The 52,312-nt window shown below is 35.9% G+C and carries 45 protein-coding genes and 1 tRNA gene (1 of these 46 running past the window's edge); 22 read left to right on the top strand and 24 right to left on the bottom strand.

Going from position 1 to position 52,312, the window contains the following annotated elements:
* Positions 1 to 17 precede the first annotated feature (17 nt).
* Positions 18 to 359 (top strand): hypothetical protein, encoded by a 342-nt coding sequence (locus DRF57_RS13960; protein ID WP_084084467.1) that lies wholly within the window; start codon positions 18 to 20, stop codon positions 357 to 359.
* 539 nt (positions 360 to 898) lie between these two features.
* Here the strand turns inward: DRF57_RS13960 and DRF57_RS24265 are convergent.
* Positions 899 to 1,039 carry a bacteriocin-like protein gene (locus tag DRF57_RS24265; protein ID WP_428170286.1) on the bottom strand — a complete coding sequence of 47 codons (141 nt, stop codon included), beginning with the start codon at positions 1,037 to 1,039 and terminating at the stop codon, positions 899 to 901.
* Between the two features lie 371 nt (positions 1,040 to 1,410).
* Between DRF57_RS24265 and DRF57_RS13955 the strand changes: the two genes are divergently transcribed.
* Complete coding sequence (locus DRF57_RS13955) at positions 1,411 to 2,400, top strand: hypothetical protein (protein ID WP_123863326.1); 990 nt, start codon at positions 1,411 to 1,413, stop codon at positions 2,398 to 2,400.
* Between the two features lie 174 nt (positions 2,401 to 2,574).
* On the opposite strand, the gene DRF57_RS13950 is transcribed toward DRF57_RS13955, so the two are convergent.
* A tRNA-Arg gene (locus tag DRF57_RS13950) sits at positions 2,575 to 2,646 on the bottom strand.
* 434 nt (positions 2,647 to 3,080) lie between these two features.
* On the bottom strand, positions 3,081 to 5,873 hold the full coding sequence (gene uvrA / locus DRF57_RS13945) for an excinuclease ABC subunit UvrA (protein ID WP_084084940.1): 2,793 nt from the start codon (positions 5,871 to 5,873) through the stop codon (positions 3,081 to 3,083).
* Between the two features lie 649 nt (positions 5,874 to 6,522).
* Between uvrA and DRF57_RS13940 the strand changes: the two genes are divergently transcribed.
* Both DRF57_RS13940 and DRF57_RS13935 read left to right on the top strand, forming a co-directional pair.
* On the top strand, positions 6,523 to 8,334 hold the full coding sequence (locus tag DRF57_RS13940; RefSeq protein ID WP_115919143.1) for a TonB-dependent receptor plug domain-containing protein: 1,812 nt from the start codon (positions 6,523 to 6,525) through the stop codon (positions 8,332 to 8,334).
* Between the two features lie 72 nt (positions 8,335 to 8,406).
* On the top strand, positions 8,407 to 9,123 hold the full coding sequence (locus tag DRF57_RS13935; protein WP_047496044.1) for a DUF2490 domain-containing protein: 717 nt from the start codon (positions 8,407 to 8,409) through the stop codon (positions 9,121 to 9,123).
* Here DRF57_RS13935 and DRF57_RS13930 read toward each other — a convergent pair.
* The 11 genes from DRF57_RS13930 to DRF57_RS13880 form a co-directional block, all read right to left on the bottom strand.
* Positions 9,120 to 9,566: a phosphohydrolase gene (locus tag DRF57_RS13930; RefSeq protein WP_047496311.1), complete on the bottom strand. Its 447-nt coding sequence runs from the start codon at positions 9,564 to 9,566 to the stop codon at positions 9,120 to 9,122. The genes DRF57_RS13935 and DRF57_RS13930 overlap by 4 nt on opposite strands.
* Positions 9,567 to 9,646: 80 nt before the next feature.
* Positions 9,647 to 9,982 (bottom strand): YegP family protein, encoded by a 336-nt coding sequence (locus DRF57_RS13925; protein WP_047496041.1) that lies wholly within the window; start codon positions 9,980 to 9,982, stop codon positions 9,647 to 9,649.
* Positions 9,983 to 10,139: 157 nt separating this feature from the next.
* Entirely contained in the window at positions 10,140 to 11,915 is a 1,776-nt protein-coding gene (locus DRF57_RS13920) for an acyl-CoA dehydrogenase family protein (RefSeq protein ID WP_084084461.1), read from the bottom strand.
* Positions 11,916 to 12,031: 116 nt separating this feature from the next.
* Positions 12,032 to 13,210, bottom strand: coding sequence for a thiolase family protein (locus DRF57_RS13915; protein ID WP_047496036.1), 1,179 nt, complete (start codon positions 13,208 to 13,210; stop codon positions 12,032 to 12,034).
* A 90-nt stretch (positions 13,211 to 13,300) separates the two neighbouring features.
* A complete protein-coding gene (locus DRF57_RS13910; RefSeq protein ID WP_047496033.1) occupies positions 13,301 to 13,654 on the bottom strand; it encodes a four helix bundle protein in 354 nt (117 codons plus the stop codon).
* Positions 13,655 to 13,693: 39 nt separating this feature from the next.
* Entirely contained in the window at positions 13,694 to 16,099 is a 2,406-nt protein-coding gene (locus DRF57_RS13905) for a 3-hydroxyacyl-CoA dehydrogenase/enoyl-CoA hydratase family protein (RefSeq protein ID WP_047496308.1), read from the bottom strand.
* 55 nt (positions 16,100 to 16,154) lie between these two features.
* Entirely contained in the window at positions 16,155 to 16,604 is a 450-nt protein-coding gene (locus DRF57_RS13900; protein WP_373866368.1) for a MarR family winged helix-turn-helix transcriptional regulator, read from the bottom strand.
* Positions 16,605 to 16,766: 162 nt separating this feature from the next.
* Entirely contained in the window at positions 16,767 to 17,690 is a 924-nt protein-coding gene (locus DRF57_RS13895) for an ABC transporter ATP-binding protein (RefSeq protein WP_047496030.1), read from the bottom strand.
* Positions 17,691 to 17,791: 101 nt separating this feature from the next.
* Positions 17,792 to 18,169 carry a GxxExxY protein gene (locus DRF57_RS13890; protein ID WP_047496027.1) on the bottom strand — a complete coding sequence of 126 codons (378 nt, stop codon included), beginning with the start codon at positions 18,167 to 18,169 and terminating at the stop codon, positions 17,792 to 17,794.
* A gap of 1,141 nt (positions 18,170 to 19,310) precedes the next feature.
* Positions 19,311 to 20,282: a FecCD family ABC transporter permease gene (locus DRF57_RS13885; protein ID WP_174772355.1), complete on the bottom strand. Its 972-nt coding sequence runs from the start codon at positions 20,280 to 20,282 to the stop codon at positions 19,311 to 19,313.
* Between the two features lie 25 nt (positions 20,283 to 20,307).
* Positions 20,308 to 20,865 carry a TlpA family protein disulfide reductase gene (locus DRF57_RS13880; protein WP_115919135.1) on the bottom strand — a complete coding sequence of 186 codons (558 nt, stop codon included), beginning with the start codon at positions 20,863 to 20,865 and terminating at the stop codon, positions 20,308 to 20,310.
* Between the two features lie 32 nt (positions 20,866 to 20,897).
* Between DRF57_RS13880 and DRF57_RS13875 the strand changes: the two genes are divergently transcribed.
* Positions 20,898 to 22,022, top strand: coding sequence for a ferredoxin--NADP reductase (locus DRF57_RS13875; RefSeq protein ID WP_115919133.1), 1,125 nt, complete (start codon positions 20,898 to 20,900; stop codon positions 22,020 to 22,022).
* Complete coding sequence (locus DRF57_RS13870) at positions 22,019 to 22,636, top strand: SanA/YdcF family protein (protein ID WP_047496014.1); 618 nt, start codon at positions 22,019 to 22,021, stop codon at positions 22,634 to 22,636. Before DRF57_RS13875 ends, DRF57_RS13870 begins: the two co-directional genes overlap by 4 nt.
* Here DRF57_RS13870 and tamL read toward each other — a convergent pair.
* The gene (tamL, locus tag DRF57_RS13865) at positions 22,633 to 25,233 is read right to left on the bottom strand and encodes a translocation and assembly module lipoprotein TamL (protein WP_115919131.1); all 2,601 of its coding nucleotides are present in this window, start codon (positions 25,231 to 25,233) and stop codon (positions 22,633 to 22,635) included. The genes DRF57_RS13870 and tamL overlap by 4 nt on opposite strands.
* Here tamL and DRF57_RS13860 point away from each other — a divergent pair.
* Positions 25,219 to 25,944 carry a TrmH family RNA methyltransferase gene (locus tag DRF57_RS13860; protein ID WP_115919129.1) on the top strand — a complete coding sequence of 242 codons (726 nt, stop codon included), beginning with the start codon at positions 25,219 to 25,221 and terminating at the stop codon, positions 25,942 to 25,944. The genes tamL and DRF57_RS13860 overlap by 15 nt on opposite strands.
* Positions 25,945 to 26,083: 139 nt before the next feature.
* On the opposite strand, the gene DRF57_RS13855 is transcribed toward DRF57_RS13860, so the two are convergent.
* The 5 genes from DRF57_RS13855 to porQ form a co-directional block, all read right to left on the bottom strand.
* Positions 26,084 to 26,581 (bottom strand): hypothetical protein, encoded by a 498-nt coding sequence (locus tag DRF57_RS13855; protein ID WP_047496006.1) that lies wholly within the window; start codon positions 26,579 to 26,581, stop codon positions 26,084 to 26,086.
* 3 nt (positions 26,582 to 26,584) lie between these two features.
* Entirely contained in the window at positions 26,585 to 26,893 is a 309-nt protein-coding gene (locus tag DRF57_RS13850) for a phage holin family protein (RefSeq protein ID WP_047496002.1), read from the bottom strand.
* A gap of 80 nt (positions 26,894 to 26,973) precedes the next feature.
* Entirely contained in the window at positions 26,974 to 27,324 is a 351-nt protein-coding gene (locus DRF57_RS13845) for a YtxH domain-containing protein (RefSeq protein WP_047496001.1), read from the bottom strand.
* Positions 27,325 to 27,420: 96 nt separating this feature from the next.
* Positions 27,421 to 28,095 carry a (d)CMP kinase gene (gene cmk / locus DRF57_RS13840; protein ID WP_115919127.1) on the bottom strand — a complete coding sequence of 225 codons (675 nt, stop codon included), beginning with the start codon at positions 28,093 to 28,095 and terminating at the stop codon, positions 27,421 to 27,423.
* A gap of 72 nt (positions 28,096 to 28,167) precedes the next feature.
* The gene (gene porQ / locus DRF57_RS13835; RefSeq protein WP_047495995.1) at positions 28,168 to 29,160 is read right to left on the bottom strand and encodes a type IX secretion system protein PorQ; all 993 of its coding nucleotides are present in this window, start codon (positions 29,158 to 29,160) and stop codon (positions 28,168 to 28,170) included.
* 167 nt (positions 29,161 to 29,327) lie between these two features.
* Here porQ and pyrH point away from each other — a divergent pair, with 167 nt between their 5' ends.
* The 3 genes from pyrH to DRF57_RS13820 all read left to right on the top strand — a co-directional run bounded on the left by pyrH (position 29,328) and on the right by DRF57_RS13820 (position 32,018).
* Positions 29,328 to 30,035 (top strand): UMP kinase, encoded by a 708-nt coding sequence (gene pyrH, locus DRF57_RS13830; protein WP_047495991.1) that lies wholly within the window; start codon positions 29,328 to 29,330, stop codon positions 30,033 to 30,035.
* Between the two features lie 138 nt (positions 30,036 to 30,173).
* Positions 30,174 to 30,728, top strand: a complete 555-nt coding sequence (gene frr, locus DRF57_RS13825; protein WP_047495988.1) for a ribosome recycling factor — start codon at positions 30,174 to 30,176, stop codon at positions 30,726 to 30,728.
* 231 nt (positions 30,729 to 30,959) lie between these two features.
* Positions 30,960 to 32,018, top strand: coding sequence for a 3-oxoacyl-ACP synthase III family protein (locus tag DRF57_RS13820; RefSeq protein ID WP_115919125.1), 1,059 nt, complete (start codon positions 30,960 to 30,962; stop codon positions 32,016 to 32,018).
* Positions 32,019 to 32,389: 371 nt separating this feature from the next.
* Here the strand turns inward: DRF57_RS13820 and DRF57_RS13815 are convergent, their stop codons facing one another.
* The 3 genes from DRF57_RS13815 to DRF57_RS13805 form a co-directional block, all read right to left on the bottom strand.
* Positions 32,390 to 33,847: an LptF/LptG family permease gene (locus DRF57_RS13815; RefSeq protein ID WP_115919123.1), complete on the bottom strand. Its 1,458-nt coding sequence runs from the start codon at positions 33,845 to 33,847 to the stop codon at positions 32,390 to 32,392.
* 109 nt (positions 33,848 to 33,956) lie between these two features.
* Positions 33,957 to 34,604, bottom strand: a complete 648-nt coding sequence (locus DRF57_RS13810) for a LolA family protein (protein ID WP_047495980.1) — start codon at positions 34,602 to 34,604, stop codon at positions 33,957 to 33,959.
* Positions 34,605 to 34,670: 66 nt separating this feature from the next.
* Positions 34,671 to 37,238, bottom strand: a complete 2,568-nt coding sequence (locus DRF57_RS13805; protein WP_115919121.1) for an FtsK/SpoIIIE family DNA translocase — start codon at positions 37,236 to 37,238, stop codon at positions 34,671 to 34,673.
* Positions 37,239 to 37,805: 567 nt separating this feature from the next.
* On the opposite strand from DRF57_RS13805, the gene DRF57_RS13800 reads away from it, so the two are divergent.
* The 5 genes from DRF57_RS13800 (at position 37,806) to DRF57_RS13780 (ending at position 44,057) form a co-directional block, all read left to right on the top strand.
* Positions 37,806 to 38,366, top strand: a complete 561-nt coding sequence (locus tag DRF57_RS13800) for a cysteine hydrolase family protein (RefSeq protein WP_228450242.1) — start codon at positions 37,806 to 37,808, stop codon at positions 38,364 to 38,366.
* Positions 38,367 to 38,437: 71 nt separating this feature from the next.
* Entirely contained in the window at positions 38,438 to 39,019 is a 582-nt protein-coding gene (locus DRF57_RS13795) for a Crp/Fnr family transcriptional regulator (RefSeq protein ID WP_115919117.1), read from the top strand.
* Between the two features lie 290 nt (positions 39,020 to 39,309).
* Complete coding sequence (ccsA, locus tag DRF57_RS13790; RefSeq protein ID WP_115919115.1) at positions 39,310 to 42,585, top strand: cytochrome c biogenesis protein CcsA; 3,276 nt, start codon at positions 39,310 to 39,312, stop codon at positions 42,583 to 42,585.
* Between the two features lie 325 nt (positions 42,586 to 42,910).
* The gene (locus DRF57_RS13785) at positions 42,911 to 43,777 is read left to right on the top strand and encodes an SPFH domain-containing protein (RefSeq protein WP_047495968.1); all 867 of its coding nucleotides are present in this window, start codon (positions 42,911 to 42,913) and stop codon (positions 43,775 to 43,777) included.
* Between the two features lie 91 nt (positions 43,778 to 43,868).
* Positions 43,869 to 44,057: a hypothetical protein gene (locus DRF57_RS13780; RefSeq protein WP_047495965.1), complete on the top strand. Its 189-nt coding sequence runs from the start codon at positions 43,869 to 43,871 to the stop codon at positions 44,055 to 44,057.
* A 93-nt stretch (positions 44,058 to 44,150) separates the two neighbouring features.
* Here the strand turns inward: DRF57_RS13780 and DRF57_RS13775 are convergent, their stop codons facing one another.
* The gene (locus DRF57_RS13775; protein ID WP_047495961.1) at positions 44,151 to 44,348 is read right to left on the bottom strand and encodes a hypothetical protein; all 198 of its coding nucleotides are present in this window, start codon (positions 44,346 to 44,348) and stop codon (positions 44,151 to 44,153) included.
* Between the two features lie 134 nt (positions 44,349 to 44,482).
* Here DRF57_RS13775 and amaB point away from each other — a divergent pair, with 134 nt between their 5' ends.
* The 7 genes from amaB to DRF57_RS13740 form a co-directional block, all read left to right on the top strand.
* Complete coding sequence (gene amaB, locus DRF57_RS13770) at positions 44,483 to 46,033, top strand: L-piperidine-6-carboxylate dehydrogenase (protein WP_047495959.1); 1,551 nt, start codon at positions 44,483 to 44,485, stop codon at positions 46,031 to 46,033.
* A 115-nt stretch (positions 46,034 to 46,148) separates the two neighbouring features.
* Positions 46,149 to 47,474: an L-lysine 6-transaminase gene (gene lat, locus DRF57_RS13765; protein ID WP_084084431.1), complete on the top strand. Its 1,326-nt coding sequence runs from the start codon at positions 46,149 to 46,151 to the stop codon at positions 47,472 to 47,474.
* A 61-nt stretch (positions 47,475 to 47,535) separates the two neighbouring features.
* A complete protein-coding gene (locus tag DRF57_RS13760) occupies positions 47,536 to 47,766 on the top strand; it encodes a DUF2007 domain-containing protein (protein ID WP_047495952.1) in 231 nt (76 codons plus the stop codon).
* 165 nt (positions 47,767 to 47,931) lie between these two features.
* Positions 47,932 to 48,444: a GNAT family N-acetyltransferase gene (locus tag DRF57_RS13755; RefSeq protein ID WP_115919113.1), complete on the top strand. Its 513-nt coding sequence runs from the start codon at positions 47,932 to 47,934 to the stop codon at positions 48,442 to 48,444.
* Between the two features lie 116 nt (positions 48,445 to 48,560).
* A complete protein-coding gene (locus DRF57_RS13750) occupies positions 48,561 to 49,016 on the top strand; it encodes a transcriptional regulator (RefSeq protein WP_047495947.1) in 456 nt (151 codons plus the stop codon).
* A gap of 1 nt (position 49,017) precedes the next feature.
* Positions 49,018 to 50,202 (top strand): efflux RND transporter periplasmic adaptor subunit, encoded by a 1,185-nt coding sequence (locus DRF57_RS13745; RefSeq protein WP_115919111.1) that lies wholly within the window; start codon positions 49,018 to 49,020, stop codon positions 50,200 to 50,202.
* Positions 50,202 to 52,312 carry the 5' portion of an efflux RND transporter permease subunit gene (locus DRF57_RS13740; protein WP_047495942.1) on the top strand. Its footprint extends 1,036 nt past the window's final position, so the window shows 2,111 of its 3,147 coding nt (coding positions 1-2,111); it begins with the start codon at positions 50,202 to 50,204; the stop codon falls past the right edge of the window. The genes DRF57_RS13745 and DRF57_RS13740 overlap by 1 nt, the downstream gene beginning before the upstream one ends.

Raw genomic sequence — 52,312 nt, 5'->3', positions numbered from 1 at the left:
ATATAAAACCGTAGAGTATGAAAACAATAGAAGATATTTTTAATATAATAAAAAAAACTATCAATCTTAAAGATGATTTCATTGAATATGAAATTAGATTAAGTAATGGTACGTTTGAAAGAGATCATTTAATTAACATCTATAATATAAGGAAAGGTATAGCCATCCGTCAGGAAAATCACAAACGGACAGAGCAAATACAACACCTTCTTAATGGATTAGAAAATTATTCTGAAAAATTTTTAAAAGTCGCAGATATTTCAAATAATAACTATTTTACAATGTTTTATTTAAGCCAAGATTGGAATAGGGTCATTGGGTATTTAGAAAATGATATTAATGATGGCACTGGAATTTAGTAAAAGATTTCAAACTTTATTATTGAAGCATAGATTAACAGAGATGCTCAATTGGAGAAATGATTTAAATAATATACTGGTACTTTGATAATTCTTGTTCTTTGTAGGCATACCAATAACAATAATTGATAGGCAGTCTAGCTGCGCAAAGTTTATAACTTTGAGCTGCTATAACAAAACCTCACAAAAAGTGAGGTTTTTACATTTTAAAATGGTCAATATCTAAACAGTGGTATAATAGAGTAAAAAACCTATGCTGCCGCACGAATCCTTTCGTGTGGCATTTTTTTATTACCAATTAGTTATATTTACCAGTATAAAGACCACCTTGACAGATGAGTAAAAGAGAAGCTTTTACAAAGACTGCGAAGGCAGTTCAGCTAGGGTAAGTTTTACAAAAGGCAGCTCAAGCGCTCTTGATCTCAGAGATATTAATGATTATTAGGTGTTTAAATAAAAACATGCGCAAATTCATGAAAATTTGCACATGTTTTAGTTTGTAAACTTGACAGGAATTTATTCAACTCCTTTTTAATTTTTTATGGCTCAAGTCCGGGACCACCACATGAGTTATAGGGAACGCATGTTAACTTATCATTGACAAAACATAGCCTGGTACAATCTGCACCTCCGACAATCGTTTTTAATGCTGCTTTTTCAAGTCTTTTTAAATTTTTCATATTAAAAATATTTTATGTTGTGGAACAAATTTCAAAAATAATTATTACATACTAGTTAAAATTAATAAATTTTAACTTTCAAAAATTATATATTATTTTCATTACTGTCTGATAAACAAGACTCCCAATTACTGCTTTTGGATTAACAACAAACGAAGCTGCAAGTCGACTATGACTGCCTCTGCATTTTTTGGGTTTTAATCTTTTTTGAAAATATCTCCACAGGTATTAAAATAATCGTCCAGCACAAGGTACATACACTTACAATTTTTATTGGAGTTGTCATTTTAATTGTACTTTTGTGCGCCGAAAATACTTGTTTTCATTACTTGTAAACGTCTAAAAGCATGAGAACCTTATATAAAAAAACTATGACCAGAAAATTATCCCTATTACCATTTTTTATTTTAATCTGTAGTTCTATTTTTTCCCAGGAAAAATATGAAGACAGTATTAAAAACATTATTAAAAAGGATTTTGTCAACATTAAGACAACAGACTTTAAAAATTTAGTTCCCTATGAAACTGAAAAAGGGATGGGGTATTTAAACTCAAAAAACAATAAAATAGTTGTTTTGCCTAACTATTACCAATTAGATTTTGCCAAACCAAACTTAAGAGGGAACTATAATAATATTGCCTATTTTGAAATAAATAGCAACACAAAGGAGATGGAGGTGTCTTTGCAAAACTGGGAAATTTTCGAAAATTCATCAACAAAAAGCCCTATAAGAAAAGAGTATTCAAAAGGATTTTATGTTGTTAATAATGCTATTTTTTCTTTTTCAGGTACTTATACTTACTGTCCACAATTATTCAAATATAAGAATGAGGATTTTGCTATCGCTATTAAAGAAAATAGATATGCTGTTATAAAACCAAGTGGTGAAACTTTAAAAAATCTAGATTTTGATTATTCACATTTAGACTTAGTTTATGTAGGAAATGATAAGATTTGGTTCAAGTACAAAACTATGGAAGGAGAACAGGGGTTCATAGATATGAGTGGAGAAAAAAAACTCATAAATGATATAATTAGCAATAGTAGAAGTCAGACAGAGGGTTATTTCGCTTTTATTGATTCTGAGCATTCCATAAAAAGGAAATACTATGGGTATTCCATCGAATCAAATGATGAATTGTATGGAGTGTTAGATTTGTTAACAATGAATTGGTTAATCAGACCACAGAAAATCTTTAAAATTGAGGAAATTAACTACAGTACGGATAAGGATCTGGGGGAAGGGTATAATGTAGAAGATAGGAAAAACTTAAAATTTTATTTCTTGGTTCGCGAAGGGGAAGGAGAAGTATCATATTACATTGACGACAAATTACAAAAATTTATACCTAAAAGATAAATACTCTTGAATCTTTCTAGTATCGTATATTTTTTGATATAGTCTGTAACAAGAATAAACCCTAGCTATGCAAAGCCTCCTGGCTTTGCGTTGATAAAAATAAAAACCATTGCAACTGCAGTGGTTTTTTCTTACTGTAGGAGAACTACTAGAATGCCTACATTATTTTAAAAGTAGCCCCACCAGGAATCGAACCTGGATCTAAAGTTTAGGAAACTTCTATTCTATCCATTGAACTATGAGGCCCTTTGAATCATAAAGATACATATTATTTAAACCTCTTTTGATAAGTTGAGGATGATAGAATGGAGGAGATGCATATTAATTGATCCATTAAAAAATAAAAGAACCCGCTCTTTAGGAGCGGATTCAGTAGATAATACATCTCATTTTTTTAATTAGACAACAATAAAAAGCACAGCCGACAATGCTGTGCTTAAATTTTTATTTCAAATTTAATTGCAATTTCAATAGTAGTAAGAAAAGCAAATAAAGTTTCCACTTCGATTATTATTACATAGTAAATGTACAAATAATTCTAATACGAAATATGAACTTAATGTTAAAATTCACAAGTTATCCACAATTTTTTGTGGATAAGTATGGTTTTACGGATTTTCCGGTTCATAGAATAAGAGAGATAAAAAAAACAGAGAGCTCACTGGCTCTCTGTTTTATAGTTAGTTTTCAAGTTTTTCCTTGATATATTTTGCGGTATAAGACTTCTTGTTTTTTGCCAGATCTTCCGGGGTTCCGGCGAATACTACTTCACCACCATGTTTTCCGGCTTCAGGGCCGATATCGATAATATGGTCTGCACATTTGATAATATCCGGCTGGTGCTCAATAACGATCACAGAATGGCCAAGATCAATCAGTGCCTGCAGGGATTTCAACAGTTTCTGAATATCATGGAAATGAAGCCCAGTAGAAGGCTCATCAAAAATAAACAGGGTTTTATCTGTTGTAACGCCTTTGACAAGGAATGATGCCAGTTTTACACGCTGTGCTTCACCACCGGAAAGGGTAGAAGAGCTCTGTCCCAGCTGCAGATAGCCCAGCCCAACCTCCTGTAAAGGTCTTAGCTTGGTAACAATCTTTTCTTCATTATTATCTTTAAAGAATTCCAGGGACTCATCTACGGTCATATGAAGGATATCGGAAATATTCTTTTCATCAAACCTTACTTCAAGGATCTCATTTTTGAAACGCGTTCCTTTGCAAACTTCACATTCCAGTTCTATATCAGCCATAAACTGCATAGAAACATTGATCACCCCTTCACCTTTACATTCGTCGCATCTTCCGCCATCTACGTTGAACGAGAAGTGTTTAGGTTTGTAACCCATCATTTTAGATATTTTCTGCTTGGCAAACAGATCACGGATGTCATCGTATGCTTTCAGATAGGTTACAGGGTTGGAACGGGAAGACTTTCCGATCGGGTTTTGGTCGATCAGTTCAATATTTTTAATCAGTTTTTTAGGGAATTCCACAGAATCATAATCGCCTTTTTTACCCCCCATTCCTAATTGGATCTGGATATCATTGGTGAGGATTTCTTTCATTAGCGTAGACTTTCCGCTTCCTGAAACTCCGGAGATCACCACCAAGCTTTCCAAAGGAATATCTACATCAATATTTTTAAGGTTATTCTGACGGGCTCCCTTGATATGAATCCATTCTTTCCCTTTTCTGCGTTTTGTCGGAACTTCAATTTTCAGCCTTCCGGTAAGGTATTTTGAAGTAAGCGTATCTGCATCTTTCAGGTCTTTGTAATTACCGGCAAATACCAGTTCTCCACCAAGATAACCCGCTTCCGGACCAATATCTATAATATAATCGGCGGTTCTCATTACATCTTCATCATGCTCTACCACAATAACCGTATTTCCTAAGTCACGAAGGTTTTTCAAGACTTCGATCAGGTTTTCCGTATCCTTTGAATGCAGACCGATAGAAGGTTCGTCCAGAATATAGATAGATCCTACTAAAGAACTTCCTAAGCTTGTTGCCAGATTAATTCTCTGACTTTCACCACCGGAAAGTGTATTGGAGGTTCTGTTTAACGTTAAATATCCTAAACCAACCTTTAATAAAAATTCCAGGCGGGTGGTGATTTCATATAACAGTCTTTTCGCTACTTCCTGGTCATGCTCAGACAGCTGCAATCCATTAATTAAAGGAGCCAGCTCATCCAAAGGAAGCTCAATCATCGATTGGATGTTGTGCCCGTCTACTTTTACCCAGCTGGTTTCCTCACGAAGCCTTAAGCCCTCGCAGGTATGGCATAATGTTTTTCCTCTGTAGCGGGAAAGCATCACACGGTACTGGATTTTATACAGGTTTTCCTCAAGCATCTTGAAGAAATTATTAATAGAAGGGAAATTATTACTTCCGTCACCTTTCCAAAGGAAGTTTTTCTGTTCCTTTGTTAACTGATGATAAGGTTTATGAATAGGGAAGTCGCCTGCCTTTTTGATGAAATCTTTTTTCCATTCGCTCATGGTTTCTCCTCTCCAGCATACTACGGCATCTTCATAGATAGATAATGTTTTATTGGGTACCACAAGATCGTCATCAATTCCGATGACCTTTCCATAGCCTTCACAAGCCGGACATGCCCCATAAGGATTATTGAAGCTGAAAAAATGAACATTGGGTTCCAGAAATTCTATCCCATCCAGTTCAAACTTATTGGAGAATTCTTTTACCGCTCCTGTGTCTGGATTTTTCAGTGCACAATATCCGCGACCTTCATAAAAAGCCATTTGGATAGAGTCTGCAAGCCGTTGTAAGAAACTTTCATCTTCTTCATAAGAAAAACGGTCAATCACAAGATTGATGATCATTCCTTTTTCAGGGACAAACCCGAAACTCTCCAAATCTTCTATTCCTGCTACATTTCCATTTATTTCAAGTCTTGTGAACCCTGCCAGCTTTAAAATATTCAGTGTTTCCTTAAAATTATCAGCATCATATTCCAGAGGTGCAGTTAATAAAAAAGGAGTATCTTTTTTTGATGCTTTAATAAAATCGACCACATCAGAAACCGAATCTTTTTTCACTTCCTCTCCGGAAACCGGAGAAAAAGTTTTTCCGATTCTGGCAAACAGAAGCTTCATATAATCATAGATCTCAGTAGAGGTTCCTACTGTAGACCGTGGATTGGAAGAAATTACTTTCTGCTGGATGGCAATAGAAGGGGCCAGTCCTTTAATATCATCAATTTTAGGTTTTTCCAGTTTCCCTAAAAACTGTCGGGCATAAGAACTTAAACTTTCTACATACCTTCTCTGTCCCTCTGCATAAATCGTATCAAAAGCCAAAGATGATTTACCGCTTCCCGAAACTCCTGTAATCACAATCAGTTTGTTTTTAGGAATCAGAACATCTATATGTTTCAGATTGTTAAGATGTGCATTCTTAACGAAAATCTGTTTTTTTATATCTATTTCTGTTGTACTAGCCATATTCTGTTTATTCATAAAAGTAACTGTACAGTATTTAATCTGCCAGTAATGGTGTTTTGCCCCGAAATATTCCGGAACCGTCATCAATTGAACTTTTAAATTCATTCCTAAATTCTCCTGATATAAAACCGCATTATGGATGAAATGCTGTTAGAAAATACAGTTGAAAAGAATGTCTTCTCCTGAAAAATTAAGACCCACAAAATTACGAATTTTTAGTGAAAATTCGATGCTTGTCTTGTTTTCAAAATAAATAGCAGAATAAGTGAAAAAAGACATCTGAAAACCAAATAATGCACTGATAAAAAGGAAAATAGAACATTTTTGAGTGGAGTTATTCTTTTCGGATATTTATTTTTCATTGTATTTTAAGGAATTTTATGATTTTAGTTATGTTTTTTTACACAACTATTGTTTTATGTTTAAAAATTATTTAAAATTGTATTCATAAATATGTAATATAGAGATGAGGAAATTATTCAGAGATCTGGTTACACATTTAATGAGAAAAAGATAGAAAAAATTACTCCCTCAAACAAAAGATGCAGCACCCCATGCTGCATCTTTTTTTATGACAAGTATCATTTGTCTGTATTGATGAACTCCCTTACTTTTGGAATCTGTTATAAAAGAAAACTACGGATACGTTATGATCAAAAAGATAGGAAGTGCTTTTTTTCTGGGATCACTGCTTTGGGTACAGGCACAGGAAAATACGACAGATATTGAAAGCATTGAATTTCAGGGGAAATTTATCTCTACACCTTATAAAAGTGCCAATCAGAATATCAGTGTCATCACAAAAGAAGATATTGCCCATTCTGCGGCCAGAAGTATTGATGAAATTCTTCAGCAGGTCTCAGGTATGGATATCAGGAGGAGAGGAGCCAACGGGGTGCAGAGTGATATCGGCTTTCGGGGTAGTTCTTTTGAACAGGTCTTATTATTGCTGAATGGGATCAGAATGAATGATTCCCAAACCGGGCACAACAACATGAATATTCCGGTAGATTTAGCAGATGTAGAAAAAATAGAAGTTATCAAAGGTCCCGCTGCCAGACGATTTGGTCAGAATGCTTATGCGGGGGTGATCAATATTATCACTAAAGTAAATCCCGGAAATCGGGTGAAAATCAGTGCTGATGGTGGAGATTATGAAACATATGGTCTAGGTTTCAATGCGCAGTTGGGAAATGAAAAGTTTTCAAACGCGCTTCAGGCTAATTCAGCTTCTTCCCAAGGATATATGTACAATACTGATTATGAAATCAGGAATGTATTTTATCAGGGCCGGATGGGGATTAAAAACGGAGATCTTAAACTTCAGGCGGGTTTTTCTGAGAAGAAATTCGGAGCCAATGGATTTTATGCTTCTAAAAGTGCTACAGAACAGTATGAGGAAACCCAGGCATCCATTGTAAGTTTGGCCCATCAGCAAACTTTTGGAAAGTTGAAGCTTAATTCTAATGTATATTGGAGAAGAGGGCAGGATATGTACCTTTATAACAGACAGAATCCTTCTTTTTACAGGAATATGCATATTGGAAATAATGTAGGGGGAGAAGTGAATTCCAGTTATCAGTGGGGGTTGGGAACAACCGGAGTTGGCGTGGAACTGAGGAAAGAATTTTTGGTAAGCAGTAATTTGGGTAACCCCAACCGTTTTGTGTCCCAGGTTTTCTTTGAACATCATTTTTCATTACTCGATAAAAAGCTGAATATCAGTCCGGGGATTTCATGGGCCAATTACTCCAAAGAAGGCAATTTTTTCTATCCGGGACTTGACGTAGGCTATAATTTCAATGCGAATAATAAAATCTACGGAAATATTGCAAAAGTACACCGTATTCCGACATTTACTGAGCTTTATTACGTAAGCCCAACCGAACATGGTAATGTCAATTTGCAGCCTGAGAATGCCATTTCATCAGAAGTTGGATATCAGTTTCAAAACAGCAGGATTCTTGCAAAAATCAGTGGATTTATGAGGAATTCCGATAATTCTATAGACTGGGTGAAAAATAATTTCAACGATAAAGTTTGGTATGCCCAAAATGTTGGTGAAATTAAAATAAAAGGAATAGAAGCTGAAGTGAATCACAAAGTAAATGATTGGTTGAGATATTCTGTAGGATATACTTTCCTGGATAGTAAATACAAAGAGAATAATGAGTTTGTTTCAAGATATATTCTTGATAATCTGAAACATCAGGTGGTAGCCAGATTAGAGACAAAATTCCTTAAAAATTTCACCAATGAACTGGTTTACAGATATAATGAAAGAGTGAGTCTGGGAACATATAACTTGTTGGATGCCAAATTAAACTTTACCCAAAAAGACTTTTCAGTCTACGTTCTGGTCAATAATATCACCAATACAAAATATACAGAAGCTTTTGGAGTGGAAATGCCTCAAAGATGGTTCCATATTGGGTTTTCTTACACTATTAATATTAAGTAGCTGTTAATCTAATGTGAATTAAAGTTAATATTAACAAATTGTTAAAAAATATACATTTGCAAAAATTTTTTTATGAAACTTTTTTTAAGTCTAAGTCTACTTTTAAGTATTACATTATATAAAGCCCAGGAGCATCTTTCCAGCTTCAATGCTGTGACTTTAACCTACAAGTTTCATCCCAAATTTTTCATATATGCAGAAGGGCAGCTTCGTGGTAACGAAGATTATACTTACCCCGATTATTACGAAATAAAAGGTGGGCTAGGGTATAACCTTACCAAGAATCATAAACCTTTTGTAGGACTTGGAAGATATGTCAATTATAAAGACCATAGCTTAAGCAAAGAAGAATTCAGGGTATGGCTTCAGGATGTAATCGACTTAAAAAAAGGTATCGTAAAATTTGAAAACCGTTTTCGTGTAGAAAAAAGCTGGTTTTATGAACCGCAGATCGATAAAACCTCTCAAAGGATGCGTTACCGCTACCGTTTGAATGTCAGTGTCCCTTTAAATGCTAAAACAATAAAGAAAGGAACTGTTTTTGCCAATGCCTATGATGAAATTTTCCTTGTATCACCTATGAAGCCTACTTTCGCCAGAAATAGGGTATATGGCGGTTTCGGCTATCAGATCGATGAATACTTTGGAGTTCTAACCGGGTATCTTTGGCAGCGTGAATTTGAAGCTAAAGGAAATAAAAACTTACACTTCATCTACCTTGCCCTGAATATCAATATTGACGGTACGGATCATCACGTGAAGACTTACGATTTCCCGGGTGCCGATTAATACTTGTCTATCAGATAATGATAGGCTTTCAGGTATTTATTAAACCTTTTGATATCTTTAGGGCTAAGTTCCCTGTTTACTCTTCTAAGGTCCATATTGTCCCGAAGGTCATTTAACTTTACTGCAACAGCCAGTGGTGATCTTTCGGTTCTTTTTACAAATTCGTCGTAATCTTCTTCCGGATCAAACTTGGTAAGACAGCTGATCGCGAAAATGATATATTCCGGGAAACCTTCGGTTCTTAAATAATCCAGGCTGAACTCCAGTGGATGATCTTCTACAACGTCATGCAGTACACCCACTATTTTTTCATCCAGTGTTTTGCCATATTCCATGACACGCATCACATGAGCAATATAGGGAGCATGGTACTTATCAGTTTGCCCTTTGTGTGCTTTGCTTGCTATTTTAATAGCTTTATGTAATAAATCTTCTTTTGTCATTTTTCTGAAAAAATAGAATACAAAAATAAAAAATGCCTTAAAAAGATAAGACATTTTGTTGAGAATATTTCAGATGTTTTTTACAAATTTGTTTCATCATCCAAAGAGGCATGTGGAGCATTGTTTTTTACGGATTCTATTCCGTTTTCCATGCCGTTTTCAGATTCGTACATCTGACTTGATCCTATGATCTGTCCGTTTCCAGCTTTAAGATTAAAATAACATCTGTCATCTTTAGCCTTATTTCTTTCATACTTTGTATCATCCTGAGAATTGGTTCTCACAGATTCTACTCCGTTTTCACAGGCAGATTTTGAGCTGTATCCCTGGCTTGTTAAGATTACCTGTCCGTTTCCTGCTTTAAGGTTAAATTGAAATTCACCGTTTGTTCTTTTTGAAATAACGAATTTTCCCATAAGTATTTATTTTAAGGTATTAGTTTATAAATAAAATTAGGAAAAAATATTGAATTCCAAAACTTTTTAAGATTCTATTGATATTTTATAATTTGTATATAAGCATAAAAAACGCCCCAAAATGGGACGTTTTGAATCAAATTTATGTTATAAAAGACTAATAAGCTCCTTTTTCAATATAATGAGCCGCTACTTTTTCAGTTAAGGCCACTACATTTGGATGATTAGCATATTTTGTAAATCTTCTTAATCCTGAAAGCATCATTCTTTGCTCATCACCTTCAGCAAAAGAAATAATTCCTTCTTTAGCAGCAACGATGATCTTCTCAACAGCCTTGTAAAGGTTTAGCTGAGCCATTGCAGCTTGTACAGAGTCAGGAGAGAAATGTTTCTCAACTCTTAATACCGCAGATTCTGCCATATAGATCTGGTTAAGGATTTCAGAGGCATTTAATAATAAATGTTGTTGTTTTTCAATATCCATCATATATTTCTGAAGAGCAGCTCCTGAAACCATTAGGAAAACTTTCTTAAGGTTTGCGATAATTGCTTTTTCCTCACTCATAAATTCTGAATAATCAGGAACTTCAAATGAAGGGATTCCCATTAACTCCTTGCTGATTGCCATTGCAGGAGATAAAAGGTCTAATTCACCTTTCATTGCTCTTTTAATAAGCATTCCTACTGCTAACAATCTGTTGATTTCGTTCGTTCCTTCATAGATTCTTGAAATTCTTGAATCTCTCCATGCAGATTCCATTGGAGTGTCTTCAGAGAATCCCATTCCTCCGTATACCTGGATTCCTTCATCAGCAGTGTGCTGTGCAAGGTCAGAAACGAATACTTTAAGGATTGAACATTCTACAGCGAATTCTTCAACACCCTTCAGCTCAGCTGCCTGATGATCCATTCCGCCAGCAACCAATTCATCAATTTTATCCTGAATATCCTTTGCCCCTCTGTAAGAACCAGCTTCACTTACGAATACACCGGTAGCCATTTCAGCAATTTTCTTTCTGATCGCCCCAAAAGTTGAAATAGAAACTCCAAACTGCTTTCTCTCGTTAGAATATTGGATAGAGTGGTTTAAAATTCTTCTCTGTGCATCTAAACAAGCTGCCGCTAATTTGATACGGCCAACGTTAAGTGCATTTAAAGCAATTTTAAAACCGTTGTTTCTTTCTCCTAAAAGATTTTCTACAGGAATTTTCATATCATTGAAGAATACCTGACGGGTAGAAGAGGCACGAATACCTAGCTTATGTTCTTCTTCACCGAAAGTTAAGCTTTCAGGATTCTCAAGTTCAGAACGGTTGATTATAAAACCTGTGATATTTTTATCATCATCAATTTTAGCAAATAATGTGAATGTATCTGCAAATCCTGCATTGGAGATCCACATTTTCTGACCATTGATAATATAGTGTTTTCCGTCTTCGGAAAGTTTAGCTCTTGTTTTTCCTGAGTTGGCATCAGAACCAGCATCCGGTTCCGTTAAACAGTAAGCTCCGAATTTTGTTCCTGTTGCCAGGTCCGGAAGGTATTTTTTCTTTTGCTCTTCAGTTCCATAAAGAACGATAGGAAGAGTTCCAATACCCGTATGAGCACCGTAAGCTGTTGCTAATGATCCTGTAGCCCCGGAAATGTAATCACAGGCAAGCATGGTCGTTACAAAGCCCATTCCTAAACCTCCGTATTCTTCAGGAACAGATATCCCGAGCATTCCCATTTCACCCAATTTACGCATTGTTTCTTCAGTTAATGCATAATCTTTCTTTTCAAAACGCTCTTTTTGAGGAACCACCTCTCTGTCAATAAATTCTTTTGCAGAATCACGAAGCATTTTTTGTTCTTCGTTCAGTTCTTCAATACTGAAAATTTCGTTTGCAGGAATTTGTTTAATTAGGAATTCCCCGCCTTTTAATGTAGCCATATTTGTTTTTTTTATTTTTTGTAAAAAGTATAATGTAAAATGTACATTGTACTTTTCTTAGGGTATTATTTTGTAAGTCTTATTACTTTATACATTATACAACCGACATTGTACAATTACAGCAATTCAAAAATTGAAGCAGCACCTTGCCCTGTTCCTACACACATAGAAACCATTCCGTATTTGTTGCCACGCTTTCTCATTTCGTCTAAAAGCTGAACGGTAAGCTTGGTTCCTGTACATCCCAGTGGATGCCCAAGAGCGATTGCCCCTCCGTTTACATTTAAAATATCAGGGTTTAGGCCCAGTTCTTTTTTAATAGCAACAGACTGAGAAGCGAAAGCTTCATTAAGTTCAATCAAGTCAATATCTTTTAATTCTAAACCTGCCTGTTTTAACGCTTTTGGAATCGCATAAATAGGTCCCATTCCCATGATTCTCGGTTCAAGTCCTGCAGCTGCATAAGCTACCAGTCTTGCTTCCGGTTCCAATCCTAATTCCTTCACCATTTCTTCACTCATTACCATTACAAAAGCAGCTCCGTCACTCATCTGAGAAGAGTTTCCGGCAGTTACACTACCTCCGTTGGCAAATACAGGTCTTAATTTTGATAACCCTTCAAAAGAAGTGTCTTTTCTTGGACCTTCGTCTACAGAGAAATCGAACTTTTTAGTCTGCATTTTCTGATTTTCATCCAGGAAATTATATTCTACCGGGATCGGAACAATCTGATTGACAAATTTTCCTTCCTGATTAGCTTTTAAGGCTTTTACATGAGATTCAAAAGCAAACTGATCCTGCTCTTCTCTTGTGATATTATATTGCTTGGCTACTTCTTCAGCGGTGTAACCCATTCCCCAGTAGTAATCAGGGTTAGTCTTTGCAATATCCGTTTCAGGAACCGGTTTGTAACCTCCCATTGGAATATAAGACATAGATTCTGTACCCCCGGCAATAATACAATCAGCCATTCCGGCCTGAATTTTTGCTGAAGCAATAGCAATAGCTTCACTTCCTGAAGCACAGTATCTGTTAACGGTTACTCCCGGAACTTTGTCTGTATTTAACCCCATTAAGGAGATCAGACGTGCCACGTTAAGCCCTTGCTCAGCTTCCGGCATAGCATTCCCAACAATAAGGTCATCAATTCTGTTTTTATCTAATTGCGGAAGCTCAGCCATTAATTTTTCAATAACGGTAGCTGCCATGACGTCAGGTCTTGTGAATCTTAAACTTCCTTTTGGAGCTTTTCCAACGGCAGATCTAAAACCCTTTACTATATATGCTTGTTTCATTTTTTATAAATTTTTGTAAAATGTATAATGTAAAATGTCGGCTGTACTTGTTACAAGATTTTATATACCCACACTGTACTTTGTACAATTCTATTTTGAATAATTTTGTTTTAATTTAATTATCATATTTTGAATATGTCTGATTTCGGTCATTAGTAATTCAAAGTCATTTTCCTTTATAAAACCTAAATCATTGCTGATTATAGCCTGAGTTTCAAATTCAAATGATGAACCTAATGCAATGTTTAAGAACTGACAAAATTGAGGATTACTGTCTCTTCCGGCTCCTTCAGCAATATTTGAAGGAATAGAATATAAACTTCTTCTTGATTGAGATGTTAATCCAAACAATTCATCTTTAGGGAAATCCTTGGAAATTAAATAATAATGCTTACACAGCATAATTGATTTTTTCCAAACTTCTAGTTCTCTAAAGTTGTGCATGTCAATACTTTTTACATTTTACAACCGACATTATACAAATTAATTTCTCAACGGTTTTCCATTCTGCAACATGTACTGGATTCTTTCAAGGGTTTTCCTTTCTCCGCAAAGGGATAAGAATGTTTCTCTTTCAAGGTTCAGTAAGTATTGTTCGGTAACTACTGTTGGTTCAGATAGATTTCCACCTACCATTACATTGGCCAGTTTATCTGCAATTTTCTTGTCGTGAGCAGAAATATAGTTTCCGGTAAGCATCTGGTCTGTTCCTACATAGAACATTCCTAGTGCATCTTTACCTAATACTTTTACTCTTTGTTCGATAGGCTGGGTATATCCTTGTTCCGCTAATAGTTTTGCTACCTTTTTAGCTTCTGCAATCTGTCTGTTTTTGCTTACTGAAACGATATCTTTACCTTTTTCAAGGATTCCCATATCGTAAGCTTCGTACGCTGAAGTGGCTACTTTACCCATAGCAATGTTCATGAAAGCTTCACGAAGTCTGTTGTTTTTAACGTCATCGCTATGGAATTCTCTTGAAGTTCTTAGGGTAAGTTCTTTTGTACCACCACCTCCAGGAATTACACCCACTCCGGTTTCTACCAGTCCGATGTATGTTTCTGCTGCGGCAACCACTCTGTCTGCATGCATGGTCATTTCACAACCACCTCCTAAAGTCATTCCGTGAGGAGCAACTACTACAGGAATAGAGGAGTATCTTACTCTCATCATTGTTTTCTGGAAGTAGGCGATCGCCATATTTAAATCATCCCAATCCTGCTCAATAGCCATCATAAGGATCATCGCAAGGTTAGCTCCTACAGAGAAGTTAGAACCCTGGTTTCCTACAACCAGTCCATCGTATTCTTTTTCTGCTAAATCAATTGCTCTGTTTAAGCCGTCAAGAACTTCGCCTCCAAGAGAGTTCATTTTGGAACGGATCTCAAAGTTGATGATTCCATCTCCTAAATCTTCAATAGCAGCTCCTGAATTACTCCAGATTGTTTTGTTCTTTCTGATATTATCTAAGATGATAAAAGCATCTTGTCCCGGAATATTATTATAGTTTCCTGAGTTTTTGTCGTAAAAGATACTTTGTCCTTCATCATTTACTTTATAGAAGGTTTCTCCTTTGTCGGCTAAAGCTTTTACCCAGTCTGAAACTTCATATCCCGCATCTTTTGCCAGCTCTGTACCTTTTGCTACTCCTACGGCATCCCAGATCTCAAACGGGCCATTTTCCCATCCGAAACCGGCTCTCATAGCATCATCAATTTTGTAAACCTCGTCAGAAATTTCAGGAACTTTATGAGAAACGTAAGCGAATAGTGCTCCTAAAGATTTTCTGTACAATTCACCCGCTTTATCTTTACCACCGATCAATACTTTGAATCTGTCGATTGGTTTGTCGATCGCTTTTGTAAGCTCAAGGGTAGGGAATGAAGATTTTCCCTGAAGTTCGTATTCTAAAGTATCAAGGTTTAATCCGTGAATTTCAGATTTACCTTCAGCATTTTTTACTTTTTTATAGAAGCCCTGTTCTGTTTTTGATCCTAACCATTTATTATCCATCATTTTCTGGATATAACCCGGAAGAGCAAATACATCATTGAAATCGTTAGCTTCAGCGCCGCTTTGACGAACTCCGTTTGCTACCATTACCAATGTATCAAGACCTACTACATCAGCGGTTCTGAATGTTGCAGATTTAGGACGTCCAATGACAGGACCTGTCAATTTATCTACATCAGAAACCGTTAATCCTAATTTCTGTACATTATGAAGAAGATCCATCATAGAAAATACACCAATTCTGTTGGCGATAAATGCTGGAGTATCTTTTGCCAGAACGGTAGTTTTACCCAGGAATTTAGCTCCATAATTCATATAGAAATCTATAATCTCAGGATCAGTATCATTGGTAGGGATAATCTCTAAAAGAGGAAGATATCTTACCGGATTAAAGAAGTGTGTTCCAGCAAAATATTTTTTGAAATCCTCACTTCTTCCTTCTGTTAAGAAATGGATCGGAATACCGGATGTATTAGAAGAAATCAATGTACCCGGCTTTCTGAACTGTTCAATCTTTTCGTATACCGATTTCTTGATATCAAGTCTTTCTACCACTACTTCAATGATCCAGTCTGTATTTTTTATTTTCTGTAGATCATCATCGAAGTTTCCTATTTTGATTCTATCTGCAAACTTTGGAGAATAAAGAAGTGCAGGACTTGCTTTTTTCAGTTTTTCAAAGTTTTCGGTAGCAATTCTGTTTCTTACTACTTTGTCATCTTTGGTCAAACCTTTTTTCTGCTCAGCTTCAGTCAGTTCAAAAGGAACAATATCCAAAAGTGACACTTCAACACCGATGTTGGCGAAGTGAGCTGCGATACCGCTTCCCATAATTCCTGAACCAAGAACCGTTACATGTTTGATTCTTCTTTTCATATGTAAATTTTTATTTTTAATAAGGTCGTATGTAACCATACGGTTTCATTATAATTTATTTTCTGTTATTTAATAATTCGTTGGCTATTTTCATGATTTCAGTCATGACGTCTTTGAAAGTTTCAAGCTTCTCGGGAGCAATTTTTTCCATCACCTTTTTATTAAAGTTGACGACTACTTCCTTAGACATATTTCTTGAATTCAAACCCTTATCTGTAAGTTTAATGATCACCTCTCTTTTATCGGTGGTTGTCTTTTCCTTATAGATATATCCGTTATCTTCCAAAAGTTTGATAATCCTGGTCAAAGAGGTCGGCTCTATGGCCATCTTAGGGCCAAGATTCGTACTTCGGGTTCCTTCTTTGGGATCAATTTTAAGAAGGGTAAGGGCCTGTACTGCTGTAGAATCATGTTCCTGGGCTAATTCTGTGTACATTTTTGAAACAGCCAGCCAGGTCTGCTTTAAAATTAAGTCTACGTTTTCTATTTTATCTCTATCCATCATTTTTGCGCTAATGGTTTTACCCAAATTTAGTAAATATTATGCATGCATAGTATTTATTAACGTTAAATTTTGTTAATAATCTGATATTGAGTGGATTAAATTGTATGATTAGCATAATACTATGCATGCATAGTATGTGAAATAAGTAATAAAAACTAAGTATTAATGAATGTTTCCAATGAAATCAATGATTTCTTCAAAGGATTGGCATTGTTGTTTCGTGTTATCTTTAGTAATTACCCAAAAATGGTTCTGGAGATCGAAATGGAAGGCGGAAAGATCTTTTTGGAAGTTTTTTTGCAGCAGAGAATACAGCATTTCTTTATAAACCTGGGGTGCCGAGATATGAGGGGCTATAAAATTCTCACTCATTTGAAATAAAGAAGTGGTAGTCAGTTCCTCATTCTGAATCAAAATATCTTCTACAATTCCCGAGTATAGCTGATTATCCTTGATATACCATATTTTATCTGCAAATTCCTTCGCCAGCCTCCAGTCATGAGAAGAAAACAGGATAAGTTTATTCTGTTCTTTAGCCAGCTTTCTAAGGGTTTTAAGAATGATAATCTTATTTTTCTCATCCAGATGAGTAGTGGGTTCATCCAGAATAATAACAGGGGAATTCTGCGTTATAGCCCGTCCGATAAAAGCTTTCTGAAGATTACCGTCCGAAAGGTTTTTAAGAAGGGTATGTTGGTATTGGGTTAAATCTAATTCCTCAATAATATGAGTGACTTCTTTTCGGTCTTCTTCTTTTAATTCAAAATAAAAAGGATAGTAAATATATTTCCCCAACGAAATAAGATCTTCAACCGTATAATGCTGTGGAACAACTGATTTTGAAAAGACAACAGCAATCTGCTCAGCAATCTCTTTTACGGAAAACTTTTTTACATTTTTACCATTAATTACTATTTCTCCACTCCGTAAGGAAATCTGATGGAGAATAGATTTGATTAATGTCGTTTTCCCAACCCCGTTATTGCCGATCAACAGGCATACATCACCAAGCTTTGCCTCTGCATTAGCATTGGATATTAAAGTGGTCTGGTAACCGATGTTGGCTTGTTTTACTTGTAGATGCATATTTGAGGTGGTTAAACGCAAAATCGCGAAATATCTTACAAAAATACTGTTTTTAAGGCGCAAAGAATTTGACTTTGCCAGTTTTTTATACTTTTTATAGTTTATAAATGATTGACAACTCTTGTTATTCCATCTTTGAAAACATTGGATTGAAAGTTAAGTAATAAGCCTAATTTGCAATTTGTCATTTTTAAGTAGGTTAAAAGTTGAGCTTTATGGGTAGGGTTTATATAATCAACTGTTTTTATCTCTAAAATCAATTTATTTTCAATAATAATATCTAACCTGAAAGCATTCTCGATTCTTAAATCTTCATAAACAATGGGGAGCAATTTTTGTTTTTCTACTAAAAGTCCTGCTTTAGTTAGTTCATAAAACATGCATTCTTCATATACATGTTCAAATAATCCTGCTCCAAGTTTTTTATGAATTTTTAAACCCATATCAAAAACAATTCTTGATAATTCATTTTCTGTCATTTGTGGTATTTTAAATAAATATATGAATTGTTGGGTAAACGCAAAGGCGCAAGGGGGGCTCCTGAATTGCGTATATTTTAAGGCGCAAGAAAATCAAAGATTTTCAGGAAATACTTTTGGTCTTGATTAGTATATGAACTACCATTTTATCAATGTGGGATTCAATTTTATCGGAGATAAAATCCTTGCGTCTTAATAACATTATAGTTTAAAAATTTCTTTGCGTCTTAGCGTATACCAACCCAAATCAGATTTTATTTTGGTTTAAAAGCATCATCAGGATCACTGGAATATTGAAAACGGAGCTTATTAGATTCAAAGAATCTAATGTTGGGTAAACGCAAAGGCGCAAGGGGGGCTCCAGAATTGCGTATATTTTAAGGCGCAAGAAAATCAAAGATTTTCAGGAAATACTTTTGGTCTTGATTAGTATATGAACTACCATTTTAGCAATGTGGGATTTAATTTTATCGGAGATAAAATCTTTGCGTCTTAAGAACATATTCATTTGAAAATTTCTTTGTGTGTTAGCGTTTACCAACCCAAATCAGATTTTATTTTGCTTTAAAAGCATCATCAGGATCACTGGAATATTGAAAACGGAGCTTATTAGATTCAAAGCATTTAATGTTGGACAAACGCAAAGGCGCAAGGGGGCTCATGAATTGCGTATATTTTAAGGCGCAAGAAAATCAAAGATTTTCAGGAAATACTTTTGGTCTTGATTAGTATATGAACTACCATTTTATCAATGTGGGATTTAATTTTATCGGAGATAAAATCCTTGCGCCTTAAGAATATATTTATTTGAAAATTTCTTTGCGTCTTAGCGTATACCAACCCAAATCAGATTTTATTTTGCTTTAAAAGCACCATCAGTATCACTGAAATACTAAAAACGGAGCTTATTAGATTCAAAGAATCTAATGTTGGGTAAACGCAAGGGGAGCTCCTGAATTACATATATTTTAAGGCACAAGAAAATCAAAGATTTTCAGGAAAATACTTTTGGTATCGATTAGTATATAAAAACTACTATTTTAGTAATGGTGGATTTAATTTTATCGGAGATAAAATCCTTGCGTCTTAAGAAGATTATAGTTTAAAAATTTCTTTGCGTCTTAGCGTTTACCAACCCAAATCAGGATTTATTTTGCTTTAAAAGCATCATCAGGATCACTGGAATACCAAAAACGGAGCTTATTACATTCAATGGAATCTGTGTTTTTTCTGCAATAATGGAGAAAAACAACATGACCAGCATTCCTAAAAACATATTCAGGATCCACTGCTGCCATAGTTTAGACGGGTTATAGACCAGTCTGCAGAAGTGCGGAACAATAATTCCAATGAACAAGATAGGTCCTAAAAATGCTGTAATAGAGGCGGAGAGGAGAGAGGATGCTACAATGATTAAGAGCTTCAGACGCTTTAAATTTACCCCAAGGCTCTGTGCATAAGATGTTCCCAGAGAATTTCCGATCAGGGGTTTTATGGTTTTAAAACAAAAGAATAGCCCTATTAATATAAGGACAGATAAAACATAAATCTGATTTCTGCTTACCATATTATTAGCTCCAAAAGACCATAGAATATAGTTTTTAAGGCTTTGGTTCTCGGCATAGAACTGAAGCAGAGAAACAATAGCTCCCGCAAAAGCCGAGATAAGGAATCCAAAAATAATAAGGTAAGATTTATCCTGAAATTTATTAGACATCGATAACAAGACCAGCATCAGTACTAAGCTTCCTCCGATAGAGGATAAACTCAGAAAACTGTTTTGAAGAAATTCAGGAAGGAGGATATCTTGAGAGAAAAAAATGTAAAAAGCTACAGATAAACTGGCTACCGAAGTAATCCCCAATATATCCGGACCAGCTAATGGATTTTGAAAATATTCCTGCATCAGAAAACCGGAGGTAGGAATTGAGATTCCTGCAAGAAGCATAACCAAAACACGGTTGATACGGATTTCAGCAATTTGGCTATGGGCAGAATCCTGAAAAAAATCCTGCAGCTCTAAACTTAAAAATCCTGTGTTCAGATTAATGCCAGCACCTATAATAATAGCTACCAGAAATAATAAACACAGGATTCTAAACCTTTTTGACATTATTCAGAAAGAGTTTCTGTATATTTTACTTTAAAAAAGAATCGATTTTCGAATTCAGTACATCTTCCGTCATCATTCCTAAATACTCATCTGTTTTATCACCTTTTCTCATAAAAGTGAAGGGAATAGAACCTCCATCCCATTGTTTGAAGTTACGGGAGAAGAAAGTTGGATCTAATTTTTGTCCATCCAAAAGAATAACGCTACCTCCCAGATTATTTTCTACAACAAAATTTTTCACAGCACCATCCCAATCTGATTTTTCATCAAGATTTACAAACGTGAATTTTACAGGTTTCCCTTTCAATTCCTCCATTTTATTTTTAAAACTAGGAATCTCTTTCATGCACGGCCCACACCATGTTGCAAAAAAATTCGTTACGTATAAAGTATCATTATTTTTAGCTAAATGTTGACCCACATTTTCCGGAGAAAGTTCTTTTGGAATATACGCAGTTGTTTCAGCAGCTGTATTTTTTGGTACTGAAAGTGAATCTGTAGTGGTATTCTCTGTTTTCTGGCTTTCTTTTTTACAGCTAAAAAGAGCCGTAATAATAAGCGTGGATAAAATTATCTTCTTCATAAATTATTTTTTATCTATTTTTGAATTGAAGTATGGAACAACAAATCTATAAAGGGAAACTGATACAGTTTCATTGGTTAAAAGTAGCGAAAAAGGAAGAACTGACCAAAAATACTTTTTCTCTGGAGTTTGAAATTCCTGAGAATTTAAGGGATAATTTTAAGTTTGAAGCAGGGCAATACGTGAGTGTAAAGTTTCAGTCTCATGGTGAAGAAGTGGTTAATGATTATTCAATGACTTCGGCTCCGTATGAAGGGAAAATTTGTTTGGGAATAAAGGTTAATTCCCCTGAAGGAGCTACTTCGCAGCTATTTCAGAATTACAATGAAGGAGATCAGTTGTTGGTAGGCGAGCCTGCCGGAAGATTTACTTTAGGGTCTAAGCCCAGTGAATTCCGAACTATTGTTGCTTTTGCTGGAGGTATTGGAATTACTCCGGTTTTAAGTCATTTTAAAAATATTCTTCATAATGAGCCGAGGACAAGACTCTTTTTGTTTTTTGGAAATAAGAGTTCTGAGGAATTGATTTTCAAAGATCAGCTGGATCATCTTGCCAGAACCTGTGGAGACAGGCTTCAGATTTTTTATTTTTTCTCACAGGAAAAAACAGTGGATCAGTTTTTCTATGGCAGGCTGGATGAGAAAAAACTCAATTTGATCATCAATCAGATCCTGCATCTGGATGATACAGACGAAGAATCTACCATATGGGATGCGGTAGATGAAGTCCTGATCTGTGGGAAGGGAGAAATGATAAAAACGCTGGCTAATGCCTGCTATCATCATGGAATTCCAAAAAAGAATATCCATTTTGAACTTTTTGAGGAATATAATGATGATATTTACCCTGTAGAAAAGGAATTTCCTCTTATTGAAAATATTGAAGTGGAGTTTACAATGTTGGGAAAAAAATATGCAACAATACTTCCTGATAACAGAGATAAAGTTTTGCAACAGCTTCTTATTCAAAAATTTCCTGTACCTTACTCCTGTAAATCTGGAATCTGTGGAAGCTGCGAATGTTCTTTGGAAGAAGGAGAAGTGGAACTCCTTGAAAATGAATACTTAACAGAAAAGGAGGAAGGACAAGGGCATATATTAGCCTGCATGTCGATTGTGAAAAGTAAAAAAATAAAGCTTAACTTTGATCTTAGTTGAGAATTTTTAAAAACATATTTGGTCTCGGTGTCATATCGGTAGAATTAGGAATTTTACTGATATGTTTCTGTAATGTCTGGGTTTTCGGGCTTACAAATGGCCGTACCTATACCAAGATATCCAAGATTCCCCCAAGAGAAATCGCTTTGGTTCTGGGAACATCACCTAAAATGAGATCGGGACTATCCAATCCTTATTTTACTAAAAGAATGGATGCGGCAGCACTTCTCTATCATCACGGGAAAATCAAAAAAATTATTGTAAGTGGAGAAAAGAGCAAAGGGTATAATGAGCCTGCCGCAATGAAAAACTATCTGGTGAATCAGGAAGGTGTTCCGGGAGATATTATTGTGGAAGATCCGAAAGGCTTCAATACGTATAAAAGTATATTACGGTGTAAAGATATTTACAAGAAGAAAAATGTGATTATCGTTTCGCAGGGATTTCATAACCTTCGTGCCTTATTTTTTGCAAGAAACAACGATATGAACGCGTTGGGTTTTGATGCACAGGATGTCACAAAACCTGAAAGTTTTTACAGAAATCAGGCGAGGGAAATCCTCGCCCGTGTAATTGCTGTAATTTATTTTGTTTTAGGCGTTTCTCCGGATTAAAAAGGATATCCAAACGCAATATTAAGAGTAGGTTTAAACGGCTGGATATTTTTGATTCTCCATCGGTCTCCCTCCGCTTTATTTGGGTCGTAGATCTTATAAGCAAGATCTATCCTTGCGGTGATGTAGGCAATATTTATTCTCAATCCAAATCCACTACCAATACCTACTTGCCCCAGGAATTTATTCAGTTTAAATTCGTCATTATATCCGTCATTATGATCACGCAGACTCCATGTATTTCCAATATCTGTAAATAAGGCTCCTTCATACATACTATTGAAAGGGATTCTGTATTCGATGTTTGTGGTAAGTTTTACATTATTGGTCATATAGGTACGTACTCTTTCATCTACCTGAGAGTCTGCCGGACCTAATCCTCCAAAAGCTACCCAGGCTCTGATATCATTAGAACCTCCATTGAAATAAGATTTAATAATAGGCATATCCTGAGAGTTTCCATAAGGAACACCCACTCCGATAAACTGGCGAAGAACCAATGTCTGATTTCCATTGAATTTGAAATATTTCCTTGCGTCGATATCAAATTTTATAAATTGAGCGTAAGGAATTCCAAAAATGGTTTTTTGAGGCGAGGTAACAACTCCACCATCATTATCTTTTTTGTTGAATAAGCTCAAAATATTACCGGCAAGCTCTACTTTACCATTGAAATAGAAAGCATTAGGGTAATCTTTTTTACCAATTTCACTATATACAAAATTATAAATCATGGAAGAAATCAATACATCCTGGGTCTGTCTGTCTTTATTGACCAATGTTCCTCTAAAGGCGGTTAAAAGATCTGTTCCCTTTTGGTCCAGATTGTCACGGTACTCCTGATCCTGTAAAAGAAGTTTTGAAACGTCATCAATACTAAGCTTGTTATTCTCATAATCGGTTCCAATCTTGGGTCTGTACGCAAAATAGCTGTCAAAAATATCGTCTTTTACCCTTTCATCATTAACAAAATAACTGTAATAAGCATCTTTGTTTTTTGTTAAACTGATTTGGGTATTAAATAAAGTCAGCTTATGATAAATCTGATCATTCACATTAGCCTGATAGTTAAGTCCCGTATTGAAATTGAGTCTTCCCAATCCGATATTATTCTGTATTGAAGCCCCCAATAAAATAGAGGAGGTAGGAGTATAACGTTTTGGAATAAACTTGTAATAATTAAATGGAAGTAAGAGCCTCGGGAAATTAAGGGATGCCTGTGCCGAGATTTCATATGCCGTACTTCTTTTATCAATATCCTGTGTACTTCTGATAGATCCGAAAGTTCCGGAAATACTGGTTGAAATATTCTCTGCTCCCCTAAACACATTACGGGTGGTAAGGTCTATAGAAGGAGAGATCCCAAGATTTAATAACTGAGAATAATTAACATCAGTTCCTACTTTAAGGTCATATTTTGGAAGTGGCTTCAATACATACAATACATCTACAATGCTATCATTTGGCGAAGTAATGCCACCTCTTCTTAAGGAATCCCGGGCTTTTACAATACTGAAATTGTTCATGGCCATGAAGTTCCTTTTGGTGACATCCAGTTTCTTTTGGTCATATACCTGTTTGCTGTCTACAATAACAGCTCTCCATAATGAGGACGTTTTATATTTATCATTCATCTTATGGAACCTTACTCTTCTTAAACTGTCTTTAACGGTGTTTTTTGGAAAGTCACTAGGTTCATCAACAATTGCAATATCTATATTTCCGAAAGTGGCTACTTTATAAGGACGGTCTAGAGAATCTTTATGAATCTCCAGCGTTAGGGGAACCTGTTTCTTACTCTTAATAGAATCTGCTATGAAATAGACTTCATCATTGGAACTGTTGAATTTATAGTATCCAAAATCTTTCATCAGGTCCGTAATTCTCGTCACCTCTTTTTCAAGAACTGTTTGGTCAAGAATTTGTCCCGATCTGATAAGGGTTTTTTCTTTCAGGTGAGAATATATACTTTTTATACCCTGATCCGGAATATTATAATAATAATCTTTAATATAAGTAGGGTCATTATGTTTGATGAAATAGTTGACGGCTGCTTTTTTGGAGGCAGAATCCAGATTTTGTTTGAATTTTACATCTGCATCCCAAAAACCTCTGTAGATAAGTCTTTTTTTGATAGATTCAGTACTTTTTTCACTTCTTGTCTGGTCTAAGATTACCGGTGGTGTACCCCAGTTGTGCAATACACGGTCAAAAAACAGACTTTTTCCGACACTGCTTTGCATATTATATTTGATGAATAAAGAATCCCTTAGGTTTTGATTTCTCATCTCCCGGGGATAGGTCATATATTCATTAAGTATCGTATCGTATTTGGAATTGGCCATATTGTAGAAAGCCAATGTTAAAGGCATGAATAGAAGCTGTTTTTTGTTAGGTTTCTGTTGAACGTAATCTTTCAGTTCTTCATCAAAAAACTCTTTCTTATCTTCGAATTCAAAGCTGTTTCTGGTGAGCAGATATTCACCATCCGGAACTTTTTTTGTCGTACTACAAGCATAAAGGAGACCAACAAATGTTGCAAATGATATAATTTTATAATACTTTTGAGGAGAATTCTTATAATGCTTACAGCTCATACAATAAAAATTTTACAGTCTTTAGATAAAAAGAAGTTCAGACAAAAATACAATTTGTTTTTGGTTGAAGGTAATAAAATCATTTGTGAACTTCCTAATTCTAATATTAAAGTTAAAGAAATATTCTCAACCGATCCGCAAAAATTGGACCGTACTGATATTCCTGTTTCCCATATCTCTGAAAATGAGTTAAAAAAAATTAGTTTCCTTAAAACTCCGAAAGATTCCGTAGCAGTATGTTATCTTGCTGCCGAAGAGAGAATGGAGGATAAAAACATTCAGCTTGTTTTGGATGGTATTCAGGATCCCGGAAATTTGGGAACCATTATCCGTCTTGCAGATTGGTTTGGGATAGAACAGATCATCTGCAGTGAAGATACTGTTGATTTCTATAATCCAAAAGTAATCCAGGCAAGTATGGGATCTTTTACCAGAGTAAATATAATATATACCGATCTTGTGGAATATCTTTCAGAAACGGATAATGTAAATATCGGAACCGATATGGATGGTGAAAGTATTTATAGTTTTGAAAAACCGGAAAAGATAAATCTGATCTTAGGAAATGAAGGAAACGGAATGAGACCGGAAACAGAAGCACTTCTTCAACAGCGTATCACTATTCCAAGATTTGGAAGTTCCCAATCTACAGAAAGCCTGAATGTATCAATGGCGGCGGGAATTATTTTAGGACAGCTTTTTTCAAAATAGAAATCAGATTAAAGACATCAGATATCAGACAGAGAACTTTGACAGTAAGTTATTTAAATTATAAATATGTACTATTTTAATTTAATCAACTGATCTAATGTATAAAGTGCCACATCTGATATCTGGTGTCTATATCTCATTATATAAGCTGTTCCATACTTGAAACACTTTTATTTTTCTGGTATACCTCCAGCTTTTTTCTGACAAATTTTAGTGCAATAGGGGCGAGGTATATTAAAGCAGCGCCAACTAGTTTATTTTTCCAGTTGGTACTTTTCATATTCTTTTTGGCATAGTTTCCCACTATGGCAGTAATGCCCAGTTTTATAATGCCGTCTGCAATATTTCCATTAAACGCAGAACTGGCAATACCTACAGCTGTATTTTTACTGATGAGAAGATCTTTCACTTCTGAGGTGAGCTGTCTTGCAATTACATCTTTTCTCAGGACTACTTTTTCGTCTCCGTCTTCATCTATCTTTTCCTGAAGATACTGATCCGTTAATCCATTGGTAAAGGCACTTAAGCTTTCTTTTGTGTTCTTGAAGGTAAGAAGATTCTCAAGATCATCGATTTCACCCTGAAGCAGTTTTTTCTTTCTTCTTAATTCTTCTATGCTTTCGTATTTTCTGCCCATAGTTTAATGATTTAAAAATTTAATAACCTGATCTGCAACAGTATTGACAATCTTATTTTTAAAAGCAATGACAAAAGCCATTACTAAGGCATAAAATGCAGCAACAATTAAGAATCCATAGGAATAATTATCTAATGCTTTGCCAATGAGAAATGCAATTCCAAAATTGAAAAGAATAATAAAAAAAGCAAAAGCAACAAGCAGTACTACAAAGTAGGTAATGAGCCCGGCAGAAAGAGAAGACTTTTCAGTGGCTTCTATTTTCAGAAGATCTATTCTCTTCGAGGCGTATTCTTTAATAGTCTCTATCATTGTTTTTTTTTAAAGTTACAAAAAAAGGAACTTTTGTACAAAAGTTCCTTTCTGTAATTTACTTAAAAAAGATAAATTACTTATTTTTTTAGATCATTCAATTCTGCTTCTACATCTTTCACTACGTCTGCAGTTTTAGAAACAATCTGATCCTTATACTTATCGTATCCATCTTTCATGGTATGCGCTACATTATTCGCTGTTTCTTTGAAAGTGGAAGAGATATTACCATACTGGTCTTTTACTTTTTCAGAAACTTCTCCATATTTGTTTTTAGCCTGATCTTTTAAATCATTCGCCTTATTCTTGATTTTCTTTCTTGTTTCTTTTCCTTCTTCCGGTGCATAAAGCATACCTAAGATTACACCCGCAGCAGCACCTGCAAGAAGTCCCGCTAATATACCTGCTGTATTTTTTTCTTTTCTAGACATTATAAGTTTTTTAATAGTTAATAATAGATTAGTTTTTTACAGTAATAAAACTTACAATTTGTATACCAAAGGAGGCTTTAAGCCTATTAAAAATTGTTAAATCTTTTGAATATAGGAGAGCATAAGTTGTATTGTTTCCTCTTTGCTCAATGTAGAGTTGTCAATAACAATTGCATCGTCAGCCTGCTTTAGAGGGGCTATTTCACGCTCACTGTCTATTTTGTCTCTTTCAATAAGATTTTGTTTTACCTGCTCTTTATCTGCTTCAATTCCGAGTCCTTTTAATTCAAGAAATCTTCTGTTTGTTCTTTCGTCAATACTGGCAGTAAGAAAGAATTTATAGTCCGCTTTTGGCAGAACTACTGTCCCTATGTCACGTCCATCCATAATAACGCCGCCTTTTTCTGCCAAAGAACGCTGAGACTGCAGTAAAAAGTCTCTTACTTCTTTTTGCTTAGCCACCACGCTTACATGGTCTGAAACCTCATTCGAACGGATTTCTTTAGAGATATCTGTCTGATTAAGGAAAAGAACCAATGTTCCATCGTTATTTTTAAATTCGAGCTCAATTTGATCCAAAGAAGCGAATAATGCTTTCAGATCAATGTTGCCCTTTTCATCCAAACAATGCTGCAATGCATACCAGGTAACCCCTCTGTAAAGTGCACCGGTATCCATATGAATAAGTCCTAATTGATCAGCAATGACTTTAGAGATAGAGCTTTTTCCGGTAGACGAGTACCCATCGATCGCTATTACAGGTTTTTTCATACTGCAAATTTCAAGATTTTTTTTAGAAAATCAAGAAATAATAAGAAATTTTAAGAAGGATTAAGATTATTTTTATTCTCCTCTGTGGCTGGAAAGGTCCATTGAGATTCCTATCTGATTGACGTTAGAAGAGTTGTGATATCTTACATGGGCATAATCTATACGGAATCTTGACAGTTTAACTCCAAACCCTGCAGAAAGCCCTGAAAAGTTTCTCTGATCTGCTACTGCAAGTTCATTTCCTCTTTTCACGTTGTATCCCAGTCTTATGTTAAAGTTCTTTTCTGGGAATAGTTCTGCTCCCAGAGAAAAGTGGTCGGCAATTTTTCTGCCGGCATTCACTTTTTGTCCGTCTGTATTAAATTCCGAAGAAATATCAAACTGCTGAAGATCATGAGCGGTAATAGTAACCGCAAGAGGAAAGTTTTTTAATATTTTGGTGTATCCTAAATCCACTCTGAAGGGAAGATTTTCCTTTACTCCATTGAATGATTTCAGCTGGAACCCAAAATTCCTTAGTACAAGGGAAAGAACTTCTTTGTTCTTTTTATTGTGATAGGTAACCCCTGCAGTTCCTGAAATGGCAGAAGAAGTATAATTATCAATTTTTGAAGTCACAAAATTAATTCCTCCACCAATCGTCCAGTCTTCTTCAAACTGGTATGCATAGCCTGCACCAATAGCAACATCAGAAGCTTTAAATTCTCCATTTTCAAAACCACTTTCATCAGTCCTCGGAATACTTCCATAGCTCATGTACCGGGCATTGATGGTGGCCATATGACCATTGTCAAAATCTTTGGCATACGCTATGGTTCCATATTTTGAATCAGCCAGATAAGCTGTAGCATTCACGGAAAGCTGTTTGTCAGAATCTTTATTTAACAGGGCAGGGTTTGCAATAGCAAAGGAAACATCATAATCTCTTATCGAAATTGCATCACCACCTAAAGCGGCTTGTCTTGCAGATACAGGTATATTTAAGAACGGATAAACATTTGTTCCTGTTTGTGCATAAGAAACAATTCCTGATAGAAATAATGAAAAAATGATAATTTTCTTCAATTCAATTTATAATTAATGCAAAAATAATCCTTTTTCGTACTTTTCAAAATATTTCTGACATTATTTCTAATTAAATATTTTTCTTTCATCAATATCTATAATGATTATATTTGCAAAATCAAATTTTGGAGAAATCAGCTCCGGTAAATCGTTATTAAAAATAAAAAATGAAATATAAAAGAATCCTTCTGAAACTAAGTGGTGAGGCTTTAATGGGTAACAGACAATACGGTATTGACACTGAAAGACTGCAGGAATATGCTGCAGAGATAAAAAAAGTAGTGGAAAAAGGTTGTGAAGTGGCGATTGTCATTGGAGGAGGAAACATTTTCCGAGGTGTTGCAGGAGCAGCAAAAGGAATGGATAGAGTGCAGGGAGACTATATGGGAATGCTGGCAACAGTAATCAACGGTATGGCATTGCAGGGGGCATTGGAAGATGCCGGAATTAAAACGAGACTTCAGTCTGCTATCGAAATGGATAAAGTAGCTGAACCTTTTATCAAAAGAAGAGCGGTAAGACATCTTGAGAAAGGAAGAGTAGTAATCTTCGGAGCAGGGACAGGAAACCCATATTTTACAACAGATACAGCAGCTACTTTAAGAGCTATCGAAATTGGAGCTGATGTTATCTTAAAGGGAACAAGAGTAGACGGAATCTATGACAGTGATCCTGAAAAGAATGCAGATGCAGTAAAATACAACTCATTATCTTTTGATGAAGTATTTGAAAAAAATCTTAAAGTAATGGATATGACAGCATTTACTTTGAGTCATGAAAATAAATTACCTATTATTGTATTCGATATGAATAAAGATGGGAATTTAGAGAAAATTGTGGAAGGAGAAAATGTTGGTACTTTAGTTAATTTGTAATCGGGTAACAGGTGATAGGTAGCAGATAAGAGGGATTAGTGAATGTAAAATTCTTCATTACTCATTACTTATTACCCATCAATTATCAATTATCAATTATAACAATTAATGTGTAATTTATCAAACTATAATATAATAATGGAAGAATTAGATCTTATATTAGAATCTGTAAAGCAGGATATGGACGCAGCTGTAAAGCACTTGGATCATGCATTTCAAAGAATCAGAGCAGGACGTGCTTCTACGGCAATGGTTCAGGATGTAATGGTTGAATATTATGGTGCTCCCACTCCAATCAACCAGGTAGCTAATGTTTCTGTGCCGGATGCGATGACTATCTCTATCCAGCCTTGGGACAGAACAGCAATCAATGCAATTGAAAAAGCTATTATTAATTCTAATTTAGGTTTTGCGCCTTCTAACAATGGTGAGAATATTATTCTTAATGTTCCGCCTTTAACGGAGGAAAGAAGAAAAGAATTGGCAAAACAGGCTAAAATAGAAGCTGAAAACACTAAAGTAACAGTAAGAAATGCAAGACAAGATGGCTTGAAAGAACTTAAAAAGTTAGAAGGTGTTTCTGAAGATGTTGTAAAAGGAGTTGAAGAAGAAATTCAGGGATTCACAGACAAATATGTAAAGCTTTGCGATGAGCATCTTAAGACAAAAGAAGCAGAAATTATGAAAGTATAATTTTTAGTTTTTTAAATATTAATAAGAGGTTTCTGAGAGGGAACCTCTTTTGTTTTCTGTATATCAGAACTTTAATTTTGCTTTTAATGAATTTTATTTTTTGATCGATATAAAATTTTGAATTATTAAGCCCTGTTACTATAATATTTTAATAGATATTAGCGTTAAATCATTATATTTATAAAATTATTCCTGAAACACCTTAAAAAAGACAGGAAACAAAACATTATAGTGATGACGAGAATTATTGGTGTAGGGAACTACATTCCATCTGAAACGATAACCAATCTATTTTTTGATAAGCATGTTTTTCTTAATAAAGAAGGAGTGTTATTAAAAGAAAACAATGCATCTATTACGGATAAATTAAAAAAAATTACGGGCATTGAAGAGAGGAGGTATGCGAGCAGTACACAGGTTACTTCAGATTTGGGGCTTATTGCAGCTCAGGCTGCTATAGAAAATGCAGGAATAGATCCTGAAACTTTAGACTATATTATCTTTGCCCATAATTTTGGGGATGTACGCTTCGGGACAGTTCAGTCTGATACTGTTCCCTGTCTTGCAGCAAGGGTAAAACATTTACTGGGAATCAGAAACAACTTTTGTGTTGCATATGATGTTCTTTTCGGATGTCCCGGTTGGATTGAAGGAATGATACAGGCCAATGCTTTTATTAAAGCAGGTATTGCAAAACGCTGTTTGGTAATAGGAGCTGAGACACTTTCCCGTGTAGTAGATATTCATGACAGAGACAGTATGATTTATGCTGATGGGGCAGGAGCCGCCATTCTAGAAAACAGTACTGATGATTCCGGGATTAAGTCTCATCTTTCTGCTTCTTATACATTGACGGAAAAAGACTATCTGTATTTTGGCAAATCTTATAATAATGAACGATGCCCTGATACGAAATACATCAAAATGGATGGAAGGAAAATCTATGAATTTGCACTTTCCAATGTTCCTGATGCTATGAAAAAATGTCTTGATAATAGTGGGTATACTATTGATCAGCTGGATAAGATTATTATTCACCAGGCTAATGAAAAAATGGATGAAGCTATTGTTAACAGGTTTTATCAGTTGTATAATACGCCGCTTCCTGAGAATATCATGCCTATGGTAATTCATAAATTAGGAAACAGCAGTGTAGCAACTATTCCAACTTTGCTTACGATGATTCTCAACGGGGAATTGGAACAACATGAAATCAAGAAAGATGATATCGTCCTGTTTGCTTCTGTAGGAGCAGGAATGAATATTAACGCATTTGTGTACAAGTTTTAACTGGCATCGATGTTTGACATACAAAAAGAGGTTTCCGGGGTCGGAAACCTCTTTTTTATTTACACCTGTGATTTGATTTCTCCTTTTGGGTCTTCATGTTTTTTTAAGAGATTGATCATTTATGAGGAGGGATTTGATTTCTTTTCAGGAGAAAAATTTCCAGTAGCGATATATTGTGTACTGTAAAAGATTCCCATCACTTAAAGTGGGGGTTATTGAGCCATATTCTCCATGAAATGGTTGTTTCGTTATAGTGATGAGCCATGTCATTTTATACTTTAAAAAATAGAAACTCCGATCTTCTGTTTTCAGAAATAAAAAGACCCGGAATTTCCGGGTCTGTATTGTATTGGATATTCAATTTCGGGTATCTATTGATACCGCTGATGCTCTTTACTTTTTGAAAATCTCTTAGTAATGGGCTTAAATAATGCCTTATATTTCTCTGCATCGAATAGCTGAGAATCTGTAAGTGCTTTATATGTCATCCAGATTCCAAAAGGAAGAAGAATGAAGTTAGGAAGCCATGCTGCCAGATACGGATTCATTTTTCCGCTCCAGGATAAATTTTCTACCCCTACATTCATGACATAGAAAATAATGAAAATAACAATGGCTATGATTACGGGAAGCCCCATACCTCCTTTTCGGATAATAGAACCCAAACTGGCTCCAATCAGGAAGAAGATAATACAGGTTACAGAATAGGAGACTATTCTTTGCTGATAAATAACCACCTTGCTGAAATATTTTACATTCGTACTGAACTCACTTTTTTTACTTTCCAGTGAGGTTTTCAGGTTATCCAGCCTGTTGTAAGCATTATAGAGGATTTCCAACTTTTTGTCACTTTTTATGGTGTCCAGTTTTACCTGTGGTTTTGGAGCCGCCTTATGTGCATTACCTCTATCCATGTAGGCAACTACAGAATTGGTCTGCCCCAGGACATCTGCTCCTACATTATCAAAAAACAGTTTGTTTTCTTTTTTACTTTTAGCAATAGTTTGGTTCAATTGACCATATGTTTGGAAACGATAGTCATCCGTAATCTGTTCTTTTTCGATAGCCTGGTTGATAATTTCACTGATATCAAAGTGAGAGGTCAGCGTATCAAATTTAATAGCCTGATCAGGCTGTTTCATTCTGACATTTTCTCCCTTTCCGGCAAAATTGTCCTCAAATACATATCCGTTATGCAGGACAAGTTTTAAGAAGTTCTTATTGGCTGCCGGAACAAATTTTCCTTTTTCAGCGACAATAGACTGTTGATTTTCATAGGTGTTGGCTTTTCTGTGAACAAAAACGCCCTCAATATTTTCCCCGTTTTCTCCATAAATTTTGTCAAATTTCACCATATAACCGGGAATCTGATCAATAAATTGTCCGGGAGTGAAGTTAAGCGCAGGTTTAGTCTGTGCAATATTGAAAAGCATGTTTTTCGCCTTCTTCTGAAAATCGGGAATAATATTATTTGAAAAGAAGAAAAGCATAATCGCCAGTACGGTGGCAACGCCCAGAAGAGGCATCATAACTCTTGTCAGAGAAATTCCGGCAGCCTTCATCGCAGCAAGCTCGTACCTTTCACCAAATTCTCCGAAGGACATAATACTGGCCAGAAGGATAGTAAGAGGAAGCACCATACTGATAACGCTTACCCCAAGATAAAAAAGAAGTTTAAGGATTTGCCAGTAGCTTAATCCTTTTCCCATAAATTGACCTAATTGAACCCAGATAATGTTTACAATAAAGATGAAAAACAATACGCTGAATATAAAGAAAAACGGTCCAAAGAAGGTTTTTATGATATATCGGTCTAGTATTTTTAACATGCGCCAAAATTAATCAAAAAGCCGCAAATTTTACTTGCGGCTTTTATATTTTGTTATTTTTTTAACTTAAAAACAGAATGGAGTATTTATAACCCTGTTTTCTTGCTTTTTAAAGTTCAGTAATTACGTAGTTTTTAAATTTATTCTTATCGAAAACAAACATATTCGGGTCCAAATCCTGGTTTTCCTTATATTCTTTGATCGCTATGACAGCAACATCTTTGTTGTTTCCGTGCTGTTCAAGCTTTACCATTTGTTTTTTTACAGAATCTACAAAAAGATACACATATTTTATACCGTTTGATTTTACAGGAGTCAGTTTGATAAAATCAGCATTCACACCGTTGACCATTTTCTTTCCGTTATACGTTACGTTATAGTCATTTCTATAGGTACTCAGGTAATTGATAGGGGAGAAGAGGGTGCTGTTTCCATTAGGTTTTGCAATCGTTACTTCCATATCATCCGTACTGATGTTATAAATCTTGTTTCCATCAAAGATCTGTTCGGTATCCATGATTTTCAACTTGTATTTATCTCCTGCCGAATAATAAATTCCAGGCTCGGTTTTAGTTACCTGATCATTAAGACCGCTTCCAAAAGAAAATTTGAAGTAAGAATTCTTTTTAGAATTGTAATTGGCTGTAATATCATCCAATATCTTTTTGGCTTTAGCGTCTATTTTCTGAGCACTGGCCATACCAACTGCACCTACAACAAAACTTCCTAATATAACTTTTGAAATAATATTTTTCATTTTTTTATTTAATAATCTTTAGACATTTTCTAACTCTTAAGGGGAGAGCTATTCGCTTTTTTACCCTTAACTACGTAAATCTTCCAAAAACTGTTCCAAAGAATGAAGATCACTGATGATCACCTCTCTTGCTTTAGCTCCGTTAAAGCCTCCGACAATACCGCTTGCTTCCAGTTGGTCCATAATTCTTCCCGCTCTGTTATAGCCGAGTTTCAATTGACGTTGAAGCATGGAAGTAGAGCCTTGTTGGGTAGATACAATAATTCTTGCCGCCTCTTCAAATAATGCATCTTTTTCATTAGGATCAAAAGCTCCTACCGAACTTGTAGAATCCTCAGAAACATATTCAGGAAGAAGGAATGCCGATGCATATCCTTTTTGTTCCCCAATGTATTCTGCCAGTCTTTCAACCTCCGGAGTATCTACAAAAGCACACTGAAGTCTTAGAATTTCATTACCGTTGAAATAAAGCATATCTCCTTTACCAATCAGTTGATCTGCACCCGTAGAGTCGAGAATTGTTCTTGAATCCACACTGGAGATCACCCTGAATGCTGCTCTTGCAGGGAAGTTTGCTTTAATCATACCTGTAATTACATTCACAGAAGGTCTTTGTGTTGCCACAATAAGGTGAATACCTACGGCTCTTGCAAGCTGTGCCAGTCTGGCAATTGGTAACTCTACCTCTTTTCCAGCGGTCATAATCAGATCGGCAAACTCATCTACTACCAAAACAATATAGGGTAAAAAACGGTGCCCATTTTCAGGATTTAATTTTCTTTCTGCAAACTTCTTGTTGTATTCTTTTAGGTTTTTACAGAATGCATTTTTAAGAAGATCATATCTTGTATCCATCTCGATACAAAGTGAGTTGAGGGTATTGATTACTTTGTTTGTATCTGTGATAATAGCTTCATCCACATCCGGAAGTTTAGCCAGATAATGTCTTTCTATTTTTGAGTATAATGAAAGTTCTACCTTTTTAGGATCCACCATTACAAATTTCAGTTCACTAGGGTGTTTCTTATAAAGCAGAGAGGTAAGAATAGCATTAATTCCTACCGATTTACCCTGTCCCGTTGCTCCGGCCATCAATAAGTGAGGCATCTTTGCAAGGTCAGCCATGAAAACTTCGTTGGAAATTGTTTTTCCGAAAACTACCGGAAGATCCATATCTGTATTTTGGAATTTCTGAGAAGCAATAACAGAGCGCATAGAAACCATGGTAGGATTCTTTCTTGGTACTTCAATACCAATAGTTCCTTTTCCTGGCATTGGCGCAATAATCCTGATCCCTAAAGCTGAAAGATTCAAAGCAATATCATCCTGCAGTTTTTTAATGGCTGCTACCCTGATACCCGCTTCCGGAACAATTTCGTATAAGGTAACTGTTGGCCCGATGGTCGCTTTGATCTCGGCAATACCTACATTAAAGTTCTTTAAGAGCCCAACAATTTTATTTTTATTTTCTTCAAGTTCTTCCTTATTGATTGATATCTCTTCATTGCCGTAATCTTTTAATAAATCTACCGGAGGCATCTGGAAATTAGCAAGATCTAATTTATGATCATACAAACCATGCATTTCTATCAGTTCCTGAGACTTTTTATCTGAATCATCCAGGGTATCAATTACAGGAGCAATTTCTACCTTAAATTTAATGTCTTCGTGAACAGGTGCAGAGGTAGAGACCGAAGATGGAGTAGAAGGTCTGATATCAAAAGCTTCCTCAGGAGTAGACATCGGAACAGCCGGTTTCGTACTAAGGTTTAAATTCGCCGATTGCGTTATCTCTTTGTGATCATTTTCAAAAGAAGTATGATTCGGAGTGACAATAGTTTCTATATCTGTAGTAAGGGGAACTTCTGAAACCTGTTTTGGAATAGATACAGGTTCCTGTTCTTTTATTTTATTAATAGGATTAGCAGAGGTCTGCTGGGTAAGGTCGCTTACCGTAACATTAGCTGCTACTTCTTCAACCTCTTCCTTCATTTCTTCATCCGCTTCAAAATCTTCATTAGAATCCGGCATCATAGCCTTTACCTTTCCTATGGTATTTTCATTGATTTTATTCAGCTTAGCTTTGATAGAGCTTGGGCGAAGATTGAATTCCAGGATGAAATACAGAAGAATGCTTGCCGCTAATACTGTCCACAACCCTACAGCTCCAATGATGGAATTAAGATAATCCATGATCTGGTAACCATATACACCTCCTAAAACGCCTTGCCCTTTGGTAAGCGCTCCCATAAAAATAGGAAGCCAGCAAATAAAAAACAGTGAATGTCCAATGGTTTTCCATGGCTTGAACATTTTCTTTTTAAGGATCATTGTTCCTACTACAAGGAATAAAAATGCAATAATAAATGAGGCAATACCAATACTTTCAAATATGAAAACATTCCCAAACCAGTCTCCTAATTTTCCAAAAATGTTTGAAGATTTTATACCCTTATCAAGCATTGTTCCTGCCTGGCTCTGGTCTGCTTTCCAGTTCATTAAATAGGAAATGAATGAGAACGCTAGAACAATAGAGAAAAGGATAAAAGTAAGCCCAAAGAATATACGCGGCTTAGATAAAATTCGGCCTGCTTCCGGCGATTCAGTCTGTTTTTTTTGTGTCTTTTTGTCCATAATATCAATATCGCAAATTTAATGTTTTTCCCACATTAAAACCTTTTTTGTAAAAAAAATCATTTTAATTTCAACAATAACAATTCCAAAAATAAAAGATATAATTATTTTTTATTTCAAATGATTGTTATTGTTATTATTTTGATTCTAGAATTTCAAATAATTTGATTTAAAATATTCTTTATTTGGTTAGAAATATATAAAATAATAATATTTTTCACTTTATTTAATTTAAAATAAAAACACATAATATCGGAAAATAAATCTAGTTATGAATTATTTTGATTAATTATTGCCATATAAAATGATGATATCCTGATTTTTTTTGAAAAAAATACTTTGTGGGACCATCTGTTAAAGTTTTCCCGGAGCTCAATTGTATTCGACGTCGGTTTTTTCATGAATATGATTTTTTGAACTAGTTCAAAGGTCATGAACTATTCCTGTCATAATTTTGTCATATCGATTTATAACAGGGAAATAATGAAAGACACTTTTAAAAGTATTCTGACTTTATGTTTGATTTTAATTTCATTCGTATCAATGAACGCACAACAAAAAAGAAAAATGGAAAACACAGCACTATTAATTATTGACGTACAAAACGACTATTTTCCGGGAGGGAAAATGACACTGGAAGGCGCGGAAAAGGCCGCAAAAAACACGCAGGACATTCTGAAATATTTTAGGGAAAATAATCTTCCCGTGGTTCACATTATGCATATTGCCACCGATGATGGCGCTGCTTTTTTTATTCCAGATACTCACGGAGTGGAGATCAGTTCATGGGTTGCCCCAAAATCTGATGAAAAGGTTCTGGTAAAACATTTTCCGAATAGTTTCAGGGAAACGGATCTGTTGCAGTTTCTTCAGGCAAAAAAGATCAAAAATCTGGTGATTACAGGTATGATGACAGATGTATGTGTGGAATCAACCACTAGAGCTGCATTTGACTTTGGCTTTACCAATACCGTTATTGGAGATGCTACTGCAACACGAGACCGGGAATTGAACGGGCAGGTGATAAAAGCGGCAGAAGTACAAAGGTCATTTTTAGCAGGGATCTCCACATTAGGAAATCTTTACGCCAGAATTGTCAGTACAGATGATTTCTTACATGGAAAATAAGTAACGGATAACAGGGTAATAAATAAAGGTATCAATAATAATTGGTATCTTTATTTTGCTTAAACAGAATAATGCTTGATTTACTTTATCAAAACATCAGCCGGTATATAGACTTATCCGAAGAGGAATTCAGTCGGTTTGCTTCTCCATTTGAATATAAAGTCTTTAAAAAGAAAGAGATGATTCTTAAAGAAGGGGATTACTGTTCTTTTGAAGGATTTGTTGTCAGTGGATGCTGTAAAGTATATTATCTCAATGAAAACGGTTTTGAACAGACGTTGTATTTTGCGATCGAAGGATGGTGGATCACGGATATCAACAGTCTCATTAATCATGTTCCCAGCATTCTCAATATCGAAGCTCTAGAGGATAGTGAGGTTCTTATGATTTCCAAAAAGGAGAAAGAACACCTTTATGAAACAATGCCCCAGGTAGAAAAACTTTTTAGAATGATGAATCAGCAGTCATCAGTAGGATTACAGAGAAGGATTCTTTCCTTGACAGGGAAGACGGCTGATAAAAGATATGTAGAATTTTTAAAAAAATATCCGGGACTCGAACAAAAGCTTACCCAACAACAAATTGCTTCCTATTTGGGAATTACTCATGAATTCTTGAGTAAGATCAGGAAAAAAATATCCCTCGGGAAATAAATTGTAAACTCCTTTTATTTTTTATAAAACTGATGTTAATTTATTGTGTTGTAAATCAGTATTTTGTGTTTTATGTCGGTTATTTCTGAATAGAAGTTTTCAATCACCGGTATAGGTACAATGAATCTGGAATTGCTGGGTTTTAAAAATTGAATTTTTCTTAGTGCTTTTTTAGTTATTAAGAATGGTTCAAAATAAGCGAAACGGGCTTTAAAATGACAAAAAACAGCTTTTTTTAATCTCTTTGTAGTTTATCATGCTTATTTTTGCATGTCAAGTATAATTAAATCATGAAGAAGCTCCAAGATATTCTTATCTCAACCAGGACAATGGCTGTTTTGTTACTGGTGTATGCATTTGCGATGGCTTATGCAACGTTCCTAGAAAACGACTATGGAACGCCTACAGCGAAAGCATTAATTTATGAGGCCAAATGGTTTGAACTGATCATGGTCCTGCTTATTCTCAATTTCATAGGAAATATCGGCAGATACAGACTTTGGAAAAGAGAAAAGTGGCCGGTTCTTGTTTTTCACCTGGCTTTTATATTTATTTTTATGGGCGGTGCCATTACCAGATACATCAGTTTCGAAGGGCAAATGCACATCAGAGAAGGAGAAACCTCCAACGAAATCGTAACGGACAAAAATTTCTTTAAAATCCAGATCGAAGAGAAAGGGGATGTTCTTAATTATCAGGATGTACCTTATCTGATGTCTCCACTGCATAAAGATTTCAATGCAACCTATGACTTTCATGGGAAAGAAGTGAAAGTTTTTGCGAAGGAATACATCCAAAGAAAAAAAGACAGTCTGGTTGCTGAGCCGAATGGTGCAGAATACCTTCACCTGGTGTCTACAGCAAGTACGGGAAGACAGAATATTTACATCAAACCGGGAGAGACCAAGTCGATCAACGGAACTTTGGTAACATTCAACAGAGCTATTGAAGGAGCTGTGGAATTCAAAAACGAAGGTGGAAAATTATTCATCAAAACTCCAGTTGATGCAAGTTATATGACTATGGCTACTCAGGCTACCGGAAGTACAAAGAAAGATGAATTCCAGCCTTTGGCAATGAGAAGTTTATACAGTATTAATGAACTGAAACTTGTAGTGCCTGAAGGACTGAAAAAAGGAAGACTTATCGCTATTGAAGGTGATAGAAAGAAAGATGCTAGTGTTCCTGATATGCTTCAGATAGAATTACAGGGTCCAAAAACAAAGCGTTTGGTTGACCTTTCTGTAGAAAGAGGAAATCCAAATGCCTATAAGCAGGTTACCATGGATGGATTAAATATCATGGTTGGATTCGGACCTAAGGTTTACAATACTCCTTTTGCGCTGAAGTTAGAAGATTTCGTGATGGAAACTTATCCTGGAAGTTCTTCTCCAAGTGCTTATGAAAGCCATGTGAAAATTGTTGATGAAGGTAAAGAAACACCTTATAAAATTTATATGAACCACGTTCTTAACCATAAAGGATACCGTTTCTTCCAGTCGAGTTTTGATCCGGACAGAATGGGAACAGTACTTTCTGTAAACCATGATTTCTGGGGAACTCTGATCTCTTATATCGGATACGGATTATTATTCTTAGGAATGTTTGTGATCTTCTTCTGGAAGGGAACTCACTTCTGGAAATTAAATAAAATGTTGGCTGATGCCAGCAAGAAAAAAGCAAAAACAGCAGCTGTTCTTTTACTGTTTTTAAGTATAGGGATCAATGCTCAGAAAATTGAAACACACGGAACAACCGACGGAAGCAGAGAACATGTACATGTAGAAGGTGACGGGCATACTCATGCTCCGGCTCCATCTGTCCAGCCTCTTGACGGTGCTGCTCCAAAGCAGAATTCTCTGGCAACTCCGATGAATAAAATGAGATCTGTCTCTCCGGATGAAATTATTGCGAGAAACAGGATCAGCAAAGAGCATGCGGATAAATTCGGATACCTTCTGGTACAAAGTTTTGAAGGAAGAATTGTTCCTATCAATACAGTGGCATTGGATGTTTTAAGAAAACTTTACAAGAAAGATAAATTCAAAGGGACTGACGGGAAATACCTTACGGCTAACCAGTGGTTCCTATCCGTAAATACTGATACCCCAAGCTGGACAATGGTTCCCATGATTAAAGTAGGACCGAAAGGAGGGGATGAACTGAAAAATAAGACCAAAGCAGATGATGATGGATATACTTCATTAATGAACCTTTTCCCTGCAGATGCTAACGGTAATTTAACATACATTCTTGAGCATGATTATAACACTGCTTTCCGTAAAAAGCCGGCAGATCAAACAAATTATGACAAAGAAGTAATTTCTGTAAACGAAAGAGTTCAGATTTTCAACGAGTTTTTCAGTGGTCAGTTTATGAGAATTGTACCGGTGAAAAATGACGCTAACCATACATGGCATTCATGGCTGGATCAGAAGTTTGAACCGGATATGGAATCTCAGCAGGTAATGGGACCTTATTTTGCAGAAGTTCTTACCGCTCAGAAATCAGGAAACTGGAGTAAAGCAGATTCGGAACTTGCTAAACTTTCAGAATATCAGCAGAAATGGGGTAAAAGCGTTGTTCCTGCTCAATCTAAAGTAGATCTTGAGGTCTTCATGAATAAAGCGGATATTAACTTCAAATTATTAATATTTTACACCATCATAGGAGGGCTTCTTTTGATCTTAGGTTTTGTTGAATTATTCAAATCACACAAGATTTTAAATAAGGCTATTAAGATCATTATTGCAATTGGCTTAATAGGATATTTTTGTCACTTCTTAGGCCTTGTGGCAAGATGGTATATTTCAGGGCACGCACCTTGGAGTAACGGGTATGAAGCGATTATCTTTATTTCCTGGGTAGGAATTACAGCAGGACTTGTTCTTTACAGAAATTCCAATGCACTAATTCCAGCAGCCGGATTTATGGTAGCGGTAATTATGATGGGATTTGCTCATGGAGGTTCAGCTCTTGATCCACAGATTACACCATTGGTTCCTGTATTGAAATCTTACTGGTTAATTGTTCACGTAGCGATTATTACCTCCAGCTATGGATTCTTTGCACTATCGATGATCATTGCTGTGATCTCTCTGGTATTTTATATTATTTCAAATAAAGAGACCTATAAAATTCATCATGATACCACATTGAAAGAATTGGTAGTGGTTTCTGAAATGTCTCTTACTATTGGTCTTTTTGCTTTAACAGTAGGAAACTTCTTAGGAGGAATCTGGGCCAACGAATCTTGGGGAAGATACTGGAGCTGGGACCCGAAAGAAACATGGGCTTTCATCTCGATCATGGTGTACGCGTTCGTACTGCACATGAGATTAGTACCTGGGTTGAGAAGCAGATGGGCGTTCCACGTGGCAACAATGTTTGCATTCTGTTCAATGGTAATGACTTATTTTGGGGTAAATTACTACTTAAGCGGACTTCACTCTTATGCAGCAGGAGACCCGGTACCGGTACCGGCCTGGGTATACATAGGAATCGCAACAATGATTACTTTATCAGCAGTTTCTTATTTCAAGTTTAAAAAATTAACGAAGAAGTAAAAGCGGCAGACCTATAAAATCAAAATCCTGGAATTTATTTTCCGGGATTTTTTTTTACGTGCTACGAGGTGTAGAACAATGCGTGGTGCGGGTTACGTGGGAAGTGTAATATAGAACCTTCTTAAGATAGCTAGGCTTACAAATCCTGCTATTGCTTACCCAGTATGGACAACTCAGGCAATGCGGATCACGTTCCTCTGCCGTATCCCGAATTTTTGCTTTTCTTACCCCGCATCCCGCAAAAAAAAGCATTATTAATATTTGACATTCAAAAATTACGGCTATCTTTATGATATCAAAATAATATCAAATTAAAAATTCAGTTATGGAAAAAACATTAAAACCTATGTCGGGTTATATTACCTTAGTAATCTGTCTGGCTTTATTTGTCGCTTCGGTTTATTTCTTTATTTCCGGAGTTGATCAGAGTATTGCCTATGTGATTATTGCGATGTTTTGCTTTTTACTTTCATGCTTCTTCCTGAAAGGACTCATGATTATTCAACCTAATCACTCCAGGGTGTTAAACTTTTTTGGAAAATATGTGGGTTCAGTAAAAGAAAACGGACTGTTTTTTATCAATCCTCTGTATTCGTCACAGAAAATATCATTGCGTTCAGAAAATTTGCAGGGACAAACCTTGAAAGTCAATGATAAAATGGGAAATCCGATTGAAATTGCAGTAGTAATCGTATGGAAAGTAGGAGATACTTATAAAGCGGCTTTTGACGTTGAACGCTATTCGGATTTTGTGAAAATGCAGAGTGAAGCAGCAGTACGACATTTGGCCATGAGTTTTCCTTATGACAATTTGGAGGACGACCATGCCCCGATTACTTTAAGAGAAGGTGGTGAAAAGATCAATTCTATTTTGGAACAGGAGCTTACAGACCGTCTTTCAAAAGCAGGAATTGTCATTCAGGAAGCAAGGATCTCCCATTTGGCGTATGCATCAGAAATCGCAGGAGCAATGCTTCAAAGACAACAGGCTACTGCCATTGTTGCAGCGAGAACCAAAATTGTAGAAGGAGCCGTAGGTATGGTTGATCTTGCCTTGAAAAAGCTTTCTGAAGGTAATATCGTTGAACTTGATGACGAAAGAAAAGCCGCAATGGTAAGTAATTTAATGGTGGTTTTGTGTGGTGAAAAAGCGGCAACCCCAATATTAAATGCAGGCACCCTGTATAACTAAAATATTAATAATTTCCAGGTTTATTGGGAAGCTATAAACAATGAACCTGGAAAATAAATCTTCACGCATCTTGCGTTAAAAAACAAGAAAAATGAAATCAGAAAAAGCTCAAAACTCTTCCGAAGGCAAAGGTAAAAAATCCTTTGTCATAAGGATAGATGAGTCTACTTATAAACTCCTGGAAAAATGGGCCAATGATGAATTCAGAAGTGTAAACGGACAGATTGAATACTTACTGCATCAGAAACTGGTCGATTCGGGAAGGAAGAAGAAGGAATAGTTTATATTTATTATAACTATTCAATTAACTTTATTATAAAAAGAAAGCTGAGAATTTTTCTCAGCTTTCTTTTTATATGTATTATCAATTATCTTACCCGAACATCGTTGAAAAATATTTGGTAATAACGTTCCAAAAATTCTTTCCAAGAAAATAAATTAAAGTAGAGGTAATGATCCCTTTTACGGTGAAAAATATAATTCCCCCGACGCCAAAGCGTTTCACCCATTGTTTCCACTTTGAATTGTCTTTTTGTTTTGAAAAATCTTCTTTTGATGTATTATTCTCCATTTCCGAATGTCAAAATTTTACCCTACAAAGATAAGCATGTTTATAATTAGTCCAAATAAAAAACAAGTTAAAAATTAAAGTTTTGAGGTTCGCATAATATTTTTATCTTTAGAGAGAACGAAAAGTAAGATTTTATGTCAAAAAAAGTAAAGGATTTCGGAATCGAAACAACACTCAAAAACCTTGGTATTAAAGAAGAAAATAAAGGGACTTCAGTGGGCGGAAAATATTTCGCTTCAGGAAAGACAATAGAAAGTATCTCTCCTGTAGACGGTAAATTAATCGCTAAAGTAAAGACTTCCGGAGAAAGTGATTATGACAAAGTAATTGAGACTGCTCAAAAGGCATTTCAGGAATTCAGAATGATCCCGGCTCCTAAAAGAGGAGAAATTGTAAGACAACTGGGTCTGAAGTTACGAGAATATAAAGATGATCTTGGAAAACTGGTTTCCTATGAAATGGGTAAATCATTACAGGAAGGTCTTGGAGAAGTACAGGAAATGATTGATATCTGTGATTTTGCTGTGGGACTTTCCAGACAGCTTCAGGGATATACGATGCACTCAGAGAGACCAGGACACAGAATGTATGAGCAATACCATCCGCTAGGTGTGGTAGGAATCATCACAGCATTCAACTTTCCGGTGGCTGTATGGTCATGGAACACTGCATTGGCATGGATCTGTGGTAACGTTACCATCTGGAAGCCATCTGAAAAAACACCACTGTGTGCGATTGCATGTCAGAATATCATGAATGAAGTTTTAAAGGAAAATAATCTTCCTGAAGGAGTTTCAAGTGTATTGGTGTCAGACCATGAGATCGGACAGAAACTGGTAGATGATAAGAGAGTAGCTTTAGTATCTTTCACAGGGTCTACAAGAGTAGGAAGAATGGTTTCTTCTAAAGTAGCAGAAAGATTCGGAAAATCTATCCTTGAGCTGGGAGGTAACAATGCAATTATCATTACGAAAGAAGCAGATATCGATATGTCTATTATCGGAGCGGTTTTCGGAGCCGTAGGAACAGCCGGTCAGAGATGTACTTCCACAAGAAGACTGATTATCCACGAGAGTGTGTATAATGAAGTGAAAACAAGATTGACAAAAGCTTATGGTCAGTTAAAGATCGGAAACCCATTGGATGAGAAAAACCATGTAGGTCCTTTAATTGATACTGATGCGGTGAATCAATATGAAGAAGCTATCAAAAAATGTAAAAAAGAAGGCGGAAAATTTGTTGTTGAAGGAGGTGTATTAACCGGGAAAGAGTATGAATCAGGATGCTACGTAAAACCTTGCGTTGCCGAAGTGAAAAATTCTTATGAGATTGTACAGCATGAAACTTTTGCCCCGATTTTATATTTGATCAAATACAAAACCCTGGAAGAAGCCATTGCTATTCAAAATGATGTTCCTCAGGGATTATCTTCAGCGATTATGACTCAAAACCTTAGAGAGGCAGAATTATTCCTTTCCCATGCAGGTTCAGACTGTGGTATTGCTAACGTAAATATTGGAACTTCAGGTGCTGAAATCGGAGGTGCTTTCGGTGGAGAAAAAGAAACCGGAGGAGGAAGAGAATCAGGATCTGATGCCTGGAAGTACTATATGAGAAGACAAACCAATACTATAAATTACACAGCTCAACTTCCTTTAGCACAAGGGATTAAATTTGACTTATAAAAGCTTTACTTAAAGCATACAAAAAAACAAAAATAAAAATTAATAACCTGAATGATAGTAGTTTCATTCTGTGATGCTCTAACCATTCATTTATTAAATCACACATCAATTTATTATGGAACAAACATTAGATATAAAGGCAAATAAAGTAAAAGAAACAGTAGGAAAACACGTTTTGGCGGATGGGTTTGACTTCGTGATGGACATTGAAAAATCTCACGGATCATGGCTTTACGACAAACTTACAGACAGAGAATATCTGGATATGTTCTCTATGTTTGCATCAGCTTCCGTAGGATATAACCACCCTTATCTGGTAGAAAGATCAGAGTGGTTAGGAAGAATGGCTGTCAACAAACCTACTTTAGCAGATGTTTACTCCGAAGAATATGCTCATTTCTTAGAAGTATTTGAAAGAGTAGTTATTCCTGAAGAATTACAATATGCTTTCTTTATCGAAGGCGGAACTTTAGGGGTTGAAAATGCTTTAAAGGCATGTTTCGACTGGAAGACCCGTAAAAACTTTGCAAAAGGACTTCAGACTGAAGCCGGAATCTGTATCCATTTCAGACAGGCTTTCCACGGAAGAAGCGGTTATACTTTAAGCTTAACCAACACTTCAGACCCAAGAAAATACCAATATTTTCCTTTATTTGACTGGCCAAGAATCCTAAATCCGAAATTATCATTCCCGATCACGGAAGAAAATCTGGAAGAAACCATTAAAAATGAAAAGCTTGCTTTATTACAAATTGAAGAAGCTATTTTGATGAATCCGGATAAAGTGGCTTGTATCATCATAGAGCCTATCCAGGCAGAAGGAGGGGATAACCATTTCAGAGACGAATTCTTATTAGGCCTAAGACAGCTTTGTGATCAAAATGAAATCTTACTTATTTTTGATGAAGTTCAGACCGGTATTGCCATTACAGGAAAAATGTGGGCTTTCCAGCATTTTACTGCAAAACCTGATATTATTTCTTTTGGTAAAAAAGCACAGGTTTGTGGAGTTTTAGCCAATAAAGAAAAATTTGATGAAGTTCCTAATAATGTATTCAGAGAAAGCTCAAGAATCAACTCTACTTTCGGAGGTAACTTTATCGATATGCTTCGTTTCCAATTGGTAATGGAGGTTATTGAAAAAGAAAATCTTGTAGAAAATGCCAGAGTCGTAGGAGACTTTTTGCTGGATAGCCTGAAAGCTCTTGCTGAGAAATATCCTGAGAAAATTTCCAATGCAAGAGGAAGAGGATTGATGTGCGCCATTGATCTTCCATCAGCCGGAGACCGAAATAAAATGATGAGTGAACTCTTCAATGACGGATTGATCATTTTACCATGCGGTGACCAGTCTTTACGCTTCAGACCTCACCTGAATGTTACTAAAGAAGAAATTCAGTTGGCACTGGATAAAATAGAAAACAATATTAACAAAATTTAAAACTAGGATTTGTAATTTTCAAAAAATCATTGTATATTTAGATACTCAAACAATATAGAATATGGAAAGAAGCACGAGAGTATCGGTTTTTGAAAGTGATAACCCTTCAGAAATTCAGTTGGTTAAGTCTAAATTGGATGATGCGCAAATTACAAACACAGTTGAAAATAATTATCTTACATTTACCACAACTCCCACGGCTACGTCGTTAAAAGTAATGGTAGATCTGCAGGATGAAAAAAGAGCATTTGAAATTGTAGATGCTTACCTTCAACAAAGTGAAAATCAATAAAACAATTTCATAATTTTAAATTTTACTACTTCGAACCGAAAATTAATTTTAATTAGTTTTCGGTTTTTTAATTAGCTGCTAATTATTAAAAAAAATAAAAATCATCAAAGGATTGAAAGAACAAAACCTTGATTTTTAATCCTTTATTTCAAAAATTAAAGAACAATGAATCCAGAAATTACACTCAGAAAAGCGGAAATTGAAGACAGATATATTATTTGGGGAATTATCCAGCAGTCTATTGAAAGAAGAAGACAGGATGGGAGCACACAATGGCAAAATGGATATCCTAACCTGGGAACGGTAGAAAGTGATATTGCCAAGGGTTTTGGATATGTTCTTACAGTAGATGGCGAAATTGCAGTCTTTGCTGCTTTGATTTTAAACGATGAACCTGCTTACAGTACCATTGAAGGAGCCTGGCTGAGTGATGGAGAATTTGTGGTAGTGCACAGAATTGCAGTAGATGAAAAGTTTGCAGGGCAGGGAATGGTGAAAAAACTTTTCGACCATATTGAAGATTTTACAAGATCCCATGAAATTCAGAGTGTAAAAGTAGATACGAATTACGATAATATTGCCATGTTGAAAATTCTGGAAGGCAAAGGATATTCCTATTGTGGAGAGGTGCTTTTGAAAGACGGAATGAGAAAAGCTTTTGAGAAGATTATAATTTAAGCCAAAAGTTAAATCAACTTTCATTGAATTTTTAAAAGAAACTGTATTTATAATCTCTATCATCTTTGTTCGTTTAGTTCTGAACTAATTTCTACTTTTGTTTAAATTTTTATAACATGCACCAAAGTATAGAAATTGATGAAAGAATATTTCAGGATGCTGTAAAGTTTTATGGCTTTCTTTTCAACATACCCCCATTAGCCTCAAAAATCTATTCCTACCTTCTTTTTGACTATGAGAAAGTAGGAATTACTTTTGACGAGTTTGTGGAAGTGCTTTCTGCAAGCAAAAGCTCCGTGTCCACAAGTATTTCATTACTTCTCAATATGCAGCTTATCGTAGACCACAACAAGATGGATGAGAGGAAAAGGTATTTTTTCACCAATGATGAATATAAGAAAATCCGATTCGAAAAAGTTGTCCAAAAGATGCAGGACGAATTGAAATTATTAGATGATTTAAACAATTTTAAAAAAAATAAAGACGATGAATACAACGAAAGAATAGAAGCCTATAAAGCACTACTTAATAAAAACATACAAAATATTCAGGAATCTCTTAATAAACTATAAAATGAATAATAAGCTAGTTATACTTTCCATTGCAGCGTTTTCACTGACTGCCTGCAAAAAAGAAGCTCCGAAACAGGATGGTGCCAAGCCTTATCCTGTTATTTCTGTGGAGGCAAAAAATATAGTGGGTTATCAGACGTTTCCGGCTACCATTCAGGGTAGGGTAAACAATGATGTGCGTGCAAAAATACAGGGTTATATCACCCAGCTATTGGTAGATGAAGGACAATATGTTACTAAGGGACAGCCTTTGTTTCGTCTGGAAACCAATATTCTGACTGAAAATGCAGCAGCATCCAAAGCAGGAATTGGTGCCGCAGAATCTACTATTGCAGCGGCTCAGGCTTCAGTAAATGCAGCTCAGCTTGAAGTCAACAAGCTAAAGCCACTGGTTCAGAAAAATATCATCAGTAACATTCAGCTCCAGACAGCTCAGGCCAACCTGGCTCAGGCTCAGGCACAGCTGCAGCAGGCCAATGCGGCAAAAAGACAGGCTGTGGCCAATTACAAAGGGGTAGAGGCTAACATCGACTATTCTATCATCCGTGCGCCTATTTCAGGGGTTATCGGTAAACTTCCATTGAAAGTGGGGAGCTTGGTAGGACCGTCTGATCAGACTCCTCTGACTACTATTTCTGATACCTCTCAGATCTTTGCCTACTTTGCCATGAATGAAAAAGAATATTTTGATTTCCTTGAAAAATCTCCAGGAGCTTCTATGCCTGAGAAAATTAAAAACTTACCCATGGTTGAGCTTCAGCTAGCCAATGGAAGTCTTTATCCTGAAAAAGGAAAAATTGAAGCCATTACCGGTCAGATTGATCCTACAACAGGAACCATTCAGTTCAGGGTTGCTTTTTCTAATGCTCAGAAACTTTTAAGTAATGGTAACAGTGGAACCATCAGATTCCCACAACGATATGATGACGTATTGGTTGTTCCTGAAAGTGCTACCTACGAACAACAAGGTATTGTTTACGTATATAAAGTAGAAAAAGATACCGCTAAAAATGTTGTGATTAATGTGATTGACAGAATCGACAATATGGCTCTTATAAAATCAGGAGTTAATAAAGGAGAAGTCATAGTAGCTGCTGGTATCGGAGGTCTTAAACCGGGAACTGCCGTGAAGCCGAAACCAATCAAAATGGATAGTCTTGTTCAATCAATAAAACCGAAATTCTAATGATAAAAAACTTTATTAACAGACCGGTTTTATCTACCGTAATCTCAATTTTGATTGTGATTCTCGGTATTTTAGGACTTGTCTCGTTACCGGTTACACAGTATCCGGATATTGCACCACCTACAGTGAGTGTTTCCGCGAACTATACGGGAGCCAATGCTGAGACGGTGATGAAAAGTGTAGTGGTACCTTTGGAAGAGCAGATCAACGGGGTGGAAGGTATGGATTATATCACTTCCAGTGCTGGAAACGACGGTTCTGCCCAGATCCAGGTTTTCTTCAAACAAGGAATAGACCCGGATATTGCGGCAGTAAACGTACAGAATCGTGTGGCCAGAGCAACCCCTTTATTACCTTCTGAAGTAACACGTTCAGGGGTTGTAACGCAAAAGCAGCAAACCAGTGCCTTGATGTATATGTCTTTCTATTCCGAAAATAAGGATCTGGATGACGTTTACCTTCAGAACTTTTTGAATATTAACATTATTCCAAACCTGAAAAGGGTAAATGGTGTAGGAGATGCCAACGTTTTCGGAGGTAAAAACTACTCGATGAGAATCTGGTTGGATCCTGCAAAAATGGCTGCCTACAGTGTAACACCTACAGATGTTACCAATGCGATCAACGAGCAGAGTAGAGAAGCTGCAGCGGGTTCTATTGGCCAGAACAGCGGAAGCTCTTTCGAGTATATCATCAAGTATGTAGGTAAATTCAACGATAAAGAACAGTATGATAATATCATCATAAAATCTCTTGCAAACGGACAAAACCTAATGTTGAAGGATGTAGCCAAAGTAGAGCTGGCAGGTCAGTCATACACAGGAATCGGGGAGAATGGAAATTCACCTTCCATCAGTATGGGGATCTTCCAGACGCCAGGTTCCAATGCCCAGGAGATTATTAAAAATATCAAAACGTATCTGAAATCAGCTGAGGGAACTTTTCCAAAGGGGGTAAAGTATACTTTTAACTTTGATACCAACGAATTCCTTGAAGCTTCTATTGAAAAGGTAGTACATACCCTGATCGAAGCTTTCATTCTGGTATTTATTGTAGTGTATATTTTCCTTCAGGATTTCAGATCTACACTGATTCCGGCCATCGCGGTTCCGGTATCTATTGTAGGAGCGTTCTTCTTCCTGAATCTTTTCGGATATTCACTAAACCTGTTAACTCTTTTTGCCTTGGTACTGGCTATCGGTATTGTGGTGGATGATGCCATCGTCGTCGTCGAGGCCGTTCATGCCAAGATGGAACATGGTATTTCCGATGCTAAAAAAGCGACGGTAGAAGCAATGGATGAGATTACAGGAGCTATTATTTCTATTACTTTGGTAATGGCAGCGGTATTTATTCCGGTGACGTTTATTACTGGACCTACAGGGGTATTCTACCAACAGTTTGGTATTACGCTGATTATAGCCATCATCATTTCAGCTATTAACGCATTAACCCTGAGTCCGGTTTTATGTTCATTATTCTTAAAACCTCACGCAGAGCATCATGCAGAGTATAAAAACTTAAACCTGTTACAGAAGTTCTTCTATAAGTTTAATATTGCTTTTAAAACAACTACTGAACGTTACGGAAGAGGATTTGTGTTTCTGTTAAGACATAAATGGGTAACCCTGATTATTTTTGCTGTTACCGGAGGGATCTTATTCTGGGCAAGCAGCAGTATGAAAAAAGGGTTTGTACCTACAGAAGACAGAGGGATTATCTTTACAGATGTTCAGCTTCCTCCGGGAGCTTCTATGGAAAGAACTTATAACGCATTGAAAACACTTCAGGCTAAAGCATTAAAAGTTCCGGGAGTACAAAATGTAACGATTTCTACAGGACGAGGATTCTTATCCGGAAACGGAAGTAACAATGGTCTTGCCTTTGTTAAACTAAAACCATTTGAAGAAAGAAAAAAAGACGGACAGACTTCTGAAGATATTACTAAGAAATTATTTGGAATTGTAGGATCTGTTCCTGATGCCAAAGTTGTATTCTTTCAACCGCCAAGTGTACCGGGATTTGGTAACAGTGCAGGTTTTGAAATGGTATTGCTGGACAAATCAGGTGGGGAATATGCTGATCTGGATGATAAAACCAATGAATTTAT

Origin of the sequence: Chryseobacterium rhizosphaerae (assembly GCF_003385455.1) — a bacterium.
GTDB lineage: Bacteria > Bacteroidota > Bacteroidia > Flavobacteriales > Weeksellaceae > Chryseobacterium > Chryseobacterium rhizosphaerae.
Note: the sequence above shows the minus strand (reverse complement) of the source record. Positions and strands in the feature narration are given on the sequence as shown.

Bases quoted from the DNA above. Each gene is read 5' to 3' on its own strand.
- DRF57_RS13960 (WP_084084467.1), top strand. From the start codon at position 18: ATGAAAACAATAGAAGATATTTTTAATATAATAAAAAAAACTATCAAT.
- DRF57_RS24265 (WP_428170286.1), bottom strand. From the start codon at position 1,039: ATGAAAAATTTAAAAAGACTTGAAAAAGCAGCATTAAAAACGATTGTC.
- DRF57_RS13955 (WP_123863326.1), top strand. From the start codon at position 1,411: ATGACCAGAAAATTATCCCTATTACCATTTTTTATTTTAATCTGTAGT.
- uvrA (WP_084084940.1), bottom strand. From the start codon at position 5,873: ATGGCTAGTACAACAGAAATAGATATAAAAAAACAGATTTTCGTTAAG.
- DRF57_RS13940 (WP_115919143.1), top strand. From the start codon at position 6,523: ATGATCAAAAAGATAGGAAGTGCTTTTTTTCTGGGATCACTGCTTTGG.
- DRF57_RS13935 (WP_047496044.1), top strand. From the start codon at position 8,407: ATGAAACTTTTTTTAAGTCTAAGTCTACTTTTAAGTATTACATTATAT.
- DRF57_RS13930 (WP_047496311.1), bottom strand. From the start codon at position 9,566: ATGACAAAAGAAGATTTATTACATAAAGCTATTAAAATAGCAAGCAAA.
- DRF57_RS13925 (WP_047496041.1), bottom strand. From the start codon at position 9,982: ATGGGAAAATTCGTTATTTCAAAAAGAACAAACGGTGAATTTCAATTT.
- DRF57_RS13920 (WP_084084461.1), bottom strand. From the start codon at position 11,915: ATGGCTACATTAAAAGGCGGGGAATTCCTAATTAAACAAATTCCTGCA.
- DRF57_RS13915 (WP_047496036.1), bottom strand. From the start codon at position 13,210: ATGAAACAAGCATATATAGTAAAGGGTTTTAGATCTGCCGTTGGAAAA.
- DRF57_RS13910 (WP_047496033.1), bottom strand. From the start codon at position 13,654: ATGCACAACTTTAGAGAACTAGAAGTTTGGAAAAAATCAATTATGCTG.
- DRF57_RS13905 (WP_047496308.1), bottom strand. From the start codon at position 16,099: ATGAAAAGAAGAATCAAACATGTAACGGTTCTTGGTTCAGGAATTATG.
- DRF57_RS13900 (WP_373866368.1), bottom strand. From the start codon at position 16,604: ATGATGGATAGAGATAAAATAGAAAACGTAGACTTAATTTTAAAGCAG.
- DRF57_RS13895 (WP_047496030.1), bottom strand. From the start codon at position 17,690: ATGCATCTACAAGTAAAACAAGCCAACATCGGTTACCAGACCACTTTA.
- DRF57_RS13890 (WP_047496027.1), bottom strand. From the start codon at position 18,169: ATGACAGAAAATGAATTATCAAGAATTGTTTTTGATATGGGTTTAAAA.
- DRF57_RS13885 (WP_174772355.1), bottom strand. From the start codon at position 20,282: ATGTCAAAAAGGTTTAGAATCCTGTGTTTATTATTTCTGGTAGCTATT.
- DRF57_RS13880 (WP_115919135.1), bottom strand. From the start codon at position 20,865: ATGAAGAAGATAATTTTATCCACGCTTATTATTACGGCTCTTTTTAGC.
- DRF57_RS13875 (WP_115919133.1), top strand. From the start codon at position 20,898: ATGGAACAACAAATCTATAAAGGGAAACTGATACAGTTTCATTGGTTA.
- DRF57_RS13860 (WP_115919129.1), top strand. From the start codon at position 25,219: ATGCTTACAGCTCATACAATAAAAATTTTACAGTCTTTAGATAAAAAG.
- tamL (WP_115919131.1), bottom strand. From the start codon at position 25,233: ATGAGCTGTAAGCATTATAAGAATTCTCCTCAAAAGTATTATAAAATT.
- DRF57_RS13855 (WP_047496006.1), bottom strand. From the start codon at position 26,581: ATGGGCAGAAAATACGAAAGCATAGAAGAATTAAGAAGAAAGAAAAAA.
- DRF57_RS13850 (WP_047496002.1), bottom strand. From the start codon at position 26,893: ATGATAGAGACTATTAAAGAATACGCCTCGAAGAGAATAGATCTTCTG.
- DRF57_RS13845 (WP_047496001.1), bottom strand. From the start codon at position 27,324: ATGTCTAGAAAAGAAAAAAATACAGCAGGTATATTAGCGGGACTTCTT.
- cmk (WP_115919127.1), bottom strand. From the start codon at position 28,095: ATGAAAAAACCTGTAATAGCGATCGATGGGTACTCGTCTACCGGAAAA.
- pyrH (WP_047495991.1), top strand. From the start codon at position 29,328: ATGAAATATAAAAGAATCCTTCTGAAACTAAGTGGTGAGGCTTTAATG.
- frr (WP_047495988.1), top strand. From the start codon at position 30,174: ATGGAAGAATTAGATCTTATATTAGAATCTGTAAAGCAGGATATGGAC.
- DRF57_RS13815 (WP_115919123.1), bottom strand. From the start codon at position 33,847: ATGTTAAAAATACTAGACCGATATATCATAAAAACCTTCTTTGGACCG.
- DRF57_RS13810 (WP_047495980.1), bottom strand. From the start codon at position 34,604: ATGAAAAATATTATTTCAAAAGTTATATTAGGAAGTTTTGTTGTAGGT.
- DRF57_RS13805 (WP_115919121.1), bottom strand. From the start codon at position 37,238: ATGGACAAAAAGACACAAAAAAAACAGACTGAATCGCCGGAAGCAGGC.
- DRF57_RS13800 (WP_228450242.1), top strand. From the start codon at position 37,806: ATGGAAAACACAGCACTATTAATTATTGACGTACAAAACGACTATTTT.
- DRF57_RS13795 (WP_115919117.1), top strand. From the start codon at position 38,438: ATGCTTGATTTACTTTATCAAAACATCAGCCGGTATATAGACTTATCC.
- ccsA (WP_115919115.1), top strand. From the start codon at position 39,310: ATGAAGAAGCTCCAAGATATTCTTATCTCAACCAGGACAATGGCTGTT.
- DRF57_RS13785 (WP_047495968.1), top strand. From the start codon at position 42,911: ATGGAAAAAACATTAAAACCTATGTCGGGTTATATTACCTTAGTAATC.
- DRF57_RS13780 (WP_047495965.1), top strand. From the start codon at position 43,869: ATGAAATCAGAAAAAGCTCAAAACTCTTCCGAAGGCAAAGGTAAAAAA.
- DRF57_RS13775 (WP_047495961.1), bottom strand. From the start codon at position 44,348: ATGGAGAATAATACATCAAAAGAAGATTTTTCAAAACAAAAAGACAAT.
- amaB (WP_047495959.1), top strand. From the start codon at position 44,483: ATGTCAAAAAAAGTAAAGGATTTCGGAATCGAAACAACACTCAAAAAC.
- lat (WP_084084431.1), top strand. From the start codon at position 46,149: ATGGAACAAACATTAGATATAAAGGCAAATAAAGTAAAAGAAACAGTA.
- DRF57_RS13760 (WP_047495952.1), top strand. From the start codon at position 47,536: ATGGAAAGAAGCACGAGAGTATCGGTTTTTGAAAGTGATAACCCTTCA.
- DRF57_RS13755 (WP_115919113.1), top strand. From the start codon at position 47,932: ATGAATCCAGAAATTACACTCAGAAAAGCGGAAATTGAAGACAGATAT.
- DRF57_RS13750 (WP_047495947.1), top strand. From the start codon at position 48,561: ATGCACCAAAGTATAGAAATTGATGAAAGAATATTTCAGGATGCTGTA.
- DRF57_RS13745 (WP_115919111.1), top strand. From the start codon at position 49,018: ATGAATAATAAGCTAGTTATACTTTCCATTGCAGCGTTTTCACTGACT.